Source organism: Ferrovibrio sp., assembly GCF_019636075.1.
In the GTDB taxonomy this organism is placed as follows: Bacteria; Pseudomonadota; Alphaproteobacteria; order Ferrovibrionales; family Ferrovibrionaceae; genus Ferrovibrio.
Map to the genome: position 1 here is coordinate 55,072 of NZ_JAHBYG010000003.1, position 55,387 is coordinate 110,458.

Annotated in this window: 56 protein-coding genes, 2 tRNA genes and 1 riboswitch (2 of these 59 running past the window's edge); of the genes, 21 read left to right on the forward strand and 37 right to left on the reverse strand. The window is 63.3% G+C overall.

Annotated features, from left to right (window positions below; translation table 11 throughout):
• Positions 1-309, reverse strand: the 5' portion of a protein-coding gene (locus tag KF827_RS02370; protein ID WP_290999373.1) for a helix-turn-helix domain-containing protein. It extends 417 nt beyond the left edge of the window; only the first 309 of its 726 coding nucleotides appear in the window; the start codon lies at positions 307-309; its stop codon lies off the left edge, out of view.
• A 153-nt stretch (positions 310-462) separates the two neighbouring features.
• Here KF827_RS02370 and KF827_RS02375 point away from each other — a divergent pair, with 153 nt between their 5' ends.
• From KF827_RS02375 to KF827_RS02390, 4 genes are all read left to right on the forward strand, one after another.
• Positions 463-1,515 (forward strand): extracellular solute-binding protein, encoded by a 1,053-nt coding sequence (locus tag KF827_RS02375; RefSeq protein WP_290999376.1) that lies wholly within the window; start codon positions 463-465, stop codon positions 1,513-1,515.
• 61 nt (positions 1,516-1,576) lie between these two features.
• Positions 1,577-2,413, forward strand: a complete 837-nt coding sequence (locus KF827_RS02380) for an ABC transporter permease (RefSeq protein WP_290999379.1) — start codon at positions 1,577-1,579, stop codon at positions 2,411-2,413.
• Between the two features lie 28 nt (positions 2,414-2,441).
• A complete protein-coding gene (locus KF827_RS02385) occupies positions 2,442-3,248 on the forward strand; it encodes an ABC transporter permease (RefSeq protein WP_290999382.1) in 807 nt (268 codons plus the stop codon).
• Complete coding sequence (locus tag KF827_RS02390) at positions 3,241-4,338, forward strand: ABC transporter ATP-binding protein (RefSeq protein ID WP_290999385.1); 1,098 nt, start codon at positions 3,241-3,243, stop codon at positions 4,336-4,338. The genes KF827_RS02385 and KF827_RS02390 overlap by 8 nt, the downstream gene beginning before the upstream one ends.
• Here KF827_RS02390 and KF827_RS02395 read toward each other — a convergent pair.
• Positions 4,335-4,649: a hypothetical protein gene (locus KF827_RS02395; RefSeq protein WP_290999388.1), complete on the reverse strand. Its 315-nt coding sequence runs from the start codon at positions 4,647-4,649 to the stop codon at positions 4,335-4,337. The two genes, KF827_RS02390 and KF827_RS02395, sit on opposite strands and share 4 nt — an antisense overlap.
• A gap of 118 nt (positions 4,650-4,767) precedes the next feature.
• Between KF827_RS02395 and KF827_RS02400 the strand changes: the two genes are divergently transcribed.
• Together KF827_RS02400 and KF827_RS02405 are read left to right on the forward strand one after the other, a co-directional pair.
• Entirely contained in the window at positions 4,768-5,994 is a 1,227-nt protein-coding gene (locus tag KF827_RS02400; RefSeq protein ID WP_290999391.1) for an aminotransferase class I/II-fold pyridoxal phosphate-dependent enzyme, read from the forward strand.
• Between the two features lie 80 nt (positions 5,995-6,074).
• Positions 6,075-8,609, forward strand: coding sequence for a DNA translocase FtsK (locus KF827_RS02405; protein ID WP_290999394.1), 2,535 nt, complete (start codon positions 6,075-6,077; stop codon positions 8,607-8,609).
• A 33-nt stretch (positions 8,610-8,642) separates the two neighbouring features.
• Here the strand turns inward: KF827_RS02405 and KF827_RS02410 are convergent, their stop codons facing one another.
• Positions 8,643-9,227, reverse strand: coding sequence for a TetR/AcrR family transcriptional regulator (locus tag KF827_RS02410; RefSeq protein ID WP_290999397.1), 585 nt, complete (start codon positions 9,225-9,227; stop codon positions 8,643-8,645).
• 99 nt (positions 9,228-9,326) lie between these two features.
• Here KF827_RS02410 and KF827_RS02415 point away from each other — a divergent pair, with 99 nt between their 5' ends.
• Positions 9,327-10,529: an acetyl-CoA C-acyltransferase gene (locus tag KF827_RS02415; RefSeq protein ID WP_290999400.1), complete on the forward strand. Its 1,203-nt coding sequence runs from the start codon at positions 9,327-9,329 to the stop codon at positions 10,527-10,529.
• On the opposite strand, the gene KF827_RS02420 is transcribed toward KF827_RS02415, so the two are convergent.
• Positions 10,526-11,020 carry an RNA methyltransferase gene (locus KF827_RS02420; protein ID WP_367273110.1) on the reverse strand — a complete coding sequence of 165 codons (495 nt, stop codon included), beginning with the start codon at positions 11,018-11,020 and terminating at the stop codon, positions 10,526-10,528. The two genes, KF827_RS02415 and KF827_RS02420, sit on opposite strands and share 4 nt — an antisense overlap.
• An 89-nt stretch (positions 11,021-11,109) precedes the next feature.
• Here KF827_RS02420 and KF827_RS02425 point away from each other — a divergent pair, with 89 nt between their 5' ends.
• Positions 11,110-12,144, forward strand: coding sequence for an asparaginase (locus tag KF827_RS02425; RefSeq protein ID WP_290999406.1), 1,035 nt, complete (start codon positions 11,110-11,112; stop codon positions 12,142-12,144).
• Here the strand turns inward: KF827_RS02425 and KF827_RS02430 are convergent.
• From KF827_RS02430 to KF827_RS02445, 4 genes are all read right to left on the reverse strand, one after another.
• The gene (locus KF827_RS02430) at positions 12,141-12,926 is read right to left on the reverse strand and encodes a hypothetical protein (RefSeq protein WP_290999409.1); all 786 of its coding nucleotides are present in this window, start codon (positions 12,924-12,926) and stop codon (positions 12,141-12,143) included. The genes KF827_RS02425 and KF827_RS02430 overlap by 4 nt on opposite strands.
• 7 nt (positions 12,927-12,933) lie before the next feature.
• Entirely contained in the window at positions 12,934-14,115 is a 1,182-nt protein-coding gene (locus tag KF827_RS02435; RefSeq protein WP_290999414.1) for a GTP-binding protein, read from the reverse strand.
• A gap of 78 nt (positions 14,116-14,193) precedes the next feature.
• Complete coding sequence (locus KF827_RS02440; protein ID WP_290999417.1) at positions 14,194-14,643, reverse strand: thermonuclease family protein; 450 nt, start codon at positions 14,641-14,643, stop codon at positions 14,194-14,196.
• A gap of 147 nt (positions 14,644-14,790) precedes the next feature.
• Positions 14,791-16,323 (reverse strand): YifB family Mg chelatase-like AAA ATPase, encoded by a 1,533-nt coding sequence (locus tag KF827_RS02445; RefSeq protein WP_290999420.1) that lies wholly within the window; start codon positions 16,321-16,323, stop codon positions 14,791-14,793.
• Positions 16,324-16,485: 162 nt separating this feature from the next.
• Positions 16,486-16,662: riboswitch (yybP-ykoY riboswitch) on the forward strand.
• A 96-nt stretch (positions 16,663-16,758) separates the two neighbouring features.
• Here KF827_RS02445 and KF827_RS02450 point away from each other — a divergent pair.
• The gene (locus KF827_RS02450) at positions 16,759-17,334 is read left to right on the forward strand and encodes a TMEM165/GDT1 family protein (protein WP_290999662.1); all 576 of its coding nucleotides are present in this window, start codon (positions 16,759-16,761) and stop codon (positions 17,332-17,334) included.
• Positions 17,335-17,337: 3 nt separating this feature from the next.
• On the opposite strand, the gene KF827_RS02455 is transcribed toward KF827_RS02450, so the two are convergent.
• The 8 genes from KF827_RS02455 to KF827_RS02490 form a co-directional block, all read right to left on the reverse strand.
• Positions 17,338-18,603 carry an MFS transporter gene (locus KF827_RS02455; protein WP_290999423.1) on the reverse strand — a complete coding sequence of 422 codons (1,266 nt, stop codon included), beginning with the start codon at positions 18,601-18,603 and terminating at the stop codon, positions 17,338-17,340.
• 84 nt (positions 18,604-18,687) lie between these two features.
• Complete coding sequence (locus KF827_RS02460; protein ID WP_290999426.1) at positions 18,688-20,706, reverse strand: glycosyltransferase family 41 protein; 2,019 nt, start codon at positions 20,704-20,706, stop codon at positions 18,688-18,690.
• Positions 20,707-20,710: 4 nt separating this feature from the next.
• Entirely contained in the window at positions 20,711-21,856 is a 1,146-nt protein-coding gene (locus KF827_RS02465) for a hypothetical protein (protein WP_290999429.1), read from the reverse strand.
• Positions 21,857-22,603, reverse strand: coding sequence for a class I SAM-dependent methyltransferase (locus KF827_RS02470; protein ID WP_290999432.1), 747 nt, complete (start codon positions 22,601-22,603; stop codon positions 21,857-21,859).
• Positions 22,604-22,653: 50 nt separating this feature from the next.
• The gene (locus tag KF827_RS02475; protein ID WP_290999435.1) at positions 22,654-24,198 is read right to left on the reverse strand and encodes a hypothetical protein; all 1,545 of its coding nucleotides are present in this window, start codon (positions 24,196-24,198) and stop codon (positions 22,654-22,656) included.
• On the reverse strand, positions 24,195-24,980 hold the full coding sequence (locus KF827_RS02480) for an alpha/beta hydrolase (protein ID WP_290999438.1): 786 nt from the start codon (positions 24,978-24,980) through the stop codon (positions 24,195-24,197). Before KF827_RS02480 ends, KF827_RS02475 begins: the two co-directional genes overlap by 4 nt.
• Before the next feature lie 279 nt (positions 24,981-25,259).
• Positions 25,260-26,012, reverse strand: a complete 753-nt coding sequence (locus KF827_RS02485) for a TylF/MycF/NovP-related O-methyltransferase (protein WP_290999441.1) — start codon at positions 26,010-26,012, stop codon at positions 25,260-25,262.
• 122 nt (positions 26,013-26,134) lie between these two features.
• Positions 26,135-26,209, reverse strand: a tRNA-Val gene (locus KF827_RS02490).
• Positions 26,210-26,388: 179 nt separating this feature from the next.
• Between KF827_RS02490 and KF827_RS02495 the strand changes: the two genes are divergently transcribed.
• Positions 26,389-27,297 (forward strand): N-formylglutamate amidohydrolase, encoded by a 909-nt coding sequence (locus KF827_RS02495; RefSeq protein ID WP_290999444.1) that lies wholly within the window; start codon positions 26,389-26,391, stop codon positions 27,295-27,297.
• On the opposite strand, the gene KF827_RS02500 is transcribed toward KF827_RS02495, so the two are convergent.
• On the reverse strand, positions 27,294-27,761 hold the full coding sequence (locus tag KF827_RS02500) for an Lrp/AsnC family transcriptional regulator (protein ID WP_290999447.1): 468 nt from the start codon (positions 27,759-27,761) through the stop codon (positions 27,294-27,296). The two genes, KF827_RS02495 and KF827_RS02500, sit on opposite strands and share 4 nt — an antisense overlap.
• 127 nt (positions 27,762-27,888) lie before the next feature.
• Between KF827_RS02500 and phhA the strand changes: the two genes are divergently transcribed.
• The 4 genes from phhA (at position 27,889) to queG (ending at position 31,006) form a co-directional block, all read left to right on the forward strand.
• Positions 27,889-28,755, forward strand: a complete 867-nt coding sequence (gene phhA, locus KF827_RS02505; RefSeq protein WP_290999450.1) for a phenylalanine 4-monooxygenase — start codon at positions 27,889-27,891, stop codon at positions 28,753-28,755.
• 82 nt (positions 28,756-28,837) lie between these two features.
• Entirely contained in the window at positions 28,838-29,506 is a 669-nt protein-coding gene (locus KF827_RS02510) for a glutathione S-transferase family protein (RefSeq protein WP_290999453.1), read from the forward strand.
• A gap of 27 nt (positions 29,507-29,533) precedes the next feature.
• Positions 29,534-29,887, forward strand: a complete 354-nt coding sequence (locus KF827_RS02515) for a RidA family protein (RefSeq protein ID WP_290999458.1) — start codon at positions 29,534-29,536, stop codon at positions 29,885-29,887.
• A 6-nt stretch (positions 29,888-29,893) separates the two neighbouring features.
• Positions 29,894-31,006 (forward strand): tRNA epoxyqueuosine(34) reductase QueG, encoded by a 1,113-nt coding sequence (gene queG, locus KF827_RS02520; protein WP_290999461.1) that lies wholly within the window; start codon positions 29,894-29,896, stop codon positions 31,004-31,006.
• A 12-nt stretch (positions 31,007-31,018) separates the two neighbouring features.
• Here queG and KF827_RS02525 read toward each other — a convergent pair whose 3' ends face one another.
• The 10 genes from KF827_RS02525 to KF827_RS02570 form a co-directional block, all read right to left on the reverse strand.
• Complete coding sequence (locus KF827_RS02525; RefSeq protein ID WP_290999469.1) at positions 31,019-31,432, reverse strand: DUF983 domain-containing protein; 414 nt, start codon at positions 31,430-31,432, stop codon at positions 31,019-31,021.
• The gene (locus KF827_RS02530) at positions 31,429-32,415 is read right to left on the reverse strand and encodes a magnesium transporter CorA family protein (RefSeq protein ID WP_290999472.1); all 987 of its coding nucleotides are present in this window, start codon (positions 32,413-32,415) and stop codon (positions 31,429-31,431) included. The genes KF827_RS02525 and KF827_RS02530 overlap by 4 nt, the downstream gene beginning before the upstream one ends.
• Positions 32,416-32,500: 85 nt before the next feature.
• Positions 32,501-33,550 (reverse strand): glycerophosphodiester phosphodiesterase, encoded by a 1,050-nt coding sequence (locus tag KF827_RS02535; protein ID WP_290999476.1) that lies wholly within the window; start codon positions 33,548-33,550, stop codon positions 32,501-32,503.
• Positions 33,551-33,633: 83 nt separating this feature from the next.
• On the reverse strand, positions 33,634-34,818 hold the full coding sequence (locus tag KF827_RS02540) for an ABC transporter substrate-binding protein (protein WP_290999480.1): 1,185 nt from the start codon (positions 34,816-34,818) through the stop codon (positions 33,634-33,636).
• Between the two features lie 170 nt (positions 34,819-34,988).
• Entirely contained in the window at positions 34,989-36,170 is a 1,182-nt protein-coding gene (locus KF827_RS02545; protein WP_290999483.1) for an ABC transporter substrate-binding protein, read from the reverse strand.
• A gap of 72 nt (positions 36,171-36,242) precedes the next feature.
• Positions 36,243-38,144 carry a long-chain fatty acid--CoA ligase gene (locus KF827_RS02550; RefSeq protein WP_290999486.1) on the reverse strand — a complete coding sequence of 634 codons (1,902 nt, stop codon included), beginning with the start codon at positions 38,142-38,144 and terminating at the stop codon, positions 36,243-36,245.
• Between the two features lie 39 nt (positions 38,145-38,183).
• Entirely contained in the window at positions 38,184-38,957 is a 774-nt protein-coding gene (locus KF827_RS02555; RefSeq protein WP_290999490.1) for an ABC transporter ATP-binding protein, read from the reverse strand.
• Positions 38,958-38,960: 3 nt separating this feature from the next.
• Entirely contained in the window at positions 38,961-39,719 is a 759-nt protein-coding gene (locus tag KF827_RS02560) for an ABC transporter ATP-binding protein (protein ID WP_290999492.1), read from the reverse strand.
• Positions 39,716-40,792, reverse strand: coding sequence for a branched-chain amino acid ABC transporter permease (locus tag KF827_RS02565; protein ID WP_290999494.1), 1,077 nt, complete (start codon positions 40,790-40,792; stop codon positions 39,716-39,718). Before KF827_RS02565 ends, KF827_RS02560 begins: the two co-directional genes overlap by 4 nt.
• Before the next feature lie 4 nt (positions 40,793-40,796).
• Positions 40,797-41,636, reverse strand: a complete 840-nt coding sequence (locus KF827_RS02570; protein ID WP_290999665.1) for a branched-chain amino acid ABC transporter permease — start codon at positions 41,634-41,636, stop codon at positions 40,797-40,799.
• A 198-nt stretch (positions 41,637-41,834) separates the two neighbouring features.
• Here KF827_RS02570 and KF827_RS02575 point away from each other — a divergent pair, with 198 nt between their 5' ends.
• Both KF827_RS02575 and KF827_RS02580 read left to right on the forward strand, forming a co-directional pair.
• Positions 41,835-42,746: an MBL fold metallo-hydrolase gene (locus KF827_RS02575; RefSeq protein ID WP_290999497.1), complete on the forward strand. Its 912-nt coding sequence runs from the start codon at positions 41,835-41,837 to the stop codon at positions 42,744-42,746.
• A 1-nt stretch (position 42,747) separates the two neighbouring features.
• A complete protein-coding gene (locus KF827_RS02580) occupies positions 42,748-43,845 on the forward strand; it encodes an META domain-containing protein (protein ID WP_290999501.1) in 1,098 nt (365 codons plus the stop codon).
• A 19-nt stretch (positions 43,846-43,864) separates the two neighbouring features.
• Here KF827_RS02580 and KF827_RS02585 read toward each other — a convergent pair.
• Positions 43,865-43,939, reverse strand: a tRNA-Thr gene (locus KF827_RS02585).
• Between the two features lie 122 nt (positions 43,940-44,061).
• On the opposite strand from KF827_RS02585, the gene KF827_RS02590 reads away from it, so the two are divergent.
• Positions 44,062-44,694 (forward strand): glutathione S-transferase family protein, encoded by a 633-nt coding sequence (locus tag KF827_RS02590; RefSeq protein WP_290999505.1) that lies wholly within the window; start codon positions 44,062-44,064, stop codon positions 44,692-44,694.
• Positions 44,695-44,705: 11 nt separating this feature from the next.
• On the opposite strand, the gene tsaA is transcribed toward KF827_RS02590, so the two are convergent.
• The 5 genes from tsaA to hemC are packed head-to-tail and all read right to left on the reverse strand — an operon-like array spanning position 44,706 to position 49,400.
• Positions 44,706-45,197 (reverse strand): tRNA (N6-threonylcarbamoyladenosine(37)-N6)-methyltransferase TrmO, encoded by a 492-nt coding sequence (tsaA, locus tag KF827_RS02595; RefSeq protein ID WP_290999508.1) that lies wholly within the window; start codon positions 45,195-45,197, stop codon positions 44,706-44,708.
• Positions 45,198-45,252: 55 nt separating this feature from the next.
• On the reverse strand, positions 45,253-46,596 hold the full coding sequence (locus KF827_RS02600) for a heme biosynthesis HemY N-terminal domain-containing protein (protein WP_290999511.1): 1,344 nt from the start codon (positions 46,594-46,596) through the stop codon (positions 45,253-45,255).
• Positions 46,597-46,604: 8 nt separating this feature from the next.
• Complete coding sequence (locus tag KF827_RS02605; RefSeq protein ID WP_290999514.1) at positions 46,605-47,738, reverse strand: hypothetical protein; 1,134 nt, start codon at positions 47,736-47,738, stop codon at positions 46,605-46,607.
• Positions 47,735-48,451 carry a uroporphyrinogen-III synthase gene (locus tag KF827_RS02610; protein WP_290999517.1) on the reverse strand — a complete coding sequence of 239 codons (717 nt, stop codon included), beginning with the start codon at positions 48,449-48,451 and terminating at the stop codon, positions 47,735-47,737. Before KF827_RS02610 ends, KF827_RS02605 begins: the two co-directional genes overlap by 4 nt.
• A 1-nt stretch (position 48,452) precedes the next feature.
• A complete protein-coding gene (gene hemC, locus KF827_RS02615) occupies positions 48,453-49,400 on the reverse strand; it encodes a hydroxymethylbilane synthase (protein WP_290999521.1) in 948 nt (315 codons plus the stop codon).
• A gap of 53 nt (positions 49,401-49,453) precedes the next feature.
• Between hemC and tsaD the strand changes: the two genes are divergently transcribed.
• The 4 genes from tsaD to KF827_RS02635 are packed head-to-tail and all read left to right on the forward strand — an operon-like array spanning position 49,454 to position 52,292.
• On the forward strand, positions 49,454-50,524 hold the full coding sequence (gene tsaD / locus KF827_RS02620; RefSeq protein WP_290999526.1) for a tRNA (adenosine(37)-N6)-threonylcarbamoyltransferase complex transferase subunit TsaD: 1,071 nt from the start codon (positions 49,454-49,456) through the stop codon (positions 50,522-50,524).
• Complete coding sequence (locus KF827_RS02625; RefSeq protein ID WP_290999529.1) at positions 50,521-51,513, forward strand: NAD(P)H-dependent glycerol-3-phosphate dehydrogenase; 993 nt, start codon at positions 50,521-50,523, stop codon at positions 51,511-51,513. The genes tsaD and KF827_RS02625 overlap by 4 nt, the downstream gene beginning before the upstream one ends.
• 19 nt (positions 51,514-51,532) lie before the next feature.
• Positions 51,533-51,946, forward strand: a complete 414-nt coding sequence (locus tag KF827_RS02630; protein WP_290999532.1) for an EVE domain-containing protein — start codon at positions 51,533-51,535, stop codon at positions 51,944-51,946.
• A gap of 1 nt (position 51,947) precedes the next feature.
• A complete protein-coding gene (locus tag KF827_RS02635) occupies positions 51,948-52,292 on the forward strand; it encodes a Rieske (2Fe-2S) protein (protein WP_290999535.1) in 345 nt (114 codons plus the stop codon).
• On the opposite strand, the gene KF827_RS02640 is transcribed toward KF827_RS02635, so the two are convergent.
• The 4 genes in view from KF827_RS02640 to KF827_RS02655 are tightly spaced (at most 8 nt apart) and all read right to left on the reverse strand, a layout consistent with a single transcriptional unit that may run on beyond the window.
• Entirely contained in the window at positions 52,293-53,099 is an 807-nt protein-coding gene (locus KF827_RS02640; protein WP_290999538.1) for a heme ABC transporter ATP-binding protein, read from the reverse strand.
• Positions 53,100-53,101: 2 nt separating this feature from the next.
• The gene (locus KF827_RS02645; protein WP_290999541.1) at positions 53,102-54,175 is read right to left on the reverse strand and encodes an iron ABC transporter permease; all 1,074 of its coding nucleotides are present in this window, start codon (positions 54,173-54,175) and stop codon (positions 53,102-53,104) included.
• On the reverse strand, positions 54,172-55,053 hold the full coding sequence (locus KF827_RS02650) for a hemin ABC transporter substrate-binding protein (protein WP_290999545.1): 882 nt from the start codon (positions 55,051-55,053) through the stop codon (positions 54,172-54,174). The genes KF827_RS02645 and KF827_RS02650 overlap by 4 nt, the downstream gene beginning before the upstream one ends.
• An 8-nt stretch (positions 55,054-55,061) precedes the next feature.
• Positions 55,062-55,387, reverse strand: partial view of a ChuX/HutX family heme-like substrate-binding protein gene (locus KF827_RS02655; protein ID WP_290999552.1) — the final stretch only. The gene runs 724 nt beyond the window's last position; 326 of the gene's 1,050 nt are visible here — the last part of the coding sequence; its start codon lies off the right edge, out of view; its stop codon occupies positions 55,062-55,064.

Here is a 55,387-nt window from a genome sequence, read left to right on the forward strand (position 1 = left end):
ATCCAGCATGCCCGCAAAACCTGTGAATCCGAATTCTTCCACAAGGCTTGCGAGCGCCGCATCCACCTTATCCAGCAGGGAATTGCTGGCGGCATAAAGCCGGCTGAGTTCCAGCGCCAGTGGGCCGGGGCCGTAAATCGGCGCGTTTTCGTCGCGTTTCAGCAGGCCGCCTTCGTGCATGGTGCGCAAAAGCCGCGATACCGAGCTTTTCGCCAGGCCCAGCCGGCTGGCCACATCGGTCACTTTCAGGGTCGGCGTATCTGCCGAAAGGCAATGCAAAATCCGGATTGCACTCTCAAGATTGCTCATGATTGTCACTCGTCGGAGGATGCTAAAACCTGCCATGCCGGTTGCAGGCCTGCAACGGTGTTGTTCCACATGGAATAACATAGTTGACACATCTGGTACTCCCCACATAGCCTCTGCGTCAAGACCATGCCGCAAAACGAGGGGAATGCCGCCATGATCCTACAGTCCGAAATCCGTCCCGCGCGGAAGCGCGCCCGTTTCCTGCCAGCGCTCGCGATTGCCTTGGGCGCGCTGGGCCTGTTCGCGGCCCATGACGCGGCCGCGCAGAAAATCACTGTGGTGGCCTCCGGCGGCATCTGGCTGGAATCGGCCAAGCAGAATTTCGCCGCCTGCTACAAGGAGCGTACCGGCAGCGACCCCGATATCCTGGTGTTGAATTCCGGCGAAGTGATCAACCGCATCCGCGCCAACAAGGAAAACCCGTCGATCCATGTGGCCCTGCTCAGCGAGATCGATGCCATCCGCGCCGGCCGCGAAGGCCTGCTCGACAAGCTGGATGCCAGCAAGGCACCGAATCTGAAAGACGTGCCGGAAGTTTTCCGCAAGCAGTGGGACGACTACGCCACGATCCAGAATTTCGGCGCCATGATCGTCATGTACAACAAGGATAAGATCAAAGAGCCGCCGAAGGACTGGAAGACGCTGATCGACAACACGATTGCCGGCAAGTATGGCAATCGCGTGTCTTTTCCTGCCGTCACCATGGCCTGGGGGCCTCAGTTCACTTGGTTCCTCACCACGTTATACAATGGCAGCGAGGATGAAGTTTTCGCCAAGTACAAGGCGATGGCGCCCAACATTGCCAAGTATTGGGTGAATCCGGTGGATGCGATCAACATGTTCGCCACCAAGGAAGTGGATATCCTGGTTTACTGGGATGGCCGCGCCTATGATTTCGCCAAGCAGAATGCCTGGGCCGGCGCTTATATCCCCGATCCGGGCGCTTTCCAGTCGGCCGCCATGCTGGCCAAGGTGAAGAATGCGCCGGAAGCCTCCTGGCAGTATATCGATTGCGTGCTGTCGCCGAAGGCGCAGCTCGGCCATGCCTCGATGATCAAGTATCCGGTGGTGAATTCCAAGGTGGTGTATCCTGACGACCTGAAGGCCGTGCTCACCCCGCTGGAAAAAGTGCGGCAGCCGGAATTCCTGAAATTCATGGATAAGATCCCGGCCTGGATCGAGCGCTGGAACAAGGAAATCCAGTAAACCCTCCCAGTAAACCATCACTGCTGCAATCCAGGGCGAGGCGAGAGGCGTACAGGTCTGCATGATGCCGAACCGGTTTCGACTCTCCACCCTCGCCTTTCTGGCGCCAGCAGTGATCGGGCTGCTGGTGTTTTTCATCGGGCCATTGCTGCTGAATGTGGAAGTCAGCCTGCGCGAGCAGGGCGGCGGCCACGGTCTGGCGCAATATCTTCGCGCATTGGGCGATGCCTATTACGTAAAGGTCTGGCTGCAGACCATTGTGCTGGCCGCCTGCGTCACGTTTTTCACGCTGCTGTTCGGCTATCCCTTCGCCTTTGCCATCGCGCGCAGCCGTGGGCCGGTGAAGGGTTTTCTGATTTTCCTGATCGTAACGCCGCTGCTGATCAATGTTGTGGTGCGTACCTTCGGCTGGATGGTGGTGCTGGGCCGCAGTGGATTGATCAATGGCACTTTGCGCGCGTTCGATCTCCCCACCATCAATATGCTGGGTGGCTGGTTTGCCATCGGCATCACGCTGGTGCATGTGATGCTGCCTTTCATGGTGCTGTCCATCGCCAGTGCGCTGGAAGGCATCGATCAGGCGCTGGAACAGGCCGCGCTTACGCTGGGCGCAAAACCGGCTGCGGCTTTCCGCTATATCATCTGGCCGCTCAGCCTGGATGGCGTTATCACCGGCACCTTGCTGGTTTTCTCGCTTTCCATCGGCAGTTTCGTCACCGTGATGCTGATGGGCAACAACCGCACCATGGTATTGCCGGTGATGGTGTATCAACAGCTCAACCTGAGTTCGGATTGGCCCTTTGCCGCCGCGCTCGGCATGGTGCTGCTGGTCACTGTGTTGGTGATTTCCGGCATTCAGCTTGCCATCGGGCGTCGCTTGCGGCGAGGTCAGGCATGAGCGGGCCCGGCATGAACGGGATGGCATCATGAATCGCTGGCTGAAAGCCTATATCGCGCTGGCAGCGGTGTTTCTGTTGCTGCCGATGGCCCTGGTGGTGGTGGTGTCGCTGTCCTCGGCGCAATTCGTGATATTCCCGCCGCCGGGTTTCAGCCTGAAATGGTTTGCGCGCGTGCTGCAGGATACCAGTTTCATGCGGCCGCTATGGAACAGCATCCAGCTTGGCCTGCTATCCACCATTATGGCCGCCATGCTGGCTGTGCCGGCCGCCATCGTGCTGGTGCGCCGCCGCCCGCCCGGTGCCGAAGCGATCCAGACCTTTCTGCTTTCGCCGTTGGCGCTGCCCTCCTTGGTGCTGGCCATCGCATTGCTGTTTTTCCTCAGCAGCATCGGTCTGGGCAACACCTATATCGGCCTGCTCATCGGCCATGTGGTTATCGTGCTGCCCTATCTGCTGCGCACTGTGCTGGCGGTGTATTCGGCTTCCGATCCGCGTATCGAGGAGGCCGCCTATACCCTGGGCGCCAATCCCTGGCGGGCCTTCTGGCGTGTGACCTTGCCGGCGATCCGCCCCGGTTTGTTTGCCGGCGGCATGTTCGCCTTCCTGATTTCGTTCGATGAGGTGGCGGTGGCGCTGATGCTGTCCAATGCCTCGAACATGACTCTGCCGGTTTCGATCCTGGGCTACCTGGTCAACAATTACGATCCGGCGGTGGCGGCGATTTCGGTGATCAAGATGGCCATCGTGGTGGTGGTGCTGATTGCGGTGGAAAAATTCTATGGTCTCGGCAGCCTCACCCTGCCGCAGCGCGGAGGTACGGCAAGTCATGGCTGAAGCGGCAAGCGGCCTCGAAGCTATCCAGGTATCGAAGCGTTTCGGCGCCACCCAGGCATTGGGCGGCGTATCGCTGTCGATTCAGGCCGGCGAGTTCATGGCGCTGTTGGGGCCATCCGGCTGCGGCAAGACAACGCTGCTGCGCTGCATCGCCGGATTGATCGATCCCGATGGCGGCGATATCAGGCTGGGCGGCCGCGCGCTGAAAGGCGTGCAGCCTTGGCACCGCGATATCGGCGTGGTGTTTCAGAATTATGCGCTGTTTCCGCATATGAATGTGGCCGAGAATGTGGCTTTCGGCCTGAAGATGCGGCGCATGAAGCCGGCCGAGATCAAGGCCAAAGTCGAACGTGCGTTGGCGCTGGTGCGGATGGAAAGTTTTGCGGCGCGGTTTCCCTCGCAGCTTTCCGGCGGCCAGCAGCAGCGCGTGGCGCTGGCGCGCGCCATTGCCATCGAACCTGTGCTGCTGTTGCTTGACGAACCGATGGCGGCGCTGGATGCCAAGTTGCGCGGCGCCATGCAGCTCGAAGTGCGCGAATTGCAATCCCGCCTCGGCATCACCACCGTGCTGGTTACCCATGATCAGGACGAAGCGATGACCATGTCTGATCGCATCGCCATCATGAGCGAGGGGCGTATCGAGCAGGTGGCGGCGCCGGCCGAGCTTTATCTGAAACCTGCCAACCGCTTCGTGGCGGATTTCATCGGCCGATCCAATCAGATCGTCGGTAATATCGTTGCCGCCGCCGATGGCAGCCTGGCCTTGCAGCCCGATGCCGATGCCGCCTTGCGCCTGCCGGTGCCGTCGACGGCACCGCGCCAGGGCCGCGTGCTGCTGATGGTGCGGCCTGAAGCGATAGAGATTCTCCCGGGAGCCGTAGGCGTGCCGGCCGGCATGGTGGGTGTGCAGGCGATTGCCGCCGACCGCATCATGACCGGCGACCGTATCTCGCTATATTGCCAGCTGGGCGGCTTGTCGCTTTACGGCACGCTGCCAAGCCAGGCCGAAAAACTCGCAGCCTTGCCCGAGAAGGGCGCACCCGTCACCCTGGCCTGGCGCGAAAGCGATGCCATGGTGTTCGCTGCCTAAGGCCTGAGCTGCTTCAGCGCGGCATGCAGGCTGTCGTCCTGCACTTGCGGCAATAGATTGCCCAGCATTTCATGGAAGGCTGCGGTATCGGGGGCGGCCTGCACATGCAAATCCGGACACAGCGCCTGCAAGGCCTGTCGCCTGGCATCGTCGGGCGCGAGGCGCAGCAAGCCGGCCAGGGCGGTTTGCACTGCCTCCGGGCTCAGCCAGCCCATATAGGCCGGGTCGGCGCCCGCCGCCGATAGTTCGCCCAGCGCGCAGGCCGGCGAGGCGAATGTGTGCGGCATTTTCTCCGGCAGCTTCTGGGTCATGCAGCCAGATTAGCACGATTCGGCTGGCTTGCAGGGCGACTCGGGCGGGGCTAGGCTGGGGCCGTTCGGCCGGGGCGGCCGATTCGGGCTCAAAAATTCCTCTAACTTGTTGATTATCATGCTGAACAATCGTCTGGCGGCGCTCTCCGATTATCCCTTCCAGCGCCTGCGCGCATTGCTGGATAGCCAGCCCACCAGCCATGGCCTATCGACCATAAACATGTCGATCGGGGAGCCCCAGCATGCCATGCCGGATTTCGTGGCGCCGGTGCTGGCCCGCGATCCCGGCATGCTCGGCCGCTATCCCACGGTGAACGGCACGCCGGATTTCCGCTTGGCTTGCGCCGAATGGCTGAACCGGCGCTATGATCTGCCCGAAGGCCTGATCGATCCCGAGCGCCAGATCGTGGCGCTGAACGGCACGCGCGAAGGGCTTTACATGCTGGCCCAGGCTGTGGTGCCGGAAGTGAAAGGCCCGCGCGACGAGAAGCCGCTGGTGCTGATGCCCAACCCGTTTTACCAAACCTATGTGGGCGCAGCGGTGGCCTGTGGTGCCGAGCCGTATTTCGTGCCGGCCAGTGCCGAGAATGGCTTCCTGCCGGATTTCGCCAGTCTGCCCGAAGATGTGTTGGCGCGCACGGCGCTGGTCTATCTCTGCTCGCCGGCCAATCCGCAGGGTACGGTGGCCAGCCTGGATTACATGCAGCGCCTGCTGGAGCTTGCGGCGCAATACGATTTCATCGTCGCCTTCGACGAATGCTATGCCGAGATTTACGATAGCGCAAAGCCGCCCGGCGGCCTGCAGGCGGCTTTGCGCCTTGCCGGCGGGCGCATCGGCGATGATGTGCTGCGCCATTGCGTGGTGTTTCATTCGCTGTCCAAGCGCTCTTCGGTGCCGGGTCTGCGTTCCGGCTTCTGCGCCGGAGGCGTCGAAGCGATGCAGCTTTTCATCAAGCTGCGGCAATATGGCTGCGCCGGTTTGATGATGTCGGTGGCCGAGGCCTCGGCGGCGCTCTGGCGCGAGGAAAGCCATGTCGAGGCCAATCGCGCCCTGTATCGCGCCAAATTCGATCTTGCGCAGAATGCCCTGGGCAACCGCTTCGGTTTCTACCGCCCGGCCGGCGGCTTCTATCTTTGGCTCGATATGGGCGACAGCGAGGCGGCGGCGCTGAAAGTGTGGCGCGAGGCCGGCTTACGCACCCTGCCGGGCGCCTATCTGGTGCGCGATCTGGGCGATGGTCGTTCGGCCGCCGCGGGCAAACCCTATTTGCGCATGGCTCTGGTCTCCGATTTGGAGACCACCCGGGAGGCGCTTCAACGCTTCGGTAACGTTTTCGCGGGTTAATAGACCGGCTGGCTGGGGGATTCGGCCAGGATTCGGTGCTTTAGTGCAGTTTTCAGCGGATTTTATGGTTAATAAACAAGATGGCTAAACGCATGCGCGGCAAATCGGCGAAAAAGACGCGTTTTCTCCCGCAGGGTTTCGACCAATTCCTGCGCGATCGGGCACGCGAAGGCATCGGCGTTTTGCTGCTGGGCATGGGTTTTCTTCTCAGCCTGGCCTTGGCCACCTATCATCCCGCCGACCCGAACCTGAATCATGCCACCAACAGCCCGGCGCTGAACTGGCTCGGCCTGCCCGGCGCGTACCTGTCGGATGTGCTGATCCAGACCCTGGGCTATGCCTCGTGGATTCTGGTGCTGCTGCTGGCCGCCTGGGGCTTTCGCATGGCCTCGCAGCGCGGGCTGCCGCGCTGGTGGCTGAATGTGGCCCTGGTGCCGCTGGCTACATTGCTGATCGCCTGCTTCGCCGCCGCTCTGCCGCTGCCCAATCATTGGGATCTGCGCGTGGGCCTGGGCGGCATTCTGGGCGACTGGATCATGTATCGCCAGATGGTGCCGCTGGCTGTCGAGGCCGGTCTGCCGATTTCCGCCGTATTGCCGGGAGCGTTGTCGCTGATCGCCGGCGTGGTGTGCTTCTATTATGCCTCCGGCCTTTCCCTGGGCGAAGTGCGCGGCTTCGGCGCCGGCCTGGGCTTTGGTGCGGCTGCTACAGCCGGGTTGACGGCGCAGGGGATTTATCAGGGCGGACGTGCGGTGGCCCGCGCGGGTGCCGAGGCGCCTGGCTTCTTCGCTCGCCTGCGCGATGTGTTCCGCCGCGGCCGCGATGAGGATGAGGAAGAAATCGCCGAGATCACCAGCCGCGCCGAACCTAAGCTGACGGGTTCCAAGCTGGCCACCGGCAAGGCTTTGCCGCAGCCCGAGATCGACGATGAAGATGATTACGCAGACGACGAGGATCTCGAAGACGAGATGACGCCGCTGCCTGCCGCACGCAAGCTGGACGAGGGCAGCCGCGTAGAGCGCCCGAATACCCGCCCGCGCACCGGCAAGCGCGCGGCCGCCGAAGCGCAGGTTTCGATGAAGCTGGGCGAGCCGACGGATTTCGAATTGCCCGAGCTTGGTCTGCTCAAGCCGCCGCCGGCCGATTCCGGCCGCGAGAAGATCAACGAGGATGCGCTGGAGCAGAATGCGCGGATGCTGGAATCCGTGCTCAGCGAATTCGGCGTGCAGGGCGAGATCGTGAAAGTGCGTCCCGGCCCGGTGGTGACGCTGTATGAATTGGAGCCCGCGCCGGGCACCAAATCCAGCCGCGTGATCGGCCTGGCCGACGATATCGCCCGCTCGATGAGCGCGCTCTCTGCCCGCGTGGCGGTGATCCCTGGCCGCAATGCCATCGGCATCGAATTGCCCAATGCCAAGCGCGAAACGGTTTACCTGCGCGAATTGCTGGCCTCGGCGGAATTCGAGGCATCGTCCAACAAGCTGGCGCTGGCGCTCGGCAAGGATATCGGCGGCGGTGCCATCATCGCCGATCTGGCGCGCATGCCGCATTTGCTGGTGGCCGGCACCACCGGCTCGGGCAAATCGGTGGCGATCAACACCATGATCCTGTCGCTGCTCTATCGCCTGACGCCGGATCAATGCCGCTTCATCATGGTCGATCCCAAGATGCTGGAATTGTCGGTCTATGACGGCATTCCGCATCTGCTGGCCCCGGTGGTGACCGAACCCGGCAAGGCCGTGGTGGCGCTGAAATGGACCGTGCGCGAGATGGAGGACCGCTATCGCAAGATGTCGGAACTCGGCGTGCGCAATATCGCCTCCTACAACGAACGTCTGGCCCAGGCGCGTGGCAAGGGCGAAACCTTGGGCCGCACGGTGCAGACCGGCTTCGATCCGGAAACCGGCAAGCCGATCTTCGAGGAACGGCCGTTGGATCTGAATCCGCTGCCCTTCATCGTGGTGATCGTAGACGAGTTGGCCGATCTGATGCTGGTGGCCGGCAAGGATATCGAAGCCGCCATCCAGCGCCTGGCGCAGATGGCGCGTGCCGCCGGCATCCATCTGATCATGGCCACGCAGCGCCCGTCGGTGGACGTGATCACCGGCACCATCAAGGCCAACTTCCCCACCCGCATCAGCTTCCAGGTGACATCGAAGATCGACAGCCGCACCATTCTGGGCGAACAGGGCGCCGAGCAGTTGCTGGGCATGGGCGATATGTTGTTCATGCCGGGCGCTGGCCGTATCCAGCGTGTGCATGGGCCGTTCGTGAGCGATGAGGAAGTCGAGCGCGTGGTGAAGGTGCTGAAGGATCAGGCCGAGCCGGTCTATGTCGAGGCGGTCACTGCCGATGCGGAAAGCAAGTTCGGCCTGCCGGGCATGGGCGGCGATGGCGAGGGCGGCGACGAGGCCGACCAGCTTTACGATCAGGCCGTGGCCCTGGTCTGCCGCGAACGCAAGGCTTCCACCAGTTTCATCCAGCGCCATCTGCAGATCGGCTATAACCGCGCCGCCCGCATCATGGAACGCATGGAAAAGGAAGGCGTGGTCGGCGCCGCCAACCATGTCGGCAAGCGCGAAGTGCTGGCCCGCGATATCGAGGCGGCGGAGTAATCTCCGCCGGCCTCACTCTTCTCTAAAAAACAATCAGCCTTCCGCCAGCCTGAGTGCGGCCAGCTTCGCATTCTGCAAGGCGCGCTGGGATTCCGCCGCATCGTGTTTCAGCGCGCGGGCCAGGAGCAGGCCGCCCACCAGCACGGATAATACGGCCTGCGCGCGGTCTTCCTGCTGGCGGCGGCTGGCTGCCTGCACATGTTCGGTGAACAGCGCCAGCAGCTTTGCGATGCCGTCTTCATAGGCGGCCTGGATGACGCCGCCGGCGCGTTGCACTTCCATGCCGATGCTGGCCATCACGCAGCCATGTTGCGGCTGGTCGCGGTGTGCCTCGCTTAAGTAAGTATCGATCAGGGCTTCCAGGCCCTTGCCTGGCGGTGCCTTCGCGGTGATCGCCGCCAGGCGCGCCCGCATATGGGCGAAGCCGGCTTCCACGGCTGCCGCAGCCAGGTCTTCCTTGGATGCGAAATGCCGGTAAAAGCCGCCATGGGTGAGGCCGGCTTCGGCCATCACCTCGGCCACACCGGTTTCGGCCAGGCCCTTGCCGCGGATCATCCGGCCGGCGGTTTTGACGATCTGGCGGCGGGTTTCCGCCTTTTCTTCCGATGAGCGACGCATGGCAGCCTTTTAGCACGGAATAGAGCTTGACGTTTAGATGATATATATCATCTAAATTACCAGAGACCTGCCACTGAGGCCTGTAGAAGGAACAAAGCCATGTCCGAGATCGCTGTCGCAGCCCATGATCCTATCGTGATCGCCTCCGCCATCCGCACGCCGCTCGGCCGTTTCGGCGGCGCGCTGGCCAGCGTGCCGGGCAACGAACTCGGCGCTGTCGTGATCAAGGAAGCCTTGGCGCGTGCCGGCGTGGCGGGCGCGCAGGTGGATGAAGTGCTGATGGGCTGCGTGTTGCCGGCCGGCCAGGGCCAGGCTCCGGCACGCCAGGCGGCGCGCAAGGCCGGGCTTCCCGATCATGTGGGCGCCGTGACGGTGAACAAGGTTTGCGGTTCCGGTATGCGCGCCACCATGCTGGCGCATGACATGCTGCGGGCCGGTTCGGCGCGCATCATGGTGGCGGGCGGCATGGAGAGCATGTCGGGTGCGCCGTATCTGCTGCCGCAGATGCGTTTCGGCCATAAGGCCGGCCATGCCAAGGTGCTGGATCATATGATGTTGGATGGCTTGGAAGATGCCTATGAACGCGACCGCGCCATGGGCACATTCGGCGAGCAATGCGCCGAGAAATACGGCTTCACCCGCGCCGAACAGGATGCCTATGCCATCGAAACCCTGATGCGTGCGCGCAAGGCGATTGAAAGCGGCTGGTTCGATGCCGAAACCATCGCCGTCGCGCCGCAGGCCAAGGGCGCCGAGCCGCTGGCCCGCGATGAGAATCCGCACAAGGTGAATCCGGACAAGATTCCGACCCTGAAGGCCGCCTTCAAGCAGAATGGCACCATCACGCCGGCCAGTTCATCGGCCAATGCCGATGGCGCGGCGGCGCTCGTGTTGACCCGCCTTTCCACCGCGCAGGAAAACGGCCTGCCGGTGGTGGCAACCATTCTGGGCCATGCCGTGCATGCCCAGGCGCCGGATTGGTTCACCACGGCGCCGATCCCCGCCATCCGCAAGCTGCTGGATAAAGTGGGCTGGAGCATCAACGATGTGGATCTGTTCGAGATCAACGAGGCCTTTGCCGCCGTGCCGATGGCGGCGATGCGCGACCTCAATATCGGGCATGACCGCCTCAATATCTTCGGCGGCGCCTGCGCTCTGGGCCATCCGATCGGCGCCACCGGCGCGCGCATCATCGTCACCCTGCTGAATGCGCTCAAGCATAGCGGCGGCAAGCGCGGCATCGCCTCGCTGTGCATCGGCGGCGGCGAAGCCACCGCGATTGCCGTGGAGCGGGTGGATTAAGACTTCACGACCCGCTTGGCAGCCCGGCCGCCGGTATCCACCAGCGGCTGCGCCTTGCCCAACGGCGAAAGCGGGCGCTCGGCGAATTTGCCGAGCGTGATCAGCCGGTCATACATCACGATGGCGCCGGCCACGCCCACATTCACGCAGAAGCTGGTGGGGATTTTGATCACATGGTCGCAGCGCGCCACCAGTTCCGGGCTGAGCGAGCCTTGCTCGGGCCCCAGCACATAAGCGGCGTGCAGCGGATGGCGGAAGCTGGGCAGTTCCACTGCCGTGTCGATCAGTTCCACCCCCACCAGCTTGCAGCCCTGCGGCAGCGTGAGGCTGGCGGCGGAATCGAACACATACCAGGGCAGGGCTTCCGGCGTGCGGCTGGTATCGGAACGCGCGGCTGTCACCGAATAGGTGGCGTCGATGGTGAAAACGAAGCTGGCGCCGAAGGCATGCGCGGTGCGGAAGAGGGTGCCGGCATTCATCGGCTTGCTCATCCGCTCGGTCCCGATTCCGAAAAAACCACGCATCGCCAATCCGCCTCGTTCTCGTGTATAAGGCTCCCGAACTGATGGGAGAGAAAGTCATGTCCGGCCTGTTCGGTCCATTACCGGTGCCCGGGTCTGCGCCCTTTATTGTCGAGGTTCGGCGCGGCGCGCAAGTGGAAAGCCGCCATGCCGTGGTGGCTATCGTGGTGGATGGCGATGGCAAACGGGTGGCCGCCTGGGGCGATGCCGATGCCAGCTATTTCCCGCGCTCCTCCAACAAAGCCTTGCAAGCGTTACCATTGCTGGAAACCGGCGCCGCCGATGCGGCCGGGCTCAGCCAGGCTGAAATCGCTCTGGCCGGGGCTTCCCATGGCGGCGAGAGCGGCCATACCGAAGCGGTGGCGGCCTGGTTGAAGCGGATCGGCGTGGCGCCGGAGCAACTCGAATGCGGTGCGCATTGGCCTTATAACGAGGATAGCGCCCGCGCGCTGGCCCGTGCCGGCCAGCTTCCCAGCAACCTGCATAACAATTGTTCCGGCAAACATGCCGGCATGGTCACCCTGGCGCGCCATCTGGGTGTGCCGTTGGAGGGGTATGTGAAGCCCGATCATCCGGTGCAGCGCGCCGTTACGGCCGCGATCGAGGATGTTTGCGGCCATCGCTTCGCGCCCGATGAAATCGGTGTGGATGGCTGTTCGATGCCCACCATGGCAATGCCGCTTTACAACCTGGCCCATGGCTTTGCCAAATGCATCACCGGCAATGGTCTGGCGCCGGAACGTGCCAAGGCTGCCAAACGGTTTGCCCAGGCGGTGATCGCCGAGCCGTTCTTCATTGCCGGCAATGGCCGTTTCTGCACGCTGGCCATGCAGGCAGGGCGCGGGCGGTTCATCGTAAAGACCGGAGCGGAGGGTGTGTATACGGCCGCCAGTGCCGAGCTTGGCGTGGGTATCGCGCTGAAGGCGTTGGATGGCACCACGCGTGCGGCGCAAACCGCCATCGGTGCGGTGTTGGATCATCTGGGGTTGTTGGATGATGCGGCGCGCGAAATGCTGCAGCCGATGGTGCAGCCGGTGATGAGCAATTGGCGCGGTATCCGCGTCGGCGATATCGGTCTGGCGCCGGTTGCTTAATTCAGCGCCGCGTTCAATGCGGCTTCGGCGGCCAGCGCCTGGCGGATATCGCGGCCGGCCTTGGCGGCGAAGGGTTTGGCCAGCCGGATAACCCAGCCGATGCGGCGATGCAGGCGCAGTAATTCTGCGCGGGTTTCGGCATTGGCAGCCTGCACCAATTGTCTGGCTAGTGGCACAAGCAGAGGTGAGGCCGCATTGCGGTCATAACGCGTGAGGGAATAGAGAAACAGCAGCAGGTCGCGGGCTTGCCGTTGTGCTTGCGTCATGCCGGGCAGGTCGTGATCCTCCAGGTCCAGCAGGCCCGGCTTGCCGTCGGTCCAACTGAAGTTGCGGATTTGCGCGCCGCCATGCCAATGTCCGCCGGCATGCAGGCGGCTCAGCAGATCGGCACAGGCTTCGATCAAGCCGCGGCGCTGTGCCGGATCGTTTTCGCGGCCCAAAAGGCTCTCCACTGATTGGCCGGCATCGCCCAGCAGCAACCACGCATCGGTCAGCGCCAGCACCGGCGGTACCGGCCAACCATCGGCGGCCAGCTTTTGCAGGGCTTCGGCCTCGGCACGTAAGCCGGCTTGGCCGGCACTTTGCCGCGCGGGTTTCAGCATGGCCAGGCCGGTGAGCAGGGCGAGGCCGCGTTGCATCAGCACCGACGAGCGCAGGCGCGGCAAACCAGGCCGTTTCACCCAAAGCCTGCGGCCGTCATGTTCCAGTGAAAACACCCGCTCGCGGGCTGTGGCGCCCAGGCTGCGGATGGCCGCCTGCAATGCGGCGGAAGGCTGGTTCATGGCGCGATCAGGATGCCGCTTGCTGGGGCGCGGGGGTGGATTCCTTCAGCGCGACCAGGGTGTTTTCGATTATCGCACGATCCAGGTCGCGGGTGATGAACACGATGCGGCTGCGGTGATCGGCATCCGGCCAGGCCGGAATGGTGGCCGGCGGATGAAACAGATGCTGCACGCCATGCACCACCACCGGGCGGTCCACGCCCTGCACATTCATCAGCCCTTTCACGCGCAACAGATTGTCGCCGCGATAAGCCGCCAGCATGTCCAGCCAGGTGGCCAGGATATTCCATTCGAAAGGTTCGTCGAAGGTGATGCAGAACGAACTGATGGAATTGTCGTGGCGGTTCACATCCAGCTTGCCATCCGGGGTGAGGGGATGGCCATGCGAGTCATGCCCGTGATGCTCATGCCCATGATCATGATGCCCGTGATCATGGTGATCGTGGTGATGATGATCGTGGTCATGGTCATGGTCATGGTGATGATGGTCATGGTCATGGCCGCCATAGGCCTCGGCGCGCAGCCAGTTCTGCGCATTGAAGCTTTTGGTGGTGGGGTCGTACAGGCCGGCATTGAACAGCGGCCCGGGCTCTATCTCGCCCAATACAGCCGGCAGGATCGGCGCGGCGGGATTGAGATGGCGCAAGCGATGCTTCAATTCAGCCGTTACGGCCGGGGCGGCCAGATCGGTCTTGCTCAGCACGATACGGTCGGCCATGGCAGCCTGCTTCACGGCTTCGGCATGATTGTCCAGCGTGCTGCTGCCATTCACCGCATCCACCAGGGTGATCACGCTTTCCAGCCGGAAACGTTCGGATACCACCGGGTCGGTCATCAATGTGTGCAGCACCGGGGCGGGATCGGCCAGGCCGGTGGTTTCGATCACCACGCGCTTGAACGGTTTCACCTCGCCGCGCTCGCGCTTGCCCATCAATTCACGCAGGGTGTTCACCAGGTCGCCGCGCACGGTGCAGCACAGGCAGCCCGAGGCGAGCAGAACGGTATCTTCGCTGCTGGAAGCGATCAGCGCATGATCCAGGCCGATCTCTCCGAATTCGTTCACGATCACGGCGGTTTCGCCCATATCGGGATGCCGCAGCAGGCGGTTGAGCAAGGTGCTTTTGCCAGCGCCGAGAAAGCCGGTGATCACAGAGACCGGAACGCGCAGATCGACAACCTGATTGCTCATGGCGAAAACCCCTTTTGTTGAGGTCTTATTTCGGCAATGTGGGGCGGAAAGTCCAGCCCTCCCGGCAGCAGAAGGCGGTTACGGGCACCAGGGCCGCTTGGTGCCCCCGTCATAGCGCCGCGCCAGGCCTTGCGCGATCAGGGTTTCGCCCAGATCGGATCTGCCATCGGCGCTTTGCACCCGGCCCACCACGCGGCGGCCGTATTTGTCATGGCTCAGATCGCGCAGTACCACCGGCTTGTTGCGCTCCAGCCAGTCGCTGGCCAGCTTCGTTGCAGCCTCGGCCGCCTCGCGCTCGGCGGTGCATTTGCTGCGCTTTTCCGGGGTATCGATGCCTTCCAGCCGCACCCGGGTGGTCACCCGCTGGTCCAGCCAGATCAATGCCACCACTTCCATCGTATCGCCATCGATCACGCGCGCTTGTTCCACGGCAACCGGGCCAGGCAACGGAGGTTCTGCGGCGGCTATCTGGCTGATCGGCAGCAAAGCCAAACCAAGAATAGACAATATGGATGTGGAATTATTCATAGATATACTTATACGGGTTTTATACGAACAAATAAACTATATATGTTCTTATAATTCCCTAAGGTTGCGCAAAGCAAGATAAATCCCTTTTCATGGGGATATTTCCCTGAATTTTACAGACAACAAGCGAGGCCGGTGCGGCGGGGTTCAGCCCTGGCGGAGCTGATTCGGCCGGCGATAGCTCAGCGCCTCGGCGATATGGGTGCGCTTCACGCCGGCGGCGGCTTCCAGGTCGGCCAGGGTGCGGGCCACACGCAAAACCCGGTGATAGCCGCGGGCGGTGAGGCGTAGATTGTCGGCGGCCTGGGTAAGCAAGGTTCGGCCCGGCGCATCGAGAGCAACCACGGCTTCCAGCAATTCGCCATCGGCTTCGGCATTGCTGCGCACCGGGGCGCCGCCCAGGCTTTGCCCGGCATAGCGCTGGCGCTGGATTTCGCGGGCGGCGGCCACGCGGCTTGCCACGGCCGCGCTGCCTTCGCGCGGCGGCGGCAGGGCCAGGTCGGCTGCCTCCACGGCGGGTACCTCGATATGCAGATCCATGCGATCCAGCAGCGGCCCGGATAGTTTGGATTGATAATCGGCGCCGCATTTCGGGGCACGGCTGCAGGCCTGGGCGGGGTCCGCCAGATAGCCGCAGCGGCAGGGATTCATCGCCGCCACCAACTGCACCCGCGCGGGATAGCTGACATGGGCATTGGCGCGCGCCACCACGGCGCGGCCGGTTTCCAGCGGCTGGCGCAGGGAATCCAGCACCTGGCGGGAAAATTCCGGCAGTTCATCCAAGAACAGCACGCCCAGATGCGCCAAGCTTACCTCGCCGGGCTTGGCGCGCAGGCCGCCGCCGATCAACGCCGCCATCGAGGCGGAATGATGCGGATTGCGAAACGGCCGCCGCCGGGTGAGCTTGCCATCGGGCAGTTGGCCTGCCAGCGATGCGATCATGCTGACCTCCAGAATCTCGGCCGGATCGAGCGGCGGCAGCAAGCCGGGCAGGCGCTGGGCCAGCATGGATTTGCCCGCGCCGGGCGGACCTACCATCAGCAGGTTATGTCCGCCGGCTGCTGCCACTTCCAGGGCGCGCTTGGCGGATTCCTGGCCCTTGATATCGCGCAGATCGGGCGCGGTCTCCTGGCTGTCTTCAGCCGCCAGCGGCTGCGGCGAAGGCAACACCTGGCTGCCCTTGAAATGGTTTATCAGGGCCAGCAGGTCGGGGGCTGCCAGCACATTGCCGCCGCCCGCCCAGGCCGCTTCACCGCCAGCAACTGCTGGGCAAATCAGTCCCTTGTCCATGGCGTTGGCGGCAATCGCTGCCGGCAGCACACCTGCCACCATGCCAACCGCGCCATCCAGCGCCAATTCTCCAAGAGCCACGTAGTCGTCCATGGCGTCTGAGGGCAGCACGCCCATGGCAGCCAGCAGGCCCAGCGCGATCGGCAGGTCGTAGTGGCTGCCTTCCTTGGGCAGGTCGGCTGGGGCAAGATTCACCACGATACGTTTGGGTGGCAGCGCCAGGCCGATAGCACCCAGCGCCGCCCGCACCCGCTCGCGGCTTTCCCCCACGGCTTTGTCAGGCAGGCCCACCAGGGTGAAGGCCGGCATGCCGGCAGCGATCTGTACCTGCACGTCCACGGGCAGCACATCGATGCCCTGGAAGGCCACGGTTTGAATCCGGGCAACCATCTATCGGCTTAGGGGAAAAGTTTTGTTCATATACATGCATAAGATGGTATGCGGCTGCAGCCCGTTGCCGCAAGCACCAGACTGGCATTTCTCAGCGGGTTGGCATTTCTCACCGGGTTGGTATTTCTGAACTGGCTTTTCCGGTGCAAGCGGTGTATCAACCCGCATCCCATTGGGGAGTAGCCGCCCGCAGCAAGCGGGGGGAGCGTCAACAGACTAGATCGGGCCAGCCAGCACTGGCAGATCTTGGCGCTTCCGGTCCGAAGCCCAGAATACAGCATTCTGCGCTTCGGAGATTGGCGAGACCTTTGGCGAGCTGCCGTCATCCGGGGTCGGATCGCGGCAGAGCGCCATTGCGTCCGTCAGGTCCGGCCCCCGATTGCGTGCCCCATGTTCGACTCCCTGCTACCCAATCACTTCATGACCGGCCATTTCATGAGTGGCGATGTGGCCAATTTCGCCACCGTCGCCGCTTTGGTGGCGGTTGCCGAGATCGGCGACAAGACCCAGCTACTCAGCCTGTTGCTGGTGGCGAAATTCCGCCGGCCCTGGACCATCATGGCCGGCATTCTGGCTGCAACCTTGCTCAATCATGCGCTGGCCGCCTGGGCTGGCCTGTGGCTGGAGCATTTCGTGAAACCGGAATATCTGCGCTGGGCCTTGGGCGTTTCCTTCATCGCCATGGCAGCATGGACCTTGAAGCCCGATACGCTGGATGAATCCGATGCGCCGGTGAAGGCCAGCCGCTTCGGCGCATTCACCGGCACGTTGGTGGCGTTCTTCCTGGCTGAGATCGGCGACAAGACCCAGGTGGCCACCACCGCGCTGGCCGCGAAATACAGTTCGCTCTGGATGGTGGCCAGTGCGTCCACTCTGGGCCTGATGCTGGCCAACGTGCCGGTTCTGCTGATGGGCGATGCCATCATGCGCCGCGTGCCGCTGGATCTGGTGCGCAAGATTGCCGCGCTGGCCTTTGCGGTGATCGGTGTGATTACGCTGATCGGCTGGTGATGATCAGGCGATGGCCGCCGCCAAACGCAGGCGGCGGCCACGCATCAGCAGCCAGGTCACGATACCCACATTCACCAGGTTCCAGGCGATGCCGTTGAGTAGAGCAACGCGATAGGAACCGGTGAGGTCGAAGATCGCGCCAGACATCCAGCCGCCGAAAGCCATGCCCACCAGGGTGGCCGATATCGCCAGGCTGACGCGGAAGCCTGCCTGCGCGGGTGGAAACATTTCGCGGATGATGAAGGCATAGCTGGGCACGATGCCGCCCTGCACCAGCCCGAAGATTGCCGAGATTACATAGAGCGATACCAGGCCGTCGAATGGCAGATACAGCGCCAAGGCCATGCCTTGCAGCGCGGCCCCCAACAGCAAGGTGGACAGGCCGCCGATGCGATCGAGAATCCAGCCCGAGGCGCTGCGGCTGATGATGCCGCAGGCCAGCATCAGGGCCAGCATTTCAGCGCCGCGCGCCGGGCCGTAACCCAGATCGACGCAATAGGCCACGATATGCACCTGCGGCATCGACATCGCCACGCAACAGCCCAGCCCCGCCACTACCAGCAGAGTTTGCAGCATGCGTGGCGACAGGTTGAGGCTATGCCCGCCCACCGATCCGGCTGCGGTTTGCAGCATCGGTTGCGGCGGCGGTTTGCGGCGCAGCAGCAGAGCCAGCGGCAGGATGATGCACAGGCAGATTGCGCCGATACCCAGATGGGTGGCGCGCCAGCCATACAGCGCGATGAAATGCTCGATCGCAGGCGGCCAGATCGCGCCGGCGAAATAATTGCCCGAGGCACATAGCCCGATGGCCAGGCCGCGCCTTTTCTGGAACCAGAAGGAAATGTCGGTCATCAGCGGCGCGAAGAAGGCCGAAGTGCCGAGCATGCCGATGAACAGGCCGAAAATCAGCATCAGCATGGTCATGCTGGTTGCCAATGCGGAAAGGAAATAGCCGGTTGCCAGCATCACGCAGCCCAGCATCAGCGGCACCACCACGCCAAAGCGATCAGCCAGCTTGCCCATCAGCACGGTGCCCGGCGCAAGGCCCAGCATCAGCAGGGTGAAAGGCAGCGAGGCGCTGCCGCGGTCGCTGCCGAATTCGGCCTGGATCGCCGGCATTGCCACAACGATGGACCACATGCCCACGCCGCCCACGGTGCCGATGGCCACATTGATGGCCAGGCGCAGCCAGGCATAGGATGAATCGATGGCGTCGGCTGCGGCGAAGCGATTCTGCGCAGCTTTGTCATTCGTGGCGCTGAGCGACACGGCTTATCCCTTCAGGGTGTTTCCTCTGGTGGCAGACTATGCGGGGCGCGCGCGGCTGGCAATCGGCGGATTGTAGCGATGCAATCAGGCCTGCAGGCCGAGGGATTCCAGGAAGAAGCGTTCGAATTCGCGCACCACGCGCGGGTCTTCATACAGCAGATGGTTGGCGGCCAGGATACGGCTTCGCAGATCGGCGCGGAAATCCGCATCCTGTGCTACCCGCAGGGCGATTGCCACGTAATCGGCGGCATCCCGTGCCACCGGTTCCATGATGCCCATGCGGCGATACATACCCTGGGTGTGGCGGCCGCGCTGCTGGTCGCTGGGCAGGGTCACCACCACCGCGCCCTGCGACAGCGCCTCCAGCGATGTGTTCATGCCGTTGAAATGCACGGTATCCAGCACAACATCGGCTGCTGCCAGCAGGCTAAGGAAATCCGGCCCATCCTGCGGCGGCACCACCGATACGCGGTTCATCACCTCAGGTCCGGCCTTTGCCATGCGCCGCAGGGTGAGATCCGACCAGGTTTGCGGCCCCTGGGCAATCAGCACCAGCCGGCCTTCCGGATCGCGGCGCAGGATGTCGATGGCGATATCGTCGAAATCCGGATGGATTTTGAACAGATGCTGCGGGCAGAGATAAATCCGGCCCTGCTGCGGCAGCGGCAACTCAGCGCGGCTCTTGCGCGGATTGGGATCGTCTGGCCGGTAGTAATAAGCCAGCGTGCCGAGATCGCGCAGCAGAAACAGCTTTTCGCTGTAATGCGCGGCGGCCTCGGGCAATTCGAACAGATCGTTGGAAATGAACCAATCCATGTTCGGTATGCCGGTGGTATCCGGATGGCCGAACGAAACGCATTGCACCGGCGCCAGCCGCGAAAAGGCCAGGAAATAGGTGTAGGGCTCCATGCCGATATCCTGGAAGAACAGGATATCCAGTTCCAGCGCGGCCACAGCCTCGCGCGCAGCCTGCAATTTCTTCGGCAGCATGATGTGGTGGTCGGCGGATTCGCGGATGAAACGGGCGATATCGTCGTCGATGGCCGGCTGTACGAAAATCGCGGTGCTTTCGAAGCGGCTTTTATCCAACTGCGCCAGGATGCCGCGCGTGGTCTTGCCGATGGAATGCCGGCGCAGGAATTGCGACAGGAAGCCGACCCGGATGCGTCGTGCGGGCGTGCCGAGACCAGGATGGCGCGGCCTGGCCACATGCGGCGCCTGCCAACGCAGGGCAGGGCAGGCTTTTTCATACAGCCGCCCGATCCGCGCATGCACATCGCGGTTGTTGCGGCCATGATAGGCCATGAAGAAGTTGGCAGTGAACACTTCATCTTCCGGCGCGCGCAACGGCGGCGTATCGGCCTCCAGCACGGCGATGGCGGCGAGCTGGCGCTGGCGTTCGGCCTCGATTTCGGCGCGGCCGGCCACGATAGGATTGACGGTGAGCGCCCGCATGAAACGCAATCCGGGCTGCGGATCGATGGCAATCGCACGATCCCACATCACGCGGGCATCCTCGATACGGCCTTGCAGGCGCAGCAAATTGGCCAGGCTGCTCATCGCCTTCACATGGCGGGGATCCAGCGCTGCGGCCTGACGGAAGGCGGCAATCGCGCCGCCGGGATCGACATTCTGCAAGGCCAGGCCGAGATTGAACCAGCCATCGGCATCCGGCGCGATGCGCAGCGCTTGGCGATAGGCCGCTTCCGCCTCGTCGCGCATATTCTTCTCGCGATAGGCATTGCCGAGATTCTTGTGCGCGGCAACGAAATTAGGGTCGATCTTGATGGCGCGCTGTTGCGCCGCGATGGCTTCGTCCACCCGGCCCAGCCGCAGCAAGGCGATGCCGTAATTGGCCCAAGGGGCCGCCATACCGGGTGCGGCTGCATCGGATACGGCCTGCACCACCTTGCCGATCAATTCGGCGGCGGCGGCGTAATCATTGCGCTGCAGTGCCAGGATGCCCAGATGGTGCCAGGCCTGGCCATGATGCGGCCAATTCTGCAGCAATGCGCGATAGGCGGCTTCGGCCTCGGCCAGCTTACCCTGGCTATGCAGTTGCAAGGCATTGCGGAAAGCGGCGGTTTCGGCATCTTCTGCCATCGACTTATTCCGCGTTGATGCGATACAGGGTGTCGAGCAGATCCCACAAAGGCGTGGCAGGCAGGCGACGCAGCGTATACCGCTCGGTGGCGCGCTCCCACACCGCATGGGAATGGCTCAGTCGAGACAATGAATCGCCCAGCTCCCAGAACAGTTGCTTGGCATTGCGCAGGAAGTCCATGAACGGCCGGGCTTCCTTCTTGCGTAGGAAGAGTTCGTCGAAGCATTCGCGATAGCGTTCAAGCTTGTCGTTCACCTGGCGCCAATGGCCGGATAGATCGGCATAGGCCAGCTTGCGCAGCTCGGCCATGTCTTTCAGCAATGCCGGATTGGCGCCATCGCGCGGCCGTGCCTCGCTGCCCAGCCAATCCAGCAGTTTCTGCCATTCGGCCCGCTGTTGGCTGAGTTCGCGGTCGTAGAAGATGATGCCCTTCCAGGAATACACGATCTCCGGCGCGCGGGTGATGTCGATGCCGAAGGTCTGCGCAATCGGCTTCATCGCCGCGGCGTCCTTGGCATCCCACAGAATCTGCGTCAGCCGCTCCACCGCGCTGGCTTCCACCTCGGCGCCTTCCGATGCGGCGAAGCGCGCCACCTTGGCCATCTTGTCGCGCACGAAAACCTTGATTGCATCCAGCTCGCCGGGCGGAAAGGCGAAATAGCCCTCATCCACTGCGATGCTTTCGATTTCCAGCTTGTCGCGCATCAGAAAGGGATCCAGCGAGGGCAGGCTGTCCAGCACATCCAGCACCGCGCGGTCGCGCCGGAAACCAGCCGGATCGCGCTTGCTCGACATGGCCAGTTGTTCGTCCAATGCCTGTTCCAGCTTGGCATCGGAAAGCAGGATGGTTTTGCCGCCTTCTTCCAGGTTGGCCTCGTTGAAGGGCAGATACAGCTTGGTCTGCACCGCGCGACTGTTTACCAGGCCATGCCGCTCATGAACCGGCGGCGCGTATTTCAGAATCACCAGCCGGTTGGCATTGCGGTTGGTGAAAAACGGTTGAAAGCCCTTCACCGGCCGGCTGGGGGCAGGGCGGCCCGGAAGATGCTCTTGATTGGCCAGCAATTCACGATGCTTGCGCTGCAGGTCGAACATGCGCGAAGAGCTTGCCCGCAGCAGGGCGCGCAAGGAATGATCGGAGATCGCCATCTACTTGATCAGCAGGCCCTGCCCGGTGGGCAGTTCCAGCACTTGATAGCCGCGTGCGGCAAACCAGGCATCCTCGGCTCGCTGCTGCTGGTAATAGAAATTCCAGCCGTAATCATCGAGCACCAGGATGGCGCCGGGCGTCATGCGGTCGAACAGGATTTCCAGGGCGCCGATTTCGGCCTCGGCGCTGTTCAGGTCGATATGCAGAAAGGCGATTTTTTCGGGCGCCACATCATGCAGCACGCCGGGCACGGCGCCGCGCGTGACGGTAACGTTGCTGAAATCCTTGAAGCGGTTCAGCACCTTCTCATACAGATCGGCACCATGCTCTTCCATGGCATGGTGCGGCATGCTCTCGTCATGCTCGAACAGATCGTAGAGATAATAGCGTTTGTCGGATTTATCGAAATCCAGGTATTCGCAGAGGATGCGCGCAGTGGTGCCCTTGTAGCAGGCGCATTCCACGAAATCGCCGTCGCGCTTCATGCCCTGCTGCGCAGCCCAGGCCAGCACCACCTGGCGCCACAGGATGGCGCGTTCGGTGGCTGTGCTGGCATGCTTGCGCACGGCATCCATCAGCTTCTGATTCTGCAGGAAACCGAGATTGCGGTTGAAGGTGAAGATGTTGTCGCCGGCATAGATGCCGCCATTGCGCACCTGTCGGATGGATTTGCGCATGCCATCGGCGAAGGCTTCTTCGTCCTTCAAACCGAAAAACACACCGACCATGTGGTTGGGCGATTCCATGCCAACACTTTCCGCTGCCTGGACCTGGCTTGCAAGAGTCAGATTTGATTTTAGGCGCCGTCCATCCAGTTTCGGTGCAGCGAGCCACGCCAGGCGCCGAAGGCCAGCACCGGCTTGCGCCAACCCGGCGGCCGGTCACGGGCGGGCAATGCCACCGATAATATCCGCGCATTGCCCAACCAGCCGCCGCCGCCTTGCTGGTGATTGAAGGCCTCCAGTGCGGATCGGTCGGCGGCCAGCAGCAGATAGGCGATATCTAGGCCATCCAGCAGCGGCAGCAGGCGTTCGGTGGCGGCGGCTTCCTCGCCGGGCGGCAGGGTGATACAGGCTAGGTCGAAGGCGCGGCCGCGCAAGGCGTTCAGCAGATCGGGCCGCCAGGCGGCGGTTTTCACATCCTCGCGGCCGGCAAAGGCGGCCAAGCGTTCGGCGCTGGCGGCTGCGGCCGGATCGGAATACAGCAGCAGGGCCTGGTCCAGCAATTCCGGCGGCAATGCCAGCGGCAGGCAGGCATCGCGGGCTTCGGCGATCAGGATACGGCGGATCGGCTTCACCGCGGCCTGCACGGCCAGCAGATCCAGCGCCAGTTTTTCCATCGCGGCCGCCGGGCGGGGATGGGTTTGCTGATCGGCCGGGCGGATCGAGACGCGGCTGTTGGCGGTTTTGTCGTCATCCTGCCGGGCGGCGGTATAGGCCACCACGCGGGCACGGCCTTCCGCAGCGGCGGCTTCCATCGCGGGCGTAAGCAGCCCGATGCGGCGCAGGCTGTCCAGCAAGGCTGGATCCAGCGGTGCCACGGCATTGATGTCGGTATTGTCGATCAACGACGCCGTGGTGGGCACGAAATCTATACCGCAGCTTTCGCATAGCGCACGCAGGCCGGCATTGAAGGCCACCACCAGGGCCTGGCGCTCTGGCAACTGCGCCGGCGCTGCGCCCAGGCAGGCCAGCCGGCCGCGTTGCAGCGGCTGGATATCACTGAACAGAATTTCATAGCGGCTGAGCCAGCGTCGCAGCAATTCCTGCCGCGCTTCGGCGTTCTGGCTGATGCGGCCGGTCATCTGATGCGGTTCGGCGGCCAGCGCCAGCAGCAGCGGCTTGGTATTGTCCAGCCGGCGCAGCGCGCGTTGCATGTTGCGGCGGGTTTCGCGGAATCCACGTTCAAGATGCAGCCAGGCCGGTGCTGCCTCGCCGATGAAGATCGGGAAGAAGCAGGATTTTTCGGCAAAGGCAAAAACCCGGCGGTTGCCGATCACGTTGATCCAGCCCGTTGCTTCGTCGCCATCGGTGGCATGATCCAGCAAGACGCTGCGCGGCAGGGCGGGGGCTGCCACCGGCAAGGTGACGCGCAGAAAATCGCCGAGTGCCAGTGCGGCTTCCGGCGACAGCGTGTTCGTGGAAATCGGCTCCGCCAAGGCATTCAGCGCTGTTTTGGCCGGCCATGAACTGAATAACCGCGTCAGTACGATTGCGGCTTCCGCATTTTCCCGCGCCACCAGATGCTGGCCGGCGCGCCGGGCTAGATCGGCGGCTAGATCGGCGGCCAGATCGGTTGCTTGATCGGCGGCATTGTGCGGTTTGCGTTTGGGCGCACTCATGTCAGCTCCGCGATGAAGCTGCGGATCGCGTCGGCACAGGCTTCCGGCTTTTCCACCAGCAGGGTGTGGCCGCAATCCTCGATGCGGCGGATGCTCACACGATCCGGATAAAGCCGACGCAGCAGATAGAGATCGAATTCATCCAGGCAGCAGGGCACGCGGATTTCGGCGGTGCGGGCAGGAAACAGCGGCTCGCTGCCGGTGAGCACCAGGCAGGGCATCTGCAATTCATCCAGCAGGCGATAATAATGCCGTTCGCCGATCACTTCGCCGGTTTCGCTCATGCCGAACATAGGTTCCGACAGGTCGGCCATCGCACGTATCGAGCGGCCCTCGCGGGCCATCTGGCGCATGGTGGCGCGCAAGGCCCATTGTTTAGAGCAGGTGAGCGGCGGATCGGCCAGCACCAGGGCTGAGATGTTCAAGCGTTGATCCAGCGCCGTGCGTAAGGCGATCAGCCCGCCCATCGATTCACCCACCAGCACCGCATCGCGGCCGCCGAAGCGGCGGCGCAGCAGGCTGGCGATTTCGCCGGCATATTCGGCCAGCGAATAATCCAGCGGGCGCTCCGAGCCGCCATGGCCCGGCAGGTCGCAGAAGGCGCGTTCGAAATCGGCATAGGCCGGCGCAATCGGCAGCAACGAATCCTTGTTGCGCAGGGCGCCATGCAGAAACAGCAGCAATGGCCGCTGATCCGCATCGGATGCCTCGCCGGCAAAATTGCGAAGCGTGATGGTGGTTTGCCTGCAGATCACGCGTTCGTCCTGCGCGTCTGGAATCATATATTCTTCTGCCGCCGTTGCGCCGCCGCGTGTTGCCGTCACCGGCTCGTCCCTCCGTTTTCCCGATCCGGCGCCAATGCGATGAATCGTGCCGATGCTGTGAAGCGCATCTGCACATGGCTGATGGGATCGTCACGCCGAAAAACCGGCGAATGGGTAAGAATTTTCGTTCGCTGCATTAACGCAGCAAAATCATCCGCTCGCATAGTAGCGGCGAGGGGATGAGCGCGCAACCGCGAATGGTGCGCGCAATGCTTGCAGATTTTTAATCGGCGGGCGTTATTTTATCAGCAGACCTTGGCCGGTGGGCAATTCCAGCACGTGATAGCCGCGTTTCGCAAACCAGGCATCTTCCGCCAGCTTTTGTGCGCGATAATTCAGCCAGCCGTAATCATCCAGCACCAGCATGGCGCCCGGCAGCATGCGGTCGAACAACAGCTCCAGCGCGCCGATTTCGGCATCGGCATTGTTGAGGTCGAGATGCATGAAGGCGATTTTCTCGGGCGCTGCTTCATGCAGCACGGCGGGCACAGCGCCGCGCGTGATGCGTACATTGGGGGTGTCGGCGAAACGTGCCTTCACCTGTTCATACAAGCCATCGCCATGTTCGGGCATGGCATGATGCGCCATGCTCTCGTCATGTTCGAACAGATCGTAGAGCCAGTAGGTCTTGTCGCGTTTGCCGAAATCCAGCGTATCGCAAAGGATGCGCGCGCTGGTGCCCTTGTAGCAGGCGCATTCCACGAAATCGCCATCCAGCCGCAGGCCCTGGCGCGCCGCCCAGGCCAGCACGGCATGGCGCCAGATCAGCGCCTTCTCCACGCGGGTTTCCGAATGCCGCCGCACCGCTTCGAAAAACGGCGTGTCGTCCAGGAAGCTCAGATTGCGGCCGAAGGTGAAGAGATTGTCGCCATAGAACACCCCGCCCATTTTGGCGGCTTCGGCGGCTTGCTGCAGGCCGGCGCCGAATTGGTCCTTCTCGGCGGGGTCGATGCCGAAGAAAATGCCGATTGTGTAGTTGGGCGCTGCCATGCCCGCAGTTTCCCCGCCTGGGCGATTCGGCGCAAGCCCAGCTTCTCCGGCGGAAGCCCAGGCACTCCGGCGGAAGCCCAGGCACTCCGGCGTAAAGCTGTGGTCGGAGGGAAAACGGCGCGTGGTGGGCGGTACAAGGATCGAACTTGTGACCCCTACCATGTCAAGGTAGTGCTCTACCGCTGAGCTAACCGCCCGTGACGCGCCGGCACCCCGTGTCAGGCGCTGTAAACGCCCGGGCGGATGTGCCCAAGTAATGTGCCTGGGCGAATGTGCCCAAGTAATGTGGCGGTGCTTTTATCGGCTGCGGCGGCGGTTGGCAAGCGTCTTGCCCTCGGGCCATACTCGATCCGCCCCGGACCCTAGAAGGCGAGCCATGTCTGCCGCACCGCAAAACACCAATTCCGCGCGTTATATCTCCCCGATCGAGCCGCCGATCCGGCTCAGCCTGCCCGAGGGGCCGCGTGGCGGTTTAGTGCTGTCTTCGCCCCATAGCGGCAATATCTATCCCGAGGAATTCCAGCGTCAGAGCAGGCTCGATCCGCTTACCCTGCGGCGTTCGGAGGGTGCCTTCGTCAACGAATTGTTGGGGGTGGGGCCCCAGCATGGCGCGCCTTTGCTGGAGGCGCTGTTTCCGCGTTCGTATTGCGACCCCAACCGGGAGGCTTACGAACTCGATCCGGGGATGTTTTCCGATCCGTTGCCGGCCCATGTGGTGACCCAGAGCGGCAAGCTGCGCTCCGGCCTGGGTACGATTGCCAAGGTTGTGGCGGGTGGCATGGAGATCTATGCCGGCAAGCTCACCTTCGCCGAGGCCGAGCGCCGGGTGGAAACCCTGTGGCGTCCCTATCACGATGCGCTGGCCGGCCTGATTGCCGAAGCCAGGCAGGCTGCCGGTGTGGCGTTGCTGCTGGATTGCCATTCCATGCCATCGGTGGGCGGTGCCAACATGCCCGATCAGGGCCAGCGCCGCGCCGATATGGTGCTGGGCGATTTCCATGGCACATCCTGCCCGCCGCAGCTTGTCGACCGCGTGGGAAGCTATCTGGAAAGCCGCGGCTTTTCAGTATTGCGCAACAAGCCTTATGCCGGCGGCTATATCACGCAGCATTACACCGATCGGGCCAATGGCGTGCACACATTGCAGATCGAGATCAACCGCGATCTTTATATGGACGAGCGCATCATCGCCCATTCCGCCGGCTTCGAGCGGGTGCGCGCGGCGATGAGCGGGATGATCGAATTGCTGGCCGGTTCGGCAACGCCGGAATTCCTGAAAGCCTAACCCGGCAGCGGCAATTCCGTTGTCTGCTTGATCCGGTGCAGCACGATGCTTGAACGCAGGCTGCGCATGCCAGGCAGCCGCAGCAGGGTGTGGCTCACGAAATCGGCAAAGGCAGCCAGATCGGCAGCCACGATGCGCAGGATGAAATCCGCTTCCCCGGTCACGGCATAACAATCCAGAATCTCTGGCCGTCGCGCTACCAGGGCCTCGAATTCCTGCACCACCGCCTCGGCATGGCGCTCCAGCGAGACCGCCGATATCGCCATCACGCTCAATCCCACCGCTTCCGGCCGCAGCAGCGTGGCATAGCCGGCAATCACCCCGGCCTCTTCCAGCTTGGCCAGCCGGCGACTGACCTGGCTGGGGCTGGCCGCCACCGCCTCGGCCAGAGTCAGGTTGCTGGCCCGGCCATTGCGCTGCAGGGCAGCCAGCAGGCGCCAATCGGCGCTATCCAGAGCTAACATGCAACTTTCTCCGCATAATTTCGATTATAATGCAATATAATTGCACAATTTAGCATAATCCTGCCTAAATCGACAGATAAATGCAGCCACATCGGCATATCCTGGCGAAAATATTCAGGAGGCTGCCATGTGCGCCCTGGTGCTCGATACCCCACAACCCGCCATCACGTTCCCCCAGCCGGTTCAGCGCTATGACGCCGAGGATCATGCGGTCTGGCGGCATCTGTTCCAGCGCCAGGCGCGCCTGGTGGCGGATCGGGCCTGTCCGGATTTTCTGCGTGGCTTGAAGCTGCTGGGGTTGAACGACAGCGGCATCCCGGATTTCGAGCGGCTGTCGGATCGTTTGGAAGCCGCCACCGGCTGGCGCCTGGCCTGCGTGGAGGGCTTTCTGCCGGATTCGGATTTTTTCCATCTGCTGGCTGCCCGGCGGTTTCCGGTCACCTGGTGGATCCGGCCCTGGGCCAAGCTGGACTACCTGCAGGAACCCGATGTGTTCCACGATCTGTTCGGCCATGTGCCGTTGCTGGCGCAGCCGGTTTTTGCCGATTATATGCAGGCTTTCGGCCAGGGCGGGCTGAAGGCCGAGCGGCTGGGCGCGCTGCATCGTCTGGCGCGGCTTTACTGGTACAGCGTGGAATTCGGCTTGATCCAGACCCCCGATGGCCCGCGCATCCATGGCGCCGGCATTCTGTCGTCGAAGGGTGAATCGGTATTCTGCCTGGATTCCCCTGCACCCAACCGGGTGGGGTTCGACCTGCGGCGCATCATGCGCACCCGCTATCGCATCGATACTTTCCAGAAGACCTATTTCGTAATCCGGGATTTCGAACAGCTTTTCGAGGCCACGCGGCCGGATTTCGCGCCGATCTACGCCGATCTGGAAGGCTTGCCGGATCTGGCGGCCAGCGATCTGCTGCCAGAGGATGTGGTGATCACACGCGGCAGCATGGATCGGGTGGCCGGCGGTTGGCTGGATGAGACGCCCGACACCTGATTTTCGCCGATCGGCATTTCCCGGCGGATTTTGGCGGCCTGAATCTTTTGCCTCACCCGGTGGTTAGGTAAACTGCGCCGCCATGCGCAAGCTGTATCATTTCTGGTTGTCGCCCTATTGCCGCAAGGTCCGCATTCTGCTCCGCGAGAAGGGGTTGGATTGCGAATTGGTGCTGGAAAAGGTCTGGGAGAGGCGGGAGGAATTCCTTGCCCTCAATCCGGCCGGGCTGGTGCCTGTGCTGGTGGAGCATGATGGCCGCCCGATCGTCGAAAGCCTGGCGATCTGCGAATATCTCGATGAGGTATATCCCAACAAGATGCTGATCGGCTTCGATCCGCCCGGCCGCGCCGAAACGCGGCGGCTGGTCAGCTGGTTCGATCTCAAATTCAGCCGTGAAGTCTCGGATGCGCTGATCTTTGAAAAAGTGCTGCGCCGTTTCATGGGCGGCGGCACCCCCGATAGCCGCAATATCCGCCTGGCGCATCAGAATCTGAAGCATCACCTGAACTACATCGGCTATCTGGCCGAGCGGCGCAAATGGCTGGCCGGCGATGATTTCAGCCTGGCCGATATCACCGCCGCCGCCCATGTAAGCTGCCTGGATTATCTGGGCGATGTGCCATGGGACGACCATCCGCCGGCCAAGGATTGGTATGCGCGGGTGAAGTCGCGCCCCAGCTTCCGGCCCTTGTTGGCCGATCATATTCCCGGCCTGCCGCCGCCGCGGCATTATGCCGACCTGGATTTCTGAACCGCCTTTCATCAGCAGGAGAGAATGATGAGCATCCGCCGCATCGAAGTGGGCCCCCGCATGTCGCAGGCCGTTGTGCATGGCAACGCCGTTTATCTGGCCGGCCAGGTGGCCGCAGATACCAGCGGCGACACCAACGCGCAGACCAAGCAGATCCTGGGGCAGATCGATGCTCTGCTGGCGGCTGCCGGCACCGACAAGACGCGCATTCTCTCGGCCACCATCTATCTGCCCGATATTGGCGACTTCGCCGCCATGAATGCGGCCTGGGATGCCTGGGTGCCCAAAGGCAATACGCCCGCGCGCGCCACTGTAGAAGCCCGGCTGGCGGCTCCGGCCTACAAGGTTGAGATTGCCGTCATCGCCGCTCTGTCCGACTGACCGGACTTGACTCTCGAGGCGCGCATCCGCGACCGCGCCCGGGCCGAAGGCTTTGATGCCATCGGCTTTGCCTCGGTTGCGGCCATCGGGCCCGAACTGGCCGAACGCCTCGATCGCTTCGTGGCGCTCGGCCACCACGGCAGCATGCATTGGCTGGCCGAGGGCGAACGCGCGCCGCGCCGTCGGCATCCCCATGCGCTTTGGCCCGCGGCCAAAAGCATTATCGCGCTGGGGCTGAATTACGGCCCCGATGAGAATCCGCTGCAGCGGCTGGGGCAACGCGATAACGCGGCGATCTCGGTTTACGCCCAGGGCCGCGATTATCACCTGGTGGTGAAAAAGAAGCTGAAGGCTTTGGGCGGCTGGCTGCAGCGCGAAAGCGGCGCCGAGCTGAAGGTATTCGTGGATACCGCACCGCTGATGGAAAAGCCGCTGGCTCAGGCGGCTGGTCTCGGCTGGCAGGGCAAGCATACCAACCTTGTGTCGCGCGATTTCGGCTCCTGGCTGTTTCTCGGCATCATCCTAACCACGGCGGATTTGCAGCCCGATGCGCCGGCAGCCGATCATTGCGGCCAATGCCGGGCCTGCCTGGATGCCTGCCCCACACAGGCCTTTCCAGCGCCCTACAGCCTGGATGCGCGGCGTTGCATTTCCTATCTCACCATCGAGCATGACGGCATCATCGCGCCGGAATTCCGCCAGGCGATCGGCAACCGCATCTATGGCTGTGATGATTGCTTGGCGGTCTGCCCCTGGAACAAATTCGCTAGCCTGGCCCATGAGGCCGAACTGCATGCACGCGAGGCGTTGCGGGCGCCGGCATTGAGCGAACTGGCACGGCTGGATGATGCAGCCTTCCGGGCCTTGTTCAGCGCCAGTCCGATCAAGCGGATCGGACGCGACCGTTTCATCCGCAATGTCTGTATCGGGCTTGGCAATAGCGGACAGATGGACGCCGTGCCGGGTTTACGCAGCCTGGCCGTGGATGAAGCGCCGCAGGTGCGTGCCATGGCGGCCTGGGCCTTGCGGCAATTGCTCGATGCGCAGGATTTCGCCGCCTTCGCCGCCGCGCGCCTGGCGGTGGAGGGCGATGTGGGGGTGCGCGCGGAGTTGCAGTAGGGATTGAAGCTGCTAATGCGGTTCGCTGCCGAAGCCATGCATGCGGCGGGCGAATTGCAGGCCGATCAACGCGCCCTTCACCCGTGGCAACAGCCACAGCGACAGGATCACCGTAAGCGGTAGCCACAGCACCATATGCAGCCATTCCGGCGGCTGATAATGCTGCTCCAGCAGCAGCATCAGCGGTACGATGATATGGGCCACGATGAAGATGGTGAAATAAGGCGGCGCATCATCGGCGCGGTGGCCATCCAATGCCAAGCCGCATTGCGTACAATGCGGCTGCACCTTCAGGTAACGGCCATAGATGGCGCCCTGGCCGCAACGCGGGCAGCGGCAGAACCAGCCGCGCCGCATGGCCAGCAGCATGTCGCGCTCCAGCCCGGTATCGTCGTAGGGATCGCTGATCTGCCGGGGCCGACTCACAGCCAGCCTTTCCGCTTGAACCACCAATAGGGCAGCACGGCCGACATGATCATCATCAGGATCGCCATCGGATAGCCGAAGGTCCAATCCAGTTCCGGCATGGAATGGAAATTCATGCCATAGATGCTGGCGATCAAGGTCGGCGGCAGGAACACGGTGGCGGCCACCGAGAAGATCTTGATGATCTTGGTCTGCTGGATGTTGATCAAGCCGAGCGTGGCATCCAGCAGGAAATTGCCCTTATGGGCCATGAAGGCCGATTGCTCCGACAGCGACTGCACGTCGCGCGACAGCGTTTTCAGCCATTGCCGGCTTTCCTTGGTGCCGCGCTGTTCGGCCAGATTGAGGCTGAGAAAGGCGACCAGGCGATTCAGCGTGACAAGGCTGTCGCGGATACGGGAGTTAAGGTCTTCGATGCGTCCCAGCCGGCGTACCGTGGCTTCCAGATCGGTGTCGGATTGTTCGGCGGTCTGGCCGTCGCGGCGATGACCGAACACCGTGCGCGAGGTTTCATCCAGGTCGCGGCCGGTCATTTCCAGCACGTCGGCGGCGCGATCGATGATGGCGTCCAGCAGGCCGCACAGGGTTGCATCGGGCGAGGCGCAGAGGCTCGGCGTGCGCTGGGCGCGGCTGACAAATGAGCGGAAGGCCTGCGGATCGGCATAGCGCAGGGTTACCAGCGCACGATGCGAGCGGATGAACGTGATCGGCGTGGTTTGCGGCAGCGGGGTTTCCGAATGGAACAGCACGCTAGCGGTCATGTAGCTGACATCGCCTTCGCGGTAGAGCCGGCTGGAGATTTCGATCTCCTGCATTTCCTCGCGGGTCGGCATATCCAGGCCCAGCAGGCCTTCCACCGCCTTTTCCTCGGCCGGGGTGGGCTCCATCAGGTCGAGCCACACCGCGCCCTCTGGCAACGCATCGCCGGGCGTGAGGTCCACTTTCTGCAAGAGGCTGCCCTGGGGCAGATAAGCCGTGATCATGGCGCGCCTTTTAGACCCGTTGCGGCGGGATGGGAACCCCGGAAATGCCGGGCGCGACGATTTTGCTCAAAGCCGGCCGGAATGGTCAGCGCAGAGCAACCGGACGTGGCGGCGGCAGGGGCATGCTCTTGGACCGTAGCACATTGCGCAACCGATCCGGGTAGTCGGTGATGATTCCATCCACGCCCATGTCGATCAGGCGGGCCATATCGGCGGGTTCGTTTACCGTCCAGGGGATTACTTGCAGGCCCAGTGTCTTGGCTTCGGCCAGGGCCTCTGACGAGACATTACGCCAGAACGGCGACCAGACCTTGCCGCCGGCGGCTTTCACCAGGCGGGGGGCCGAGCCGCCGTGGTCGTCTATATCCAGGCCGCCCAGCCAGGGGCTGGCACCGGGTTTGCCGCGCTCCAATGTATCGAAATTCGGGGTTTCCACGGTGAGCATCACCAAGGCGATCTCGGGCGCGATCCGCGCGGCGATGCGCAGCGTGCGCCAATCGAAACTCTGGATGGTGGTATATGCCGCCTGGCCCTGCTTGCGGATTTCCGCCACCAGGGCAGTGGCAAGCTGCTCCGGGCTGGCGGTGTCGTTGGGCTTCAGCGGCGAGAGCTTGGTTTCGATATTGAAGCGGATCGGCGGCAGATTCGGATGCGCCTGTGCGGCGCGGGCAGCCAGCGCGAATACCGCCGCCAGTTCCGGCATGCGCGTGCCGTCCACCGGCTGCTGTTCGGAAAAGCCCTTGCCGTAGCGATGGTCGGGATTGAGCCGGCCAACATCGTAGCGTTGCAGATCGGCCAGGCTGAGGCTGCGGATAGCCGGCCCCGGTTCGGCGAGAAAGCTGCCATCGGGTTTGCGCGTAACCGTGGGCAGCAGCACCGGATCATGGCCCACAACCAGTTTGTCGTCTGCGGTGAGGTTGATATCCAGTTCCAGCGTGGTGACGCCCAGGCCAAGCGCCGTGGCGAAGGCAGGCAGGGTGTTTTCCGGCGCTAGCCCGCGGGCGCCGCGATGGCCTTGTAGGTCGAAGGTCGCCTGGGTGGGGACTGCCTGGGCAGAGGCAGATTGTGCAGAGGCAGGCTGGGCAGAACTCACGGCAAAGCCGGCGCATATGGCGAGGACGGATAAAACACGCATGGCAGGCTCCAGATAAATTCACGCCCCCGGAGGATATCCGGGGGCGCCACCCTAACAGGGATTTGTGACGATAGCGGGTCGGTTCAACTGCCCAAATGGATTGGGCCGTCGATCAGGATGAACTTGGCCTTCTGCACCTGGAACAGGAAGGAGGAATTCGAACCCTGGCGTTTCTGAGGCCCGAAATCCACCACCGGCCCACCGAAGATATCGCGATAGCCTTTGATCGATTCCATGCCGGCTATGAACTTGTCGGTTGTCAGATCCTTGCCGGCGCGTTCGATGCCGATGGCGATCATGTCGGCAAGGGCATAGCCATAGACCGAGCCGATATTGATTTCGGCGTTATACTTGGCCTTGTACTTGTCCATCCACGCGACAAGATGCGCAGGCGCGGTGTCGCGATAGGGCAGGATGGTGCCGGCCATGGTGTAGAAGCCTTCCGTTACACCGCCGGGCGCGCTGGCCACGATCTGGTCGTAGGAAGCCGACTGGCCGATGAAATCCACATCCATCCAGCCCATCTTGCGCGCCGTGGCATAAGGCACGATGGCATCGCGTACGATCGAGCCCGAGGCGATCAGGTCGCATCCGGCAGAGCGCAGCTTGGCGATTTGCGCGGTGAAGTCGGTATCGGCCGGTTTGTTGGTGGCGGTTTCCACCAGGGCGATTTTCATCGCCTGGGTCTGGTCGCGTGCCGCCTGGAAGATTTCCTGGCCGAAATCGGTGTCCTGATACAGCGAGCAGATTTTCTGCTTGCCCTTCTTTTCCACCATCCATTTGATGCCGATGCGCATCTGTTCGTAATAGGTGGAGCCGGAGGCGAATTTCAGCCGATGCATCGGCTCGTGCATCTGGCGCGCAGCAGTGAGCGGAAACATGTTGGGCACATTGGCCTTCAACTGGTCGGCCATCACCGCATTGTTCATCGGTGTGCCAAGCGAGCCAGCCATCAGGAATACATTGTCGCGGTTGATCAGCTTGTTCACCGCCTGCACCGCGCGCGGCACCTGGTATTGACTGTCTTCCACGATCAGTCGCAATTTGCGGCCATGGATGCCGCCGGCCTCGTTGATCTCGTCGAACCGCATGCGGATGGCGTTGGATGAGGTGACGCCATAGCTGGCGGCAGGGCCAGACAGATCGGTATGCATGCCGATCAGCACTTCGGTTTTGCTTACTCCGCGCACCTTCTGCGCCTGAGCTTGGGTCATCGGCAGCGCAACCAATGCCGCCGCACTCAACAGAATGATCCTGGACATTGTCATGATACCCCGGCCTCCCGTTTTGTGTTGTTGCCACTTTTCCTGGTGTGGTGGGGAAATACTATCCTGCTTCCGGCCAGGCGGCAGCAGGATTCTCCATCTCGCATCTGCGAAATAGAAAAGGCCCGCAGCGTCCGCCGCGGGCCTTCGCTTATGCAGGATAATGCGGCGGATCAGTAGTAGAGCGGGCCCTCAACCAGCTGGAAGCGGCCGGACTTGATCTGCGACAGGAAGGTGGCCGTCGAACCCTGGTGCTGGGTCTTGGAGAAAGTCAGCACCGGGCCGCCGAAGATATCGCGATAGCCCTGGATGCTTTCCAGCGCCGCCACGAACTTCTCGGTGGTGAGATCCTTACCGGCGCGATCCAGCGCGGTGACGATGATGTCGGCGGAAACCTGGCCATAGATGGCGCCGATATTGGGATCGGCGTTGTACTTGGCCTTGTAGGAATCCCACCAGGCAGCCACGGTGGGGTTGGCGGTGTCGCGGTAGGGCATGATGGTGCCCGCGCCGACATAGAGGCCTTCCGTTACGCCGCCGGGCGCGCTTGCCACGATCTGGTCGAAGCTGGCGGCCTGAGCCACGAAGTCCACATCGTTCCAGCCCATCTTGCGCGCGGTGGCGTAAGGCAGGATGGCATCGCGCACGATGGCGCCGAGCGCGATCAGATCACAACCGGCCGAACGCAGCTTGGCTACCTGAGCGGTGAAATCCGTGTCGGTCGGCTTGTTGGTGGCGGTCTCGACCACGGTCATATTCATGGCCTTGGCCTGATCCTGCACGCCGTCCAGGATCTCCTTGCCGAAATCGGTGTCCTGATACAGCGAGCAGAGCTTCTTCTTGCCCTTCTTTTCGACCAGGTATTTCACGCCGGTGCGGATATGGTCGTAATAGGTGGAGTAGGACTGGAATTTCAGCGGATGATGCGGCGCGCTCATCGAACGCGCGGCGGTGAGCGGGAACAGATTGGGGATGTTGGCCTTGAATTGATCGGCGAACACCGCGTTGTTATGCGGGGTGCCCAAGGCGCCGGCCATGATGAAGATGCGGTCGCGGTTGATCAGCTTGTTCACCGCCTGCACGGCGCGCGGCACCTGATACTGGCTGTCTTCCACCACCAGCTTCAGCTTGCGGCCATGGATGCCGCCGGCTGCGTTCACTTCATCGAAGCGCAGGCGCAGCGCGTTGGACGAGGTGACGCCATAGCTGGCGGCCACGCTCGACAGATCGGTGTGCATGCCGATCACGATCTCATTCTTGCTGACGCCTTGCAGCTTCTGTGCATCCGCCTGGCCTGCAATGGCAAGGCCGGCAGCCACCGCTACGGCACCAATCAGTTTGTTTCCCTTATGCATAAGCTTTTCCTCCCGGGGTTAGCTTTTTCAGGTTCAGTGTTGCAACAAAAAACACCACATGCCCGCGCCGGCCTATTCGCCGCCGCGATACATCTCGTCGATCATATCCTTGTATTTTTCGTTCACGAATTTGCGCTTCAGCTTCATCGTGGGGGTGAGTTCGTCATCCTCGGCGGTCAATTGCTGTTCGATCAGGCGGAATTTCTTGATGGTTTCCACCCGCGCGAAATTCTTGTTCACTTTCTCGATTTCCACCCAGATCAGCTCCTGCACCTCCTTGGTGCGGCAGAGCGATGTGAAGTTGGTGAACGGTACGTTCAGGTCCTGGGCGTATTTCACCACATTGTCGTGGTCGATCATCACCAGGCAACTGAGGAATTTTCGGCGGTCGCCGATCACCACGGCATCCGAGATATAGGGGCTGAACTTCAACTGGTTCTCGATCTCGGACGGCGTGATGTTCTTGCCGCCGGCAGTGATGATGATGTCTTTCATCCGGTCGGTGATGCGCACCCAGCCTTCATTGTCGATATTGCCCACATCGCCGGTATGCAGCCAGCCATCGATCACGGTTTCGGCGGTCTTGCTCGGATTGTTGAGATAGCCGAGGAAGACATGCGGCCCGCGCAGCAGGATTTCGCCTTCAGGGCTGATCTTCACATCCGTGTTGGGCACGGCCTTGCCCACACTGCCAAGCTTCAGGCGGTCATCCTGCGGTGCTGTGGCCAGGCCCACATTTTCGGTCTGGCCATACACTTCGCGCATGTCCATGCCGATGGCGAGATACCATTTGATCAGGTCGGGCGAGATCGGTGCGGCGCCTGTAGCCAGCCAGCGGCACCGATGAATGCCGATGATGGACTTGATGTTGCGCAGCACCAGCTTGTCGGCCAGCCAGAAGGCGGCCTTCAGCCAGGTCGGCTGCGGCTGGCCATCCAGGATGCATTCGGCGCGCTTATAGCCGATACCGAGTGCGATCTTGTAGGCCCATTTGCCGAAGCCGGTCGCGTCCTTCATGCGGATGGCGATGGCGGAGAAGAATTTCTCCCACAAGCGCGGCACCGCGAAAAACAGCGTGGGCTGCACTTCCTGCAAATTCTGCGGCACGGTATCCGGGCTTTCGGCGAAATTCACCGTGGAGCCGGATTTCAGCGGCCACAGCACGGTGAAGCCGCGTTCGGCGATATGGCAGAGCGGCAGGAAGGAAAGCTGTTCGTCGTCGGGATACTGCTCCATCATCTTGTAGCTGTTTTCCAGCTGGAACAGCAGATTGGCATGGCTGATCATGGCGCCTTTGGGCGCGCCGGTGGTGCCGGACGTGTAGATCAGGATGGCCAGATCGGAGGGGCTGCCCTTGGCGAGTTCGGCTTCCCAGTAATCGGGATGCTGGGCCTCGAATTTGCGACCCTCCTCCAGCAATTGCTCGAAGCTGATGACCATCGGGTCGTGGAAGTCCTTCAGGCCTTCCATGTCGATCACCACGATCTTGCGCAAGGATGGGCAGCGTTCGCGCACATCCAGCGCCTTGTCGAGCTGTTCGTCATTTTCGGCGATATAAACCACCGAACGGCTGTCGTTGATGATGTATTCGATCTGCTTGGCAGAATCGGTGGTGTAGATACCGTTATTCACCGCGCCGATGCCCTGCACGCCCATATCGGTGTAGAGCCATTCCGGCTTGCCTTCCGACGTGATCGACACCACATCGCCGCGCCGCACGCCCAAGGCGGCCAGCCCGAGGCCGCAATGCTTGGCATTCTCGCCGTATTCGCGCCAGGTGATGGATTTCCAAATGCCGAATTTCTTTTCGCGCAACGCCACCTTTTCGCCGCGCTCTTTGCAGCGGCGCCAGAAATAGCGCGGCACGGTATCGCGCTGGATAACCGCCAGGATGTCCTGGTCCCGCATCGTGTCGATGCCGGCGATTTGCCCGCTCGTCGCAGCCGTTCCGGCTGTCATAGTGGCGACCGTCATGTCCCGCCTCCCTGATAACGCGTGTCTGAACCGGCGCGGTCAGCGCCAGGTCTTGCGCTTCTTCCAGCGCCGCTTGCCGCGTGCGCTTTCTTCCTTCTGGCCCAGATAGAATTCCTTGATGTCTTCTTTTTCCAGCAGCTTTTCGCAGGTATCGGCCATCACGATGCGGCCGACTTCCAGCACATAGCCGTAATGCGCGGCATTCAGCGCCACATTGGCATTCTGCTCCACCAGCAGAATAGTGGTGCCCTGTTCGGCATTGATGCGCACGATGATCTCGAAGATTTCTTTCACCAGCTTGGGCGACAGGCCCAGCGAAGGCTCATCCAGCAACAGCAGCTTCGGCCGCCCCATCAACGCACGACCGATGGCCAGCATCTGCTGTTCGCCGCCCGACATCGAACCGGCGGGTTGGTTCTCGCGCTCCTTCAAACGCGGAAAATAGCCATAGACCATGTCGATATCGCGCTGGATGCCATCGCGGTCGGAACGCGTATAGGCACCCATCTGCAGGTTTTCCAGCACGGTGAGGAAGGGGAAGGTTTCGCGTCCCTCCGGCACATGACCGATGCCTAGGCGCATCACCTTGTCTGGATCCATCTTCTGGATTTCGCGACCCTGGAACACCACGCTGCCTTTTTGCGGGTCCATCACGCCGGAAATGGTTTTCAGGATCGTGGTCTTGCCCGCGCCATTGGCGCCCAGCACGGTAACGATGGAGCCTTCCGGCACTTCCAGGCTCACGCCGCGGATGGCCATGATCGGACCGTAGAAGGTCTCGATATTGCTCAGGCGCAGGATCGGTTCAGCCACGTCTCAGCCCCCCAGATACGCCTTGACCACCTCGGGGTGGCTTTGCACTTCGCGCGACGTGCCGGTGGCCAGCACGCGACCGTAATTCAGGGCCAGCACGCGGTCGGAAACTTCGCTCACCAGCTTCATGTCGTGTTCCACCATCAGCACGGTGATGCCAAGGTCGTTCTTGATGTCCTGTATCCACCAGGCCATGTCTTCGGTCTCTTCGGTATTGAGGCCGGAAGACGGTTCGTCCAGCAGCAGCAGCTTGGGCTCGGTACACAGCGCCCGGCCCAGTTCCACCACTTTGCGGGCGCCATAAGGCAGGTTCACGATCATGGTGTCGCGGTATTGCTGCAGATCCAGGAAGTCGATCACTTCCTCCGCCTTCTCGCGATGCGCCACTTCCATCTTGCGCACGCTGGGCAGAAACAGCAATTCGCTCAGAAGATTGGATTTGCGATGGGCATGGCGGCCGAGCAGCAGGTTCTGCAGCACGGTGGCATGTTCGAACAATTCGATATTCTGGAAGGTGCGGGCGATGCCCATGCCGGCGATGGCATGCGGCGGCTCGCGGGTGATGTCGCGATCCTGATAGACCAGCCGGCCCTCGGTGGGATTGTAGATGCGGCTGATCAGGTTGAACACCGTGGTCTTGCCCGCGCCATTCGGGCCGATGATCGTGAACACCGTGCCGGGCTCGATCTCGAAATCCACGCCGTCCACGGCGCGGATGCCGCCGAAGTTGATGGCGATATTTTCGGCCTTGAAGAAGGTCACCGGTTGCGCTCCGACTTGGTGTAGGATTTCTGCTTCTTGAACGTTGCCTTCTTGTAGAGCGGGAACAGCGAGAAATAGAGCTTCACCTTCAGCCAGCGGCCATAGATGCCATAAGGCTCGAACAGGATGAAGAAGACCAGGATCAGGCCGAACAGGCCGGGTTCCAGGCCTGGCTGACGGGCGATGGTTTCAGGCAGATAGTCGCGCCCGATGGCAATCGCCTGCGGCAGTGCGCCAACGAACATCGCGCCGAAGATGGCGCCGTGGATCGAGCCCAGGCCGCCCACCACCACCATCAGAAGCAATTGGATCGACAGCAGGATGTTGAAGGCATCGGGTGCCAGATAACCGATCTTGTGGGCGAACAACGCACCGCCAAAACCGGTGAAACCGGCCGAGACCGCAAAAGCCGTGGTCTTGTAACGGGCCAGGTTCACGCCCATGGATTGCGCGGCGATCTCGCTGTCGCGGATGGCGATGAAGGCCCGTCCGGTCGGCGAACGCAGCAGGTTCAAGGCCGCCAGCACCGCCAGCACCAGGCAGAACAGGCTGAGATAGTAGAACGGGATATCGTCGGTGATGGTGATGCCGAAATATTCCGGCCGCTCCACCGGAAAGCCCTTGAAGCCGCCGGTAACGCTTTCCCACTTGATCAACACATGCTCGATGATGAAGGCGAAGGCCAGGGTGGCGATGGCGAGATAGATGCCGGTCAGCCGCAGCGCCGGAAAGCCGATGGCTACGCCCACGGCCGCCGACAGCAGCGCGGCCGCCGCCATCGACACCGGGAAAGGTGCGCCGTGGCTCAGCAGCACGGCATGGGTATAGGCGCCGATCCCTAGGAAGGCGGCATGGCCCAGCGATACCTGACCGGTGAAACCGGTGAGCAGCATCAGGCCGATGCCGATGATCGACAGCACGAAGACGTAGGAGATTTCGCCGAGGTAGAAATCTTCCAGCACGCTGGGCGCCACCAGCAAGGCCAGGATCAGCAGGCCATACCAGAAGCGGTCTACGCCGTCGCGGAAAAGGTTGATGTCCTGGTTGTAATCGGTCTTGAAGAAAAAGCGCATGGCGTCACACCCGCTTTCGGCCGATATTGCCGAACAAGCCCTGCGGACGCAGGAACAGCACGGCCAGGATCACGATATAGGCGGCCACATCCTTCAGGTCGGATTCCAGATAACGGCCGGAGAATTGTTCGATAACGCCGATCACGATGCCGCCGATCACCGCGCCCGGGATCGAGCCGAAGCCGCCCAGCACGGCGGCGGCAAAGGCCTTCAGGCCGAGCAGACCCATGGTCACGTCGATCAGCGCCACCGGCGCCAGCAGCACGCCGGCCACGGCGGCCACGGCGGCCGAGATCGCCCAGATCAGCGAGAAGATGCGTTTCACCGGGATGCCCATGTAATAGGCGGCCAGCTGGTTTTGCGATGCGGCCTGCATCGCCACGCCCACGCGGGTATAGCGGAAGAAGGCAAACAAGGCGGCGCAGAGGATGGCTGTGCCGGCGATGATGGAAACGCTTACATGATTGAAGACCAGCCCGCCGAACTGGCTTACGCCTGCGGTGAAGGGGGTTTCGAAGGCGCGCGTCTCGGTGCCCCAGATGATCGAGGCGGCCGAGCGGAAGGTGAAGCCGAGCCCGATGGTGAGCATTACGATGGCGAATTGCGGCTGGCCGATCACCTGGCGCAGGATGGTGGCATCCAGCACATAGCCGAAGGCGGCCATGAACAGCACCGCCACCAAAAAGGCCAGCCAGTAGTTCAGCCCCAGTGAATCGATGGCCGCGAATGCCACGAAGGCACCCAGCATCATCAGGTCGCCCTGGGCGAAATTGACCATTTCGGTCGCCTTGTAGATCAGCACGAAGCCGAGCGCGACCAAGCCATAAATGCACCCCGAAGCCATGCCATTAAGCAATGACTGCACGATCTCAGACAGCTTAGCCTCCTCCCCTGCCGGCGCTGTTTCGCGCCAGGCGATTCTGTGCTTGTAGTTATGCCGTCTAAGGCGAAGATTATGTTAAGCGCGCTCGTCCGGTCAATCCGTTCACTGTCGAATGCGTTTTTAGCGACCTGACGTAGGGTCAATTTCAGGAGCAGTGGAATGAGTCCGCCCTTCATCAAGACATTGGATTTCAGTTATGGCGCGGCGGCCCGGCTCAGCCCCCTGGTGCGCCGCGTGGTGGCGCAGAATCCGTCAGCTTTCACGTTCCATGGCACCGGCACCTATATCATCGGCCGGCCCGGCGGCGGCCAGGCGGTGATCGATCCCGGCCCGGAGGACGAGGCGCATCTGCAGGCCTTGCTGGCGGCGCTGGAAGGCCAGACTATCAGCCATATCCTGATCACCCATACCCATCGCGATCATTCGCCGCTGGCGGCGGAATTGCAGCGCCGCACCGGCGCGCCCAGCTATGCCTTCGGTCCGCATCCGCAGCCGCGTGGCGTGGCGGTGGAAGAGGGCGGCGACCATGAATTCCAGCCCGATCACCTGCTGGCGGATGGCGAATGGATTCAAGGCGATGGCTGGAAAGTGCAGGCGCTGCACACGCCCGGGCATATCTCCAATCACCTGTGTTTTTCCCTGGCCGAGGAGAATGCCCTGTTTTCGGGCGATCACGTGATGGGTTGGTCCACTACGATCATCTCTCCGCCCGATGGCAGCATGACCGAATACTACAGCAGCCTGGAAAAACTGCTGCCGCGAAATGAGGCAGTGTATTACCCCACCCATGGCGCGCCGATCAGCGAGGCCACCACCGGGGGCTCGCCGCAGGCTTTTGTGCGAGCCCTGGTTGCCCATCGCCAGGGCCGCGAGGCGCAGATCATGACGGCGCTGGAAGCCGGGCCGCAAAGCATACCGGCGCTGGTGGCGCGCATGTATGTGGATGTGCCCAAGCATCTGCATGGCGCCGCCGCACGCTCGGTGCTGGCGCACCTGATTCACATGGCTGGCGATGGCCGGGTAGAGGCCGATCCGCAGCCCGATGAACGGGCGATCTACCGCAGGGCCTGACATGCGCAGGATATTGCTGCTTTGTCTGCTGGCATTGAGCGGCTGCGAAACCGGGATATCGGGGCCAGCCCTGCCGGGTAGCAGCCTGGCTGGCGGCTTGGGCCTGTTGCCCGATGATGGCACGGCCACGCAATTCCGCTGCGGTTCGTCGCGGGTGGAATTCCGTGCCCAGGCAGGCGGCGGCGACAAGGCGCAATTGCTGGTGGATGGCCGCGCCTTCGCGTTGCGCCAGGTGGCGGCGGCCTCGGGCGCGCGGTATGGCGGCGGCGCCGGGCCGGACCGGGTGCAGTTCTGGAACAAGGGCAGCGAGGCCAGCCTGAGCGTGGGCGACCGGGTTTATCCCACCTGTCTGGTCCAGGCTTCAGCTCAGAGTACGGCCCAGGATGCGACCCAGAATGCGGCCCAGGCGGCCGCCAGCGATCCCGGCTACCGCGCCGCCGGCAACGAACCGGCCTGGGCGCTGCGGCTCACCCCGGGCACTTTGGCGCTGCAACTGGATTATGGCGCCACCCGGCTGGAAACCGCTCTGCCGGCGCGGCAGGAGATACCCGGCGGCTACCGTTATGAAAGCCGCGATGGCAGCCGATCCTTGCGGGTGGATGTGGTGCGTCAGGCCTGCCGCGACAGCATGAGCGGCATGAGTTTCCCCGATACCGTTACCCTGCAGCTGGATAGCCGCATGCTGCGTGGCTGTGGCGGCGAACCGGCGGATCTGCTGCTGGGCGCGGAATGGCGGGTGGAAAGCATCGGCGGCCAGGCCGTCGGTGTGAATCCGGCCGTGGGCGTGGCGGAGCGCGGCCCCAGCCTGCTATTTGCCGCCGAGCCGGAGAAGGCGCGCGGGCGGGTTTCGGGCAGCAGCGGCTGTAACCGCTATACCGGTGTCTACCGTCTCACCGGGGAAACCCTGCAACTCGGCCCGCTGGCCGGCACCCGGATGGCTTGCCTGTCGCAGGATATGGCCGATCTGGAACGGCGGTTCCTGGTCGCCATGGAGGCGGTGCGTGGATTCGAGGTCGCGGCCGATGGCGCTTTGCGGCTGACCGGCCCGGAAGGCGGGCCGATTGTGGCGCGTCGGGTTGCGGCGCGGCGGGCGGATTGATGGAGTTTTCGGCGGGAAATGGTGCCGGCGGAGGGAATTGAACCCCCGACCTCGACTTTACGAAAGTCTTGCTCTACCGCTGAGCTACGCCGGCATGCCCCGATCCGTCACACGGGCCGGGTTGACCCCGCCCTCGGGCGCGCGGAAAATACGTCCCATGGGCCGACTTGGCAAGCATTCCGGTGCGGCCTGCTTAAGGGGGAGTATCGCAGCGCCATGGCCGATCAGTTCACGCTTTACGGTAGCTTTTTGTCCGGGCCCACCTACAAGGTGGGATTGATGCTGGCGCTGACCGGGCAACCCTATGCCTATCGCCATGTCGATCTCTCCAAGGCCGAGCAGAAGAGCCCCGAATTCCTCAAGCTGAACCGCTTCGGCCAGGTGCCGGTATTGGTGCATGAGAGGGCGACGCAGGGCAGCCTGCCACTGGTGCAATCCTGCGCCATCATCGAATACCTGGCCGATCTCAGCGGCCGTTTCGGCGGCAAGGATGCTGCCGAGCGCCAGCAGGCCCGCGAATGGCTGCATTGGGATGTGGACCGCCTGATGCCGTGGATGAACCGCGCGCGCTTCTATGCCCGTTTCGTGAAGCCCGATCCCGCCGTTGTGGAGCATGCCCGCAAGGCTGCCGCAACTGGCCTCGACATGCTGGAAAGCTTGCTCGAAGGTCGTACATTCCTGTTGGAATCCGGCCCCAGCATTGCCGATATCGGCCTGTTCAGCAGCGTGGTGCATGCCGCCGAGGCCGAATTCGATCTCGACGAATACCCCAACATCCAAGCTTGGTGGAAACGCATCGCCGCATTGCCGGGGTTCAAGCTGCCTTACGACTTGCTGCCTAAAAGCTGACCGGACGGGCGTCAGCCGGTCTCGAAATCGCCGGGCTGCGGCGGCGCGATCGGCGTGAATTGGCAGCGGTCCGGTTTGATATCCAGCAGCGGCGTGCCGTTCAGACAATCCAGCCCGCGTACCATCAGCCAGTTATCCTTGCGCTCCACGAACACCACCATCGACGTGCCGATGGGATTGGGCCGCACCGGCGTGCGCAACGAAAAGGCGCCGTGGGTTTCGCCGTTATTGGCTGGGCTTTGCTTCACGATGTCGCGGCGCGATTGATCCAGCCAATACAGCACTTCCAACTGCTGGAAGCGTTCCACGCCATCCAGCGCCGGCACCCAGGGCGCGAAGATTTCGATCCGGCAGATCGGGCCATCATGGCGGCCCTGGCGCGGGCAGAGCAGGCGATTGTTCCAGGGCGTGTGGATGCGGCCGATGAAAACCAGCCCGGCATCCGAGGCATCCGGCGGGGTTACGGCGATTTCGTTGGCGCGGATTTCGTTCTCACGGACCATGGCGGCTTCCGGTTCGTTATGTTCAAAAAACTATAACGAAAATTGCCTGCAGACACTACAGTTTCGGCCCGCTCAGCAGCAATGGCGTTGCCGGCAGGGTGCCTTGCGCGCTGTCCTGCGTCGCCTCGCGCCGGGGCGCGATGCTGTCGAAGCCATCGCAGGCCTGGCAGCGCATCGCCCATTCGGCATGGCCGGCGCCGCATTGGCGGCACAGCCAAGGTTCGCTGGCGCGATTGGCGCGGGCCTGCCAGCGCTCGGCGATGGTTTCCTCGCCATCGCCATCGCGGGCCAGTCCGGCCCGGATGGCGGCCGACCAGGCGCCGCTGCCTTGCAGGCTTTCCGCCTGTTCCAGTTCGGCGCGGGCGAGGCCGAAATCCCGTGCATGGAGGGCAGCTTCCGCCAGCAGCAGATGGCTTTCCGCTGCATCGGGTGCGCTTTCCGCCAGCATGCGGGCGCGTTGCATGCGGATATCGGGCGCGCGGGCCTGGCTGTCTTCCAGCCGTTGCCACAGCCGCGCCAATGCCTGGCTGGGGGCCGTGGGCCATAGCCGTCGGATGCAATCCTGCGCTTCGTGGCGGCTTTGGGTATCGCTGGCGGCGCGGGTAAGGATGGCGGCGCGGCCCACGTGATCGGGTAGCAGCTTGCCGGTGCGGCGCACCAGTTTGGCGGCTTCCAGGCCATGACCGGCCTCGGCGGCTTCCATCGCTTGGGCCAGGTCCAGCAGGGCGGCCAGCCGGTCGGCATCGGCCTTGCCGGCGGCCTTGCGCTTGCGGGCCGCTTCCAGCCGCTCGCGCGCCGCGGCCCAATCGCCGGCTTCCAGCAGCAGGCGCAATTCGGCTTCCGCCGCATAGGGCGAAGCGGGCCGCAAAGCCGAGGCCTTGCGGGCCAGCGGCAGGGCGGCATCGCGGTCGCCACGCTGGCGGGCATCGCCGATCAGGCCGCGCAGGCCGAGAAATGCCGTGGCCGGATCGGCGGCCAGGGCCGTGAAGGCGCGGCGCGCGGCTTCCTGATCGCCGGTCAATTGTGCGGTATGGGCGGCCAGCAGACGGGCCAGGGTGGGATCGTCGAGATCTTGCGCGGCCTTGGCGGCCAGCTTGGCGGCCCGGCCCGGTTCGCCGGCTGCCACCGCCACCATGCCGGCGGCGAAAGCCGCCTGGCCACGCGCCTGGCGCTTCAGCTTGCGGCGCTGGGGCAGGGCGGCGGCCCAGGCAAATATCCAGGCCAGCACCACCAGGCCCAAAGCCAGCAAGGCCAGCAGCAGCACGATCAGCGGCGCCGGTGCGGCAATCTCATAACCCAGCCAGGTGAACCGCGCGGTGCCGGGCTGATCCACGATCCAGGCGGCCAGCCCCGCCAGGGCCATCAAAACGATCAGCGCAATGCCGTAACGGGCCAGCATGATGACGCTCAGCCTTCCACGGCAAAATGATCGCGCAACGCGGCCGTGAAGCGTTCCAGCGCCGCCTGCAACTTCAACCGCGCCTCGGCATCGGCCTTCCAGCCGGCCAGGTCGCCATGGGCATCCAGGCCATCGAGGGCGCGCAAGGCGGCGGCCAGGTCGCCCTTGGCAAGGGCGGCTTCGGCAGCGGCCAGTTTGCCATCGGGGCTGGTGCTGTCGGCGGTGTTGCCGCCCACGCGGCGGATGGTGATGAGATGCGACAGCTTGTCGATGGCGCGCTGCCACCAGGTGGGCTGCGGCGCATCGGCGGCCGGTGCCGGATCGCGCATCTGCGCTTCGGCGGCCAGCGGAAAGGCAGCGATCAGCGCGGTTTGGGTTTTGGCCGGCGCGGAGGAGAATGCGGCCAGCGCGGCAAGAGTGTCGCTCAGCGCCTTGGCCTTCTCGCGCTCCACCAACGGGGAAAGCTTGGCAAGTTCGGCTTCAAAACTCTGGCCCAGCAATGCATGCTCGCGCAGCGCCTGCCAGGCCAGCAGCAAGGCCACCGGCTGGCGCAGACCGGCCTGGCGCTGATTGGCCAGTTCGGTCAGCTTCACATCCAGGTCAACGGCCTTCTCGGTCGCCTTGGCCAATTCGCGCAGGGTGCTTTCATGGCGCTGGCGGGCTTCGGCGGCCTGGGTTGCGAGTTTCACTTCCAGATCGGCGATGCGGCTTTCCAGCGCCGAGATATCCACTGCCGGCGCGGCATTGGTATTGGCCGAGACCGTGTTAAGCCGCTCCAGCGCCGATGACAGCGCGGCGATGCGGCGTTCCAAATCCTGCACCTTGGTTTGCGTGGCGGTATCCATAGCGGCGATTGGGGCGGATGCCGGCGCCGTCGGTACGAAGGTGACGGGCGCGCCCGATGTGGAGCCAGCCGCCGTGGAAGAAGCCGCCGTGGAAGAAGCCGGTGAGGGTGGCATCGTGTTGATGTAATAAGCGGCGGCTACGCCTACGCAGACCACCACGGCAAGCACGCCCAAGAGCAGCGTGCGCAGAACGCCGCGTTTAGCCGGTTGCTTGATCGGCTCGGCCTCCGCATCGATGATGCGATCGGCGCCGCCGGACTTGCCGGCCTTGGTGTCTGATTTCGGCGTCTCGCTCATGCCAACTCCCGATCCATTGCGGCCAGCAAGGCCGCCTCGCTGGGTTCCGCTGCAACGCAGATGCCGCGCCAGGGCAGGGCGGCTATCCGCTCGGCAACATTCGCACTCAGGCAAAACGCCTGTGTGCCGGCAACTGCATCTCCAGCGCCCGATTCGGCAACCAACCTAACAAAAGTGGTCGCCGTGCGGGGGGAGAAAAACAACACCCCCCGATATTCGCCTGCGCGCAGGCTGGCCGCAACCGCTGGCGGCAGGCTGCTGGCGGTTTCAGCTTTATACAGCGCAATGCCGTGCGCATCGAAACCGGCATTGCACAACAGGCCGACAAGATCGCCGGCCAGCGTTTCTCCTGCTGCGTGCAAGAGTGGGCCATCCGATGGTTTGCGCAAGCGCGTTACCAGATCGGCCAGGCTGTGCAGGTCGCCGCCGGCAGCATGCACATCCGTGAAACCTTCGGCGCGTGCCGCGCGCGCGCTGGCTTCGCCCACGGCATAAACGGTCAGGTCGCGGTGTGCGGTCTTTGCGGCAAAGGCACGCAGGCCATTGGCCGAGGTGATCAGCAGCGCTGTTGTGCCATTCAGATTCGGCAGGGCGGCATCGAGGACGTGAATCCGCAACAGCGGCGCGATATCGGCGCTGTGGCCGCGTGCACGCAATTTTTCTGCCAGCGCCGCTGCGTCGGCTTCCGGCCGGGTCAGCAGCAAGCGCGCCATGTCAGAAGAAATCCGCGCCGCCGCGTGCGCGCAACTCAGCGCCGGCATCCGCGCCCATGGCAACGCCATCATCGCCCTGGCGTTCGGTTTCCAGCAGCACGCTGCCATCGGGCTTGGCAATCGCGGCACGCAGCCGCAGCGATCCTGTTGCATCGATTTCCGCCAAAGCCGCAATCGGCGTGCGGCAGGATCCATCCAGCACCGCCAGCAGGCTGCGTTCGGCTTCCACGCGCCGTCGCGTGGGCGCATCATCCAGTTTGGCCAGATGGCGCAGCAGGCTGGTATCCGAAGCACGGCATTCGATGCCGATGGCGCCCTGCGCCACGGCGGGAAGCATTTCCTCAGGGCTCAGGATGTGCAGGCCGGATGGCGTGATGCCAAGGCGATTCAGGCCGGCGCGGGCCAGGAAGGTGGCGGCGGCAACGCCTTCCTGCAATTTGCGCAGGCGGGTTTCTACGTTGCCGCGGAATTCGATCACCTGCAGGTCTGGCCGCCGCGCCAGCAGCAAGGCCTTGCGCCGCAGCGAGGATGTACCCACCACAGCGCCCTGCGGCAGAGTCTGTAAAGTCCAGGGCCGGGCCCCCAGCAGCACATCGCGCGGATCCTCGCGTGGCAGATAGGCGGCCATGATCAGGCCATCGGGCAATCGCGTGGGCATGTCTTTCATGGAATGCACGGCCAGGTCGATTTCGCCGGCCAGCAGCGCGTCTTCGATCTCTTTCGTGAACAGGCCTTTACCGCCGGAATCCGCCAAGGATCGGTCCTGAATGCGGTCGCCGGTGGTTTTATAGGTCTGGATTGCCACATCGTTATCGGCCAGGGTGGAAATGGTCGCCAGCAGCCGGGAACGGGTCTCCCGCGCCTGGGCCAGCGCCAGCGGCGAACCACGGGTGCCGATGACGATAGACGCCCGCTCTTGTGCGGCCTTGCCTTGATACTGCTCGGTCATAATGTTAAGCGAAGCCTCATCAAATCCACATCACACAGGAAATACGCGGGCGCATGCTCGTTCTTGGCATAGAAACCAGTTGCGACGAAACCGCCTGTGCCCTGGTCTGCGATGCCGCCGATCCGGCGCAGCGCATCGTCAGTCATAGCCTGTTCTCGCAGTTGAGGGAACACGCGCCCTATGGCGGCGTGGTGCCGGAAATCGCCAGCCGCGCCCATATCGCCCATCTGGACAGCCTGATCGGCGAAACCGTCCGCAAGGCCGGGCTGCCGCTTACTGCTGCCGATGCCATCGCGGTGACGGCCGGGCCGGGATTGATCGGCGGTGTGATGGTGGGGTTGATGACCGCCAAGGCGCTGGCCTATGCCCTCGGCAAGCCGCTGATCGCCGTCAATCATCTGGAAGGCCATGCCCTGTCGGCGCGGCTGGCGGCGGATACGCCGTTTCCTTATCTGCTGCTGCTGGTTTCGGGCGGCCATTGCCAGTTTTTGGCGGTGGAGGATGTCGGCGTTTACCATCGGCTTGGCACTACGATAGACGATGCCGTGGGCGAGGCCTTCGACAAGACCGCCAAACTGCTCGGTCTGGGCTATCCCGGTGGTCCGGCGGTGGAGCGCCTGGCACGCCAGGGCGACGCCACGCGATTTGCGCTGCCGCGTCCGTTGAAGGGCAAGCCGGGCTGCGATTTCAGCTTCTCTGGGCTCAAGACCGCCGTGCGCCTGGCATTAGAGCATCTCGGCGCGGGCGCGACAGAAGCCGACAAGGCCGATCTTGCCGCCAGCTTCCAGGCGGCCGTGCTGGATACCATCATGGATCGCGCGCGCCATGCCATTGCGATGTTTTCCGAACGCTTCGGCCGCCAAGGCAGGCATCTGGTGATCGCCGGCGGCGTTGCGGCCAACGCGGCGCTGCGCTCAAGTCTGACAGAACTGGCCGCGCGCAACGACATGCAACTCAGCGCTCCGCCGCCCAGCCTGTGCACCGATAACGGCGCGATGATCGCCTGGGCCGGACTGGAGCGTTTCAAGCGCGGCTCGGTGGATAGCCTGGATGCTCCGGCCCGCGCCCGCTGGCCGCTGGATCCGCAGGCGGAAGCCAAGCCATTCGCCGGGGCCAAGGCATGAGCGTTTTTAACCGCATCGGCGTGATCGGCGGCGGCGCCTGGGGCACTGCATTGGCAGCACTTGCCGCCGAGGGTGGCGATGCCATGCTATGGGCGCGCAATGCCGATGTGGTGGCCGATGTGAATGGCCGCCATTGCAACAGCCTGTATCTGCCCGATATCGCTTTGCCGACCAATCTGCGTGCCACGACCGATCTGGCCGATCTGGCTGCGTGCGATGCGCTGCTGCTGGCCATGCCGGCGCAAACCCTGCGCGCCTTTGCCAGGCAGATTGGCGAGCGGATCGGCGCCAATAAGCCGCTGGTGCTGACCGCCAAGGGGATCGAGATCGCAAGCGGCGCGCTGCTGGGCCAGGTGCTGGTCGAGGAATTGCCCGAGGCGCCGGCATTGATCCTGAGCGGCCCGACCTTTGCCGCCGAAGTGGCGCGCGGCCTGCCCACGGCGGCCACGCTCGCGGGCGGCGATGCCGGGCTGGTGGCGGCTTTGGCCGCGCGGCTGTCGCGCCCGACTTTCCGGCCCTATGCCAGCGACGATCCGGTGGGGGCGCAGATCGGCGGCGCGGTGAAGAATGTGCTGGCGATTGCCTGCGGCATCGTGTTGGGCCGCCGGTTGGGCGATAATGCACGGGCTGCGCTGATCACGCGCGGGCTTGCCGAGATGACGCGGCTGGGTCTGCGGCTGGGCGGCCGGAGCGAAACCTTGATGGGCCTGTCTGGTCTGGGCGACCTGGTGCTCACCTGTTCGGGCGCGCAATCGCGCAATCTGTCGCTCGGCCGGGCGCTGGGTGAGGGTGTTGATCTCGCGGCCTACCGGGCCGGTCGCCGCACCGTGGCGGAAGGCGAATTCACCGCCACCGCCCTGCATGGGCTTTGCGCGCGGTTGCAGCTGGAGATGCCGATTTGCGCCGCAGTGCATGCCATCCTGCATCAGGGCGCCGATATCGACGCCACCATTGCCGCGTTGCTGTCGCGGCCCTTGAAGAATGAATGAGCCGAAACGGAGGCCTGCAATGAATTACTGGCTGATGAAATCCGAACCGAGCGCCTGGGGCTGGGACGATCAGGTGAAGAAGGGCGTGGAAAGCTGGAACGGCGTGCGCAACTATCAGGCCGCCAACAACATGAAGGCGATGAAGCTGAATGATCGCTGCTTCTTCTATCACTCGGTGGAAGAGAAGCGCATCGTCGGCATCGTCGAGGTGGCGAAGGAATATTACCCGGATCCCACCGACGCGAGCGGTCGCTTCGGTATGGTGGATGTGCGCACGCTGATGCCGGTGAAAAATCCGGTCACGCTGGAGCAGATCAAGGCTACGCCGGAACTGGCGCATCTGCCGCTGATCAAGCAATCGCGGTTGTCGGTGATGCCGATCGATGCGAAAAGCTGGAAGCTGCTGTGCAAGATGGCCGGCGTGAAGGCCTGATGTGAAGCCTGCCCGAGGCACGCGTTTGGTGGAATTCGCGGCGCTGGACGATCCCGGTGCCAAGGGATTCAGCTTCGGCAGCGGGCGGGATCGGTATGAATGTTTCGTGGTGCGCTGGCGCGGTGTGGCCCTGGCTTACGACAATGTCTGCCCGCATGCGCGCACATCGCTGGATTGGCAGCCGGATGCTTTTTTCACCCTGGATAAATCGGCGTTGCAATGCGCCACCCATGGTGCGCAATTCGATATCGCCAGCGGGCATTGCTTTCTCGGGCCCTGCAAGGGCCGCTCGCTCACCCGCCTGCCTGTAGACGTAGATGCCGAAGGCTGGGTGGTGGTGGTTTAATCACGCTGCCAGCGGGCCCTTCACCACCAGATGGCCTTCGATCAACGCGGCTTCGATGCCGAAGGCCTGGGCCAGGATGGCGGGCGTGAGCGCTTCAGCCGGGCTTGCAAGTGCCAGCGCGCGGCCTTCAGCCAGCACCAGCACGCGATCGGCATAGCGATAGGCCAGGCCAAGATCGTGCAGCACGGCGGCTACGGCCACGCCCTGCGCATTCCCATTGGGCCGGGCCAGGTTGCGTGCGACCAGCAGCGCGCCATGGGCTTGTGCAAGATCCAGGCTGGCGGTGGGTTCGTCCAGCAACAGGATCGGCGCGGCTGCGGTATGCGTATCGGCTTGCGGCAGATTCAGTTGCGCGATGGCGCGGGCCAGTTGCACGCGCTGCTGCTCGCCGCCAGACAGGCTGGCATAGTCGCGCGCGGCCAGGGCGGTTACGTTGGCTGCGTCCAATGCCTTTGCCACCGCGCGCGCATTATGCAGCTTGCCATGCATGGTCTCGAAGGGCAGCCGGCCCAGCGCCACAACGTCATGGGCAGGCAGCGAAAAACCCAGCCGCGCAGCCTGGGGCATCACCGCGCGGCGGCGGGCCAGTTCTGCCGGTTGCCAACGGCCCATCGGCCGGCCATCCAGCCGCACCTCGCCGCTTGTGGGGGCGAGGTCGCCGGCCATGATCTGCAGCAAGGTGGATTTGCCCGCGCCGTTGGGGCCGACAATGGCCAGCACCTCGCCAGGCACAAGCGTGAATGTCAGCCCATCCAGGATGGTACGGTTGCGGCGCGCAAAGCGGATGGCATCGATCTGCAGATTCATGATCAAAGCCCGATTTCGCGCCGCAGCCGCAGCAGCAAGGCCAGGAAAAACGGCGCACCGATCAGGCTGGTGATCAGGCCGACCGGCAATTCGGCAGGCGCCGCAATGCTGCGCGCCACCGTATCGGCGGCCAGCATCAGCACGGCACCCACAAGGCCAGAGAGTGGCAGCAGCTTGCGATGCACCGGGCCGAAGATCAGCCGCACCAGATGCGGCACCACCAGGCCGACAAAGCCGATGATGCCGGAAAACGCCACCGCGCCGCCCACTGCCAGGGCCACTGCCAGGCAGGCCATGCGCTTCACGCGCTCTACCGCGATGCCGAGATGGGCGGCTTCGCGTTCGCCGAGATTGAGAGCATCCAGCGCGCGTGCCAGCCAGGGCGACAGCAGCAGCGGCAGCAGTGCAAAAGGCAGCAACAGCGCAATCTTGGGCCAGGAAGCCCCGGCCACGCTGCCCAGCAGCCAGAAGGTGATGTCGCGCAATTGCCGATCGTCGCTCAGGTAACTCATCATGCCGATGCCGGCCATTGCGATGGCATTCAGCGCAATGCCGGCCAGCAGCAGCAGCAGGATTGCCGTGCGGCCCTGCACCAGCGCCAGGCGCTGCACCAGCAGTGTGATCGCAAGTCCACCGCCGAACGCCGCCACCGGCAGCATGTAATTCTGCCAGGCCATGGGATAGAGCGTGCCGGCGGTGAGGATGGCAATCGCCGCGCTCAAGCCGGCGCCGCCGGTCACGCCCACCAGGCCGGGATCGGCCATTGGGTTGCGGAACAGGCCCTGCATCAGCGCACCGGCCACGCCCAGCGCGGCGCCGATCAATCCGGCCATCAACGCGCGCGGCAAGCGTAATTGCCACACGATTGCATCGATGCGGGCGGTTTCGGCCTGGCCGATTAGCGCTTGGATGATATCCCAAGGCGAAAGCCGCACCGGGCCGATGCCGAGTGCCATGATCAATGCCAGCGGCAGCAGCGCGATCAACAGCATGACACCGGCGCGTTGCGACAGCGCGCGACGCAGCCATGCGGCGTGGATTGCCGGCGGCGAGGCTTGCAAGGATGTCTCGCTCATACCGGTATGGCAGCGCCGTGCAGGGCGCGCGCTAGTTCACGGCCGGCGGCTGCGATGCGCGGGCCCATGCCCAGCAGATAGAGCATGTCGAGCGCTGCCACTTTGCCCTCGCGCGCGGCGTTCAATGCCCGCAATTGCGGCAATTCGGCCAAGCCTTTCGTGCCGCCCAGCGTTTCCAGCCCTTGGCTGGAAAGCAGCAGCATATCGGGGTTGGCGGCCAACGCGGCTTCCGCCGAAACCGGTTTGTAGCCGCCATATTCCTCAATGGCATTGCGGCCACCGGCCAGCCGGATCATCGTGTCGGCTGCCGTTGTGTGGCCGGCAGCCAGCAGGCGCCCATCGGTGACACTGAGCAGGAACAGCACACGCGGCTTGCGCTTGATATTGGCCACAGCGGCTTCCAGCCGGGCCAGATCGGCGCTCAAGCCATCGGCCAACCTGTCGGCCTGAGCCGAGCAATCCAGCGCACGGCCGATGATGCGGAATTTTTCCGGCACTTCAGCGGCCACCATGGATTCCGGCACCAGCACCACGGGCAGCTTCACCGCGCGCAGCTTGTCCATCGTGCTGGCAGGGCCGGCCTGTTCGCTGGCCAGCAGCAAAGATGGATTGAGCGAGAGAATGCCTTCGGCGCTGAGCGAACGGAAATAGCCGACCTGCGGCAGTTTGCCGGCCGCAGCAGGATACATGCTGGTGGTGTCTACGCCCACCAGGCGCTTTTCCTCGCCCAGGGCATAGACGATCTCGGTGATCGCGCCACCGGCCACCACGATGCGATCGGCCGATGCTGCGGCCTGAACGCCGCGGGGCAACAGACTGCAAGCCAAGCTGGCGGCGGAAGCCGCCAGCAGGCCGCGGCGATGCAGAAGCATGCTCATCGGCCAACTCAGGCTGCGGCTTTGGGCACCAGGGCTTCCGCCAGTGCGCGCCAGGTTTCCAACTCCGGCACACCCGGCTTGCGTTTGCCGAAGAAGGAGACGATCAGTTCGCCGGTCTTGTCGAACAATTCCACCGACGTGATGGTGCCATCCACGCTGGGTTTGCGTACCAGCCAGGCCGAGGCCACCGCATCCTCGCGCAGATGCAGATTGAAATTCGGATCCATCACATTGAACCATGGGCCGGCGGTCAGCAGCTTTTTCACCGGGCCGGTATGGATCTGGATCATGCCGTGATTGCCCACGAACACCATGATCGGCACGTCGCTTTCGG

What these genes read in the sequence shown, in the direction of transcription:
- KF827_RS02375 (WP_290999376.1), top strand. Translation starts at nt 463, where the DNA reads ATGATCCTACAGTCCGAAATCCGTCCCGCGCGGAAGCGCGCCCGTTTC.
- KF827_RS02380 (WP_290999379.1), top strand. Translation starts at nt 1,577, where the DNA reads ATGATGCCGAACCGGTTTCGACTCTCCACCCTCGCCTTTCTGGCGCCA.
- KF827_RS02385 (WP_290999382.1), top strand. Translation starts at nt 2,442, where the DNA reads ATGAATCGCTGGCTGAAAGCCTATATCGCGCTGGCAGCGGTGTTTCTG.
- KF827_RS02390 (WP_290999385.1), top strand. Translation starts at nt 3,241, where the DNA reads ATGGCTGAAGCGGCAAGCGGCCTCGAAGCTATCCAGGTATCGAAGCGT.
- KF827_RS02395 (WP_290999388.1), bottom strand. Translation starts at nt 4,649, where the DNA reads ATGACCCAGAAGCTGCCGGAGAAAATGCCGCACACATTCGCCTCGCCG.
- KF827_RS02400 (WP_290999391.1), top strand. Translation starts at nt 4,768, where the DNA reads ATGCTGAACAATCGTCTGGCGGCGCTCTCCGATTATCCCTTCCAGCGC.
- KF827_RS02405 (WP_290999394.1), top strand. Translation starts at nt 6,075, where the DNA reads ATGGCTAAACGCATGCGCGGCAAATCGGCGAAAAAGACGCGTTTTCTC.
- KF827_RS02410 (WP_290999397.1), bottom strand. Translation starts at nt 9,227, where the DNA reads ATGCGTCGCTCATCGGAAGAAAAGGCGGAAACCCGCCGCCAGATCGTC.
- KF827_RS02415 (WP_290999400.1), top strand. Translation starts at nt 9,327, where the DNA reads ATGTCCGAGATCGCTGTCGCAGCCCATGATCCTATCGTGATCGCCTCC.
- KF827_RS02420 (WP_367273110.1), bottom strand. Translation starts at nt 11,020, where the DNA reads ATGAGCAAGCCGATGAATGCCGGCACCCTCTTCCGCACCGCGCATGCC.
- KF827_RS02425 (WP_290999406.1), top strand. Translation starts at nt 11,110, where the DNA reads ATGTCCGGCCTGTTCGGTCCATTACCGGTGCCCGGGTCTGCGCCCTTT.
- KF827_RS02430 (WP_290999409.1), bottom strand. Translation starts at nt 12,926, where the DNA reads ATGAACCAGCCTTCCGCCGCATTGCAGGCGGCCATCCGCAGCCTGGGC.
- KF827_RS02435 (WP_290999414.1), bottom strand. Translation starts at nt 14,115, where the DNA reads ATGAGCAATCAGGTTGTCGATCTGCGCGTTCCGGTCTCTGTGATCACC.
- KF827_RS02440 (WP_290999417.1), bottom strand. Translation starts at nt 14,643, where the DNA reads ATGAATAATTCCACATCCATATTGTCTATTCTTGGTTTGGCTTTGCTG.
- KF827_RS02445 (WP_290999420.1), bottom strand. Translation starts at nt 16,323, where the DNA reads ATGGTTGCCCGGATTCAAACCGTGGCCTTCCAGGGCATCGATGTGCTG.
- KF827_RS02450 (WP_290999662.1), top strand. Translation starts at nt 16,759, where the DNA reads ATGAGTGGCGATGTGGCCAATTTCGCCACCGTCGCCGCTTTGGTGGCG.
- KF827_RS02460 (WP_290999426.1), bottom strand. Translation starts at nt 20,706, where the DNA reads ATGGCAGAAGATGCCGAAACCGCCGCTTTCCGCAATGCCTTGCAACTG.
- KF827_RS02465 (WP_290999429.1), bottom strand. Translation starts at nt 21,856, where the DNA reads ATGGCGATCTCCGATCATTCCTTGCGCGCCCTGCTGCGGGCAAGCTCT.
- KF827_RS02470 (WP_290999432.1), bottom strand. Translation starts at nt 22,603, where the DNA reads ATGGAATCGCCCAACCACATGGTCGGTGTGTTTTTCGGTTTGAAGGAC.
- KF827_RS02475 (WP_290999435.1), bottom strand. Translation starts at nt 24,198, where the DNA reads ATGAGTGCGCCCAAACGCAAACCGCACAATGCCGCCGATCAAGCAACC.
- KF827_RS02480 (WP_290999438.1), bottom strand. Translation starts at nt 24,980, where the DNA reads ATGATTCCAGACGCGCAGGACGAACGCGTGATCTGCAGGCAAACCACC.
- KF827_RS02485 (WP_290999441.1), bottom strand. Translation starts at nt 26,012, where the DNA reads ATGGCAGCGCCCAACTACACAATCGGCATTTTCTTCGGCATCGACCCC.
- KF827_RS02495 (WP_290999444.1), top strand. Translation starts at nt 26,389, where the DNA reads ATGTCTGCCGCACCGCAAAACACCAATTCCGCGCGTTATATCTCCCCG.
- KF827_RS02500 (WP_290999447.1), bottom strand. Translation starts at nt 27,761, where the DNA reads ATGTTAGCTCTGGATAGCGCCGATTGGCGCCTGCTGGCTGCCCTGCAG.
- phhA (WP_290999450.1), top strand. Translation starts at nt 27,889, where the DNA reads ATGTGCGCCCTGGTGCTCGATACCCCACAACCCGCCATCACGTTCCCC.
- KF827_RS02510 (WP_290999453.1), top strand. Translation starts at nt 28,838, where the DNA reads ATGCGCAAGCTGTATCATTTCTGGTTGTCGCCCTATTGCCGCAAGGTC.
- KF827_RS02515 (WP_290999458.1), top strand. Translation starts at nt 29,534, where the DNA reads ATGAGCATCCGCCGCATCGAAGTGGGCCCCCGCATGTCGCAGGCCGTT.
- KF827_RS02530 (WP_290999472.1), bottom strand. Translation starts at nt 32,415, where the DNA reads ATGATCACGGCTTATCTGCCCCAGGGCAGCCTCTTGCAGAAAGTGGAC.
- KF827_RS02535 (WP_290999476.1), bottom strand. Translation starts at nt 33,550, where the DNA reads ATGCGTGTTTTATCCGTCCTCGCCATATGCGCCGGCTTTGCCGTGAGT.
- KF827_RS02540 (WP_290999480.1), bottom strand. Translation starts at nt 34,818, where the DNA reads ATGACAATGTCCAGGATCATTCTGTTGAGTGCGGCGGCATTGGTTGCG.
- KF827_RS02545 (WP_290999483.1), bottom strand. Translation starts at nt 36,170, where the DNA reads ATGCATAAGGGAAACAAACTGATTGGTGCCGTAGCGGTGGCTGCCGGC.
- KF827_RS02550 (WP_290999486.1), bottom strand. Translation starts at nt 38,144, where the DNA reads ATGACGGTCGCCACTATGACAGCCGGAACGGCTGCGACGAGCGGGCAA.
- KF827_RS02565 (WP_290999494.1), bottom strand. Translation starts at nt 40,792, where the DNA reads ATGCGCTTTTTCTTCAAGACCGATTACAACCAGGACATCAACCTTTTC.
- KF827_RS02570 (WP_290999665.1), bottom strand. Translation starts at nt 41,636, where the DNA reads ATGGCTTCGGGGTGCATTTATGGCTTGGTCGCGCTCGGCTTCGTGCTG.
- KF827_RS02575 (WP_290999497.1), top strand. Translation starts at nt 41,835, where the DNA reads ATGAGTCCGCCCTTCATCAAGACATTGGATTTCAGTTATGGCGCGGCG.
- KF827_RS02580 (WP_290999501.1), top strand. Translation starts at nt 42,748, where the DNA reads ATGCGCAGGATATTGCTGCTTTGTCTGCTGGCATTGAGCGGCTGCGAA.
- KF827_RS02590 (WP_290999505.1), top strand. Translation starts at nt 44,062, where the DNA reads ATGGCCGATCAGTTCACGCTTTACGGTAGCTTTTTGTCCGGGCCCACC.
- tsaA (WP_290999508.1), bottom strand. Translation starts at nt 45,197, where the DNA reads ATGGTCCGTGAGAACGAAATCCGCGCCAACGAAATCGCCGTAACCCCG.
- KF827_RS02600 (WP_290999511.1), bottom strand. Translation starts at nt 46,596, where the DNA reads ATGCTGGCCCGTTACGGCATTGCGCTGATCGTTTTGATGGCCCTGGCG.
- KF827_RS02605 (WP_290999514.1), bottom strand. Translation starts at nt 47,738, where the DNA reads ATGAGCGAGACGCCGAAATCAGACACCAAGGCCGGCAAGTCCGGCGGC.
- KF827_RS02610 (WP_290999517.1), bottom strand. Translation starts at nt 48,451, where the DNA reads ATGGCGCGCTTGCTGCTGACCCGGCCGGAAGCCGACGCAGCGGCGCTG.
- hemC (WP_290999521.1), bottom strand. Translation starts at nt 49,400, where the DNA reads ATGACCGAGCAGTATCAAGGCAAGGCCGCACAAGAGCGGGCGTCTATC.
- tsaD (WP_290999526.1), top strand. Translation starts at nt 49,454, where the DNA reads ATGCTCGTTCTTGGCATAGAAACCAGTTGCGACGAAACCGCCTGTGCC.
- KF827_RS02625 (WP_290999529.1), top strand. Translation starts at nt 50,521, where the DNA reads ATGAGCGTTTTTAACCGCATCGGCGTGATCGGCGGCGGCGCCTGGGGC.
- KF827_RS02630 (WP_290999532.1), top strand. Translation starts at nt 51,533, where the DNA reads ATGAATTACTGGCTGATGAAATCCGAACCGAGCGCCTGGGGCTGGGAC.
- KF827_RS02640 (WP_290999538.1), bottom strand. Translation starts at nt 53,099, where the DNA reads ATGAATCTGCAGATCGATGCCATCCGCTTTGCGCGCCGCAACCGTACC.
- KF827_RS02645 (WP_290999541.1), bottom strand. Translation starts at nt 54,175, where the DNA reads ATGAGCGAGACATCCTTGCAAGCCTCGCCGCCGGCAATCCACGCCGCA.
- KF827_RS02650 (WP_290999545.1), bottom strand. Translation starts at nt 55,053, where the DNA reads ATGAGCATGCTTCTGCATCGCCGCGGCCTGCTGGCGGCTTCCGCCGCC.